This window comes from Sphaerisporangium sp. NPDC005289 (assembly GCF_040607455.1).
In the GTDB taxonomy this organism is placed as follows: Bacteria; Actinomycetota; Actinomycetes; order Streptosporangiales; family Streptosporangiaceae; genus Sphaerisporangium; species Sphaerisporangium rhizosphaerae.
This window is the reverse complement of record NZ_JBEXGS010000035.1, coordinates 1-57,671: the sequence shown is the minus strand read 5'-3', so window position 1 is coordinate 57,671 and position 57,671 is coordinate 1. Positions and strand designations below refer to the sequence as shown.

The 57,671-nt window shown below is 69.3% G+C and carries 46 protein-coding genes and 1 pseudogene (1 of these 47 running past the window's edge); 19 read left to right on the top strand and 28 right to left on the bottom strand.

What is annotated here, in order from left to right; translation table 11 throughout:
• The 4 genes in view from bioB to ABZT47_RS37780 are tightly spaced (at most 28 nt apart) and all read right to left on the bottom strand, a layout consistent with a single transcriptional unit that may run on beyond the window.
• On the bottom strand, positions 1–51 hold the 5' portion of the coding sequence (gene bioB, locus ABZT47_RS37795; protein ID WP_354852950.1) for a biotin synthase BioB. 948 nt of this gene lie to the left of the window's left edge; only the first 51 of its 999 coding nucleotides appear in the window; it begins with the start codon at positions 49–51; the stop codon falls past the left edge of the window.
• Positions 52–79: 28 nt separating this feature from the next.
• Positions 80–796 (bottom strand): dethiobiotin synthase, encoded by a 717-nt coding sequence (gene bioD, locus ABZT47_RS37790; protein WP_354852949.1) that lies wholly within the window; start codon positions 794–796, stop codon positions 80–82.
• Positions 797–806: 10 nt separating this feature from the next.
• Positions 807–1,541 carry a GntR family transcriptional regulator gene (locus ABZT47_RS37785; RefSeq protein WP_354852947.1) on the bottom strand — a complete coding sequence of 245 codons (735 nt, stop codon included), beginning with the start codon at positions 1,539–1,541 and terminating at the stop codon, positions 807–809.
• Positions 1,538–2,812 (bottom strand): 8-amino-7-oxononanoate synthase, encoded by a 1,275-nt coding sequence (locus tag ABZT47_RS37780; RefSeq protein ID WP_354852945.1) that lies wholly within the window; start codon positions 2,810–2,812, stop codon positions 1,538–1,540. Before ABZT47_RS37780 ends, ABZT47_RS37785 begins: the two co-directional genes overlap by 4 nt.
• A gap of 69 nt (positions 2,813–2,881) precedes the next feature.
• Between ABZT47_RS37780 and ABZT47_RS37775 the strand changes: the two genes are divergently transcribed.
• Entirely contained in the window at positions 2,882–4,339 is a 1,458-nt protein-coding gene (locus ABZT47_RS37775; RefSeq protein ID WP_354852943.1) for a histidine kinase N-terminal domain-containing protein, read from the top strand.
• A 298-nt stretch (positions 4,340–4,637) separates the two neighbouring features.
• Here the strand turns inward: ABZT47_RS37775 and ABZT47_RS37770 are convergent, their stop codons facing one another.
• Positions 4,638–4,892 carry a WhiB family transcriptional regulator gene (locus ABZT47_RS37770; protein WP_354852941.1) on the bottom strand — a complete coding sequence of 85 codons (255 nt, stop codon included), beginning with the start codon at positions 4,890–4,892 and terminating at the stop codon, positions 4,638–4,640.
• Positions 4,893–5,180: 288 nt separating this feature from the next.
• Positions 5,181–6,155 (bottom strand): diacylglycerol kinase family protein, encoded by a 975-nt coding sequence (locus ABZT47_RS37765; RefSeq protein WP_354852939.1) that lies wholly within the window; start codon positions 6,153–6,155, stop codon positions 5,181–5,183.
• Between the two features lie 60 nt (positions 6,156–6,215).
• On the opposite strand from ABZT47_RS37765, the gene ABZT47_RS37760 reads away from it, so the two are divergent.
• The gene (locus ABZT47_RS37760; protein ID WP_354852938.1) at positions 6,216–6,593 is read left to right on the top strand and encodes a hypothetical protein; all 378 of its coding nucleotides are present in this window, start codon (positions 6,216–6,218) and stop codon (positions 6,591–6,593) included.
• Between the two features lie 148 nt (positions 6,594–6,741).
• On the opposite strand, the gene ABZT47_RS37755 is transcribed toward ABZT47_RS37760, so the two are convergent.
• The 3 genes from ABZT47_RS37755 to sodN all read right to left on the bottom strand — a co-directional run bounded on the left by ABZT47_RS37755 (position 6,742) and on the right by sodN (position 8,611).
• Complete coding sequence (locus tag ABZT47_RS37755; RefSeq protein ID WP_354852937.1) at positions 6,742–7,542, bottom strand: RNA polymerase sigma factor SigF; 801 nt, start codon at positions 7,540–7,542, stop codon at positions 6,742–6,744.
• The gene (locus ABZT47_RS37750; RefSeq protein WP_354852935.1) at positions 7,539–7,976 is read right to left on the bottom strand and encodes an anti-sigma factor; all 438 of its coding nucleotides are present in this window, start codon (positions 7,974–7,976) and stop codon (positions 7,539–7,541) included. The genes ABZT47_RS37755 and ABZT47_RS37750 overlap by 4 nt, the downstream gene beginning before the upstream one ends.
• Positions 7,977–8,209: 233 nt before the next feature.
• The gene (sodN, locus tag ABZT47_RS37745; protein WP_354852934.1) at positions 8,210–8,611 is read right to left on the bottom strand and encodes a superoxide dismutase, Ni; all 402 of its coding nucleotides are present in this window, start codon (positions 8,609–8,611) and stop codon (positions 8,210–8,212) included.
• 82 nt (positions 8,612–8,693) lie between these two features.
• On the opposite strand from sodN, the gene ABZT47_RS37740 reads away from it, so the two are divergent.
• Positions 8,694–9,011 carry a S24 family peptidase gene (locus ABZT47_RS37740; protein ID WP_354852932.1) on the top strand — a complete coding sequence of 106 codons (318 nt, stop codon included), beginning with the start codon at positions 8,694–8,696 and terminating at the stop codon, positions 9,009–9,011.
• A 117-nt stretch (positions 9,012–9,128) separates the two neighbouring features.
• Here the strand turns inward: ABZT47_RS37740 and ABZT47_RS37735 are convergent, their stop codons facing one another.
• Positions 9,129–9,674, bottom strand: a complete 546-nt coding sequence (locus ABZT47_RS37735; protein WP_354852930.1) for a CGNR zinc finger domain-containing protein — start codon at positions 9,672–9,674, stop codon at positions 9,129–9,131.
• Between the two features lie 459 nt (positions 9,675–10,133).
• Between ABZT47_RS37735 and ABZT47_RS37730 the strand changes: the two genes are divergently transcribed.
• Both ABZT47_RS37730 and ABZT47_RS37725 read left to right on the top strand, forming a co-directional pair.
• On the top strand, positions 10,134–11,264 hold the full coding sequence (locus ABZT47_RS37730; protein WP_354852994.1) for an NADP-dependent malic enzyme: 1,131 nt from the start codon (positions 10,134–10,136) through the stop codon (positions 11,262–11,264).
• A 371-nt stretch (positions 11,265–11,635) separates the two neighbouring features.
• Complete coding sequence (locus ABZT47_RS37725; RefSeq protein WP_354852929.1) at positions 11,636–12,997, top strand: hypothetical protein; 1,362 nt, start codon at positions 11,636–11,638, stop codon at positions 12,995–12,997.
• 161 nt (positions 12,998–13,158) lie between these two features.
• On the opposite strand, the gene ABZT47_RS37720 is transcribed toward ABZT47_RS37725, so the two are convergent.
• The 6 genes from ABZT47_RS37720 to ABZT47_RS37695 form a co-directional block, all read right to left on the bottom strand.
• A complete protein-coding gene (locus tag ABZT47_RS37720; RefSeq protein ID WP_354852927.1) occupies positions 13,159–14,235 on the bottom strand; it encodes a trypsin-like peptidase domain-containing protein in 1,077 nt (358 codons plus the stop codon).
• A gap of 270 nt (positions 14,236–14,505) precedes the next feature.
• The gene (locus tag ABZT47_RS37715; protein WP_354852925.1) at positions 14,506–15,585 is read right to left on the bottom strand and encodes a trypsin-like peptidase domain-containing protein; all 1,080 of its coding nucleotides are present in this window, start codon (positions 15,583–15,585) and stop codon (positions 14,506–14,508) included.
• Positions 15,586–16,009: 424 nt separating this feature from the next.
• Positions 16,010–17,545, bottom strand: coding sequence for a hypothetical protein (locus tag ABZT47_RS37710; RefSeq protein WP_354852923.1), 1,536 nt, complete (start codon positions 17,543–17,545; stop codon positions 16,010–16,012).
• A 686-nt stretch (positions 17,546–18,231) separates the two neighbouring features.
• Positions 18,232–19,803, bottom strand: coding sequence for a hypothetical protein (locus ABZT47_RS37705; protein WP_354852921.1), 1,572 nt, complete (start codon positions 19,801–19,803; stop codon positions 18,232–18,234).
• 691 nt (positions 19,804–20,494) lie between these two features.
• Positions 20,495–21,676, bottom strand: coding sequence for a hypothetical protein (locus ABZT47_RS37700; protein WP_354852920.1), 1,182 nt, complete (start codon positions 21,674–21,676; stop codon positions 20,495–20,497).
• Between the two features lie 233 nt (positions 21,677–21,909).
• Entirely contained in the window at positions 21,910–23,418 is a 1,509-nt protein-coding gene (locus tag ABZT47_RS37695) for a hypothetical protein (protein ID WP_354852918.1), read from the bottom strand.
• A gap of 323 nt (positions 23,419–23,741) precedes the next feature.
• Here ABZT47_RS37695 and ABZT47_RS37690 point away from each other — a divergent pair, with 323 nt between their 5' ends.
• From ABZT47_RS37690 to ABZT47_RS37680, 3 genes are all read left to right on the top strand, one after another.
• Complete coding sequence (locus ABZT47_RS37690; protein ID WP_354852916.1) at positions 23,742–24,482, top strand: SSI family serine proteinase inhibitor; 741 nt, start codon at positions 23,742–23,744, stop codon at positions 24,480–24,482.
• 402 nt (positions 24,483–24,884) lie between these two features.
• Positions 24,885–29,600, top strand: a complete 4,716-nt coding sequence (locus ABZT47_RS37685) for a DNRLRE domain-containing protein (RefSeq protein ID WP_354852915.1) — start codon at positions 24,885–24,887, stop codon at positions 29,598–29,600.
• Positions 29,601–29,710: 110 nt separating this feature from the next.
• On the top strand, positions 29,711–30,586 hold the full coding sequence (locus ABZT47_RS37680) for a hypothetical protein (RefSeq protein WP_354852913.1): 876 nt from the start codon (positions 29,711–29,713) through the stop codon (positions 30,584–30,586).
• A gap of 100 nt (positions 30,587–30,686) precedes the next feature.
• Here ABZT47_RS37680 and nfi read toward each other — a convergent pair whose 3' ends face one another.
• Both nfi and ABZT47_RS37670 read right to left on the bottom strand, forming a co-directional pair.
• Positions 30,687–31,376: a deoxyribonuclease V gene (nfi, locus tag ABZT47_RS37675; RefSeq protein WP_354852912.1), complete on the bottom strand. Its 690-nt coding sequence runs from the start codon at positions 31,374–31,376 to the stop codon at positions 30,687–30,689.
• A 146-nt stretch (positions 31,377–31,522) separates the two neighbouring features.
• On the bottom strand, positions 31,523–31,933 hold the full coding sequence (locus ABZT47_RS37670; RefSeq protein ID WP_354852910.1) for a DUF2000 family protein: 411 nt from the start codon (positions 31,931–31,933) through the stop codon (positions 31,523–31,525).
• A 308-nt stretch (positions 31,934–32,241) separates the two neighbouring features.
• Here ABZT47_RS37670 and ABZT47_RS37665 point away from each other — a divergent pair, with 308 nt between their 5' ends.
• Complete coding sequence (locus ABZT47_RS37665; RefSeq protein WP_354852908.1) at positions 32,242–33,171, top strand: AraC family transcriptional regulator; 930 nt, start codon at positions 32,242–32,244, stop codon at positions 33,169–33,171.
• A gap of 52 nt (positions 33,172–33,223) precedes the next feature.
• Here ABZT47_RS37665 and ABZT47_RS37660 read toward each other — a convergent pair whose 3' ends face one another.
• Complete coding sequence (locus tag ABZT47_RS37660; RefSeq protein WP_354852906.1) at positions 33,224–34,069, bottom strand: L,D-transpeptidase; 846 nt, start codon at positions 34,067–34,069, stop codon at positions 33,224–33,226.
• Between the two features lie 297 nt (positions 34,070–34,366).
• Positions 34,367–35,230, bottom strand: a complete 864-nt coding sequence (locus ABZT47_RS37655; RefSeq protein WP_354852905.1) for an Ig-like domain-containing protein — start codon at positions 35,228–35,230, stop codon at positions 34,367–34,369.
• A 660-nt stretch (positions 35,231–35,890) separates the two neighbouring features.
• On the opposite strand from ABZT47_RS37655, the gene ABZT47_RS37650 reads away from it, so the two are divergent.
• Positions 35,891–36,865 (top strand): zinc-binding dehydrogenase, encoded by a 975-nt coding sequence (locus tag ABZT47_RS37650; protein WP_354852903.1) that lies wholly within the window; start codon positions 35,891–35,893, stop codon positions 36,863–36,865.
• Here ABZT47_RS37650 and ABZT47_RS37645 read toward each other — a convergent pair.
• The 7 genes from ABZT47_RS37645 to ABZT47_RS37615 all read right to left on the bottom strand — a co-directional run bounded on the left by ABZT47_RS37645 (position 36,843) and on the right by ABZT47_RS37615 (position 46,489).
• Positions 36,843–36,998, bottom strand: a complete 156-nt coding sequence (locus ABZT47_RS37645) for a hypothetical protein (protein ID WP_354852901.1) — start codon at positions 36,996–36,998, stop codon at positions 36,843–36,845. The two genes, ABZT47_RS37650 and ABZT47_RS37645, sit on opposite strands and share 23 nt — an antisense overlap.
• Complete coding sequence (locus ABZT47_RS37640) at positions 36,998–37,753, bottom strand: helix-turn-helix transcriptional regulator (RefSeq protein WP_354852899.1); 756 nt, start codon at positions 37,751–37,753, stop codon at positions 36,998–37,000. The genes ABZT47_RS37645 and ABZT47_RS37640 overlap by 1 nt, the downstream gene beginning before the upstream one ends.
• A complete protein-coding gene (locus ABZT47_RS37635) occupies positions 37,750–38,583 on the bottom strand; it encodes a DUF4097 family beta strand repeat-containing protein (RefSeq protein WP_354852897.1) in 834 nt (277 codons plus the stop codon). The genes ABZT47_RS37640 and ABZT47_RS37635 overlap by 4 nt, the downstream gene beginning before the upstream one ends.
• 187 nt (positions 38,584–38,770) lie before the next feature.
• Positions 38,771–38,947, bottom strand: a complete 177-nt coding sequence (locus ABZT47_RS37630; RefSeq protein ID WP_354852895.1) for a DUF6104 family protein — start codon at positions 38,945–38,947, stop codon at positions 38,771–38,773.
• Positions 38,948–39,037: 90 nt separating this feature from the next.
• Positions 39,038–42,757 (bottom strand): multifunctional oxoglutarate decarboxylase/oxoglutarate dehydrogenase thiamine pyrophosphate-binding subunit/dihydrolipoyllysine-residue succinyltransferase subunit, encoded by a 3,720-nt coding sequence (locus tag ABZT47_RS37625; protein ID WP_354852893.1) that lies wholly within the window; start codon positions 42,755–42,757, stop codon positions 39,038–39,040.
• A 330-nt stretch (positions 42,758–43,087) separates the two neighbouring features.
• The gene (locus tag ABZT47_RS37620; RefSeq protein WP_354852891.1) at positions 43,088–43,753 is read right to left on the bottom strand and encodes a phenylalanine--tRNA ligase beta subunit-related protein; all 666 of its coding nucleotides are present in this window, start codon (positions 43,751–43,753) and stop codon (positions 43,088–43,090) included.
• 105 nt (positions 43,754–43,858) lie between these two features.
• The gene (locus tag ABZT47_RS37615; protein ID WP_354852889.1) at positions 43,859–46,489 is read right to left on the bottom strand and encodes a glycoside hydrolase family 9 protein; all 2,631 of its coding nucleotides are present in this window, start codon (positions 46,487–46,489) and stop codon (positions 43,859–43,861) included.
• A gap of 324 nt (positions 46,490–46,813) precedes the next feature.
• Between ABZT47_RS37615 and ABZT47_RS37610 the strand changes: the two genes are divergently transcribed.
• The 4 genes from ABZT47_RS37610 (at position 46,814) to ABZT47_RS37595 (ending at position 50,633) form a co-directional block, all read left to right on the top strand.
• Positions 46,814–47,401 (top strand): helix-turn-helix domain-containing protein, encoded by a 588-nt coding sequence (locus ABZT47_RS37610; RefSeq protein WP_354852887.1) that lies wholly within the window; start codon positions 46,814–46,816, stop codon positions 47,399–47,401.
• A complete protein-coding gene (locus tag ABZT47_RS37605; RefSeq protein WP_354852886.1) occupies positions 47,398–48,705 on the top strand; it encodes an MFS transporter in 1,308 nt (435 codons plus the stop codon). Before ABZT47_RS37610 ends, ABZT47_RS37605 begins: the two co-directional genes overlap by 4 nt.
• A gap of 143 nt (positions 48,706–48,848) precedes the next feature.
• Positions 48,849–49,967 carry an MBL fold metallo-hydrolase gene (locus tag ABZT47_RS37600; RefSeq protein WP_354852884.1) on the top strand — a complete coding sequence of 373 codons (1,119 nt, stop codon included), beginning with the start codon at positions 48,849–48,851 and terminating at the stop codon, positions 49,965–49,967.
• Positions 49,968–50,048: 81 nt separating this feature from the next.
• Positions 50,049–50,633 (top strand): DUF305 domain-containing protein, encoded by a 585-nt coding sequence (locus ABZT47_RS37595; protein ID WP_354852883.1) that lies wholly within the window; start codon positions 50,049–50,051, stop codon positions 50,631–50,633.
• 32 nt (positions 50,634–50,665) lie between these two features.
• On the opposite strand, the gene ABZT47_RS37590 is transcribed toward ABZT47_RS37595, so the two are convergent.
• Entirely contained in the window at positions 50,666–51,724 is a 1,059-nt protein-coding gene (locus tag ABZT47_RS37590; RefSeq protein ID WP_354852881.1) for a dihydrodipicolinate reductase, read from the bottom strand.
• Positions 51,725–52,166: 442 nt separating this feature from the next.
• Between ABZT47_RS37590 and ABZT47_RS37585 the strand changes: the two genes are divergently transcribed.
• From ABZT47_RS37585 to ABZT47_RS37565, 5 genes and pseudogenes are all read left to right on the top strand, one after another.
• Positions 52,167–53,063, top strand: coding sequence for an SDR family NAD(P)-dependent oxidoreductase (locus ABZT47_RS37585; protein WP_354852879.1), 897 nt, complete (start codon positions 52,167–52,169; stop codon positions 53,061–53,063).
• Positions 53,064–53,362: 299 nt separating this feature from the next.
• Positions 53,363–54,535 (top strand): ROK family transcriptional regulator, encoded by a 1,173-nt coding sequence (locus tag ABZT47_RS37580; RefSeq protein WP_354852992.1) that lies wholly within the window; start codon positions 53,363–53,365, stop codon positions 54,533–54,535.
• A gap of 97 nt (positions 54,536–54,632) precedes the next feature.
• The gene (locus tag ABZT47_RS37575; protein ID WP_354852877.1) at positions 54,633–56,141 is read left to right on the top strand and encodes a sugar ABC transporter ATP-binding protein; all 1,509 of its coding nucleotides are present in this window, start codon (positions 54,633–54,635) and stop codon (positions 56,139–56,141) included.
• Entirely contained in the window at positions 56,138–57,256 is a 1,119-nt protein-coding gene (locus tag ABZT47_RS37570) for an ABC transporter permease (protein ID WP_354852875.1), read from the top strand. The genes ABZT47_RS37575 and ABZT47_RS37570 overlap by 4 nt, the downstream gene beginning before the upstream one ends.
• 92 nt (positions 57,257–57,348) lie before the next feature.
• Positions 57,349–57,671, top strand: a pseudogene (locus ABZT47_RS37565) (sugar ABC transporter substrate-binding protein); the annotation flags it as partial.

The window sequence follows — 57,671 nt, the reverse complement described above, 5'->3', positions numbered from 1 at the left end:
GCCCTGGTCGAGCACCTGGGCCCGTGCGATGTCGAGGATGTCCTTGGTCATCGGTTCCGCTGCTCCCTCGTCGGTTGCGTCACAGACTAAGGGTTGCCCGGAACCTGGAAGGATCGAAACCCCCGCCGAGGAGGGGGCCGAGCCCGTCGTGGGCCACAGCGGCGAAGGCCGCGCGGCCGAGCGCGCCCGCCCCCTCGGGCAGTGCCCCGGCGAGCGGCCGCGCGGCCAGCGTCTCCAGGTCGGTGACGTTGCTCCGTTCGGCCAGGCCGGGGTCGCGGGGCCAGGAGCCGATCACCACGCCCGCCAGGTCGACGCCCCGGCCGGCGAGCGCCTCCAGGGTGAGCGCGGTGTGGTTGAGCGTGCCGAGCCCGGCCCTGGCCACCAGCAGCACGGGGGCGTGCACCAGGCGGGCGAGGTCGGCGATCGTGGCGCCGTCCTCGTCGAAGCGCACCAGCAGGCCGCCCGCCCCCTCGACGACCACGAGGCGGTGGGTGCTCGCCAGGTCGGCGACGCGCTCGGCGACGGCGGGGAGCGAGACGGGCGGCAGGCCGGAGGCCCGGGCCGCGGCGGCGGGGGACAGCGGGTGCGGGAAGCGGCCGAACTCGAAGGTCGTGGTGACCCCGCTCAGCCGGATGACCTCGTCCAGGTCGCCCGCCTCGCCGGCCGCCACGCCGGTCTGCGCGGGCTTCACCACGGCCACCGACGCCTGGCGGGCGAGCGCCAAGGCGGTGACGGCGGCGCTCACCACGGTCTTGCCCACACCGGTGTCGGTGCCGGTGACCACCAGGATGCTCACCGGCCCAACCTTAGAGCCCCTGCTGGGGCGGCCTGTGCAGGCGCGTGACGAACTTGTACCGGTCGCCGCGGTACAACGACTGGGCCCACTCGACCGGGTGGCCCTCGGCGTCGAAGGCGTGCCGGGTGAGCAGCAGCATGGGCAGGCCCACGTCCACCCCGAGCACCTGCGCGTCGTACGGCGTCGCCAGCACGGTCTCTATGGTCTCTTCGGCGTCGGTGAGCTGGACGTTGTAGGCGTTGTGCAGCGTCTCGTACAGCGAGGAGTGCATCTCGAGCTCGCGCCGCAGCCGGGAGAAGCGGCGGGCGGACAGGTGGGTGGTGTCGATCGACATCGGCTCGCCGTTGGCCAGGCGCAGCCGGTGGATGCGCAGCACGCGCCCGCCGGGGTTGATGCACAGCCGCCGGGCCAGCGTCTCGTCGGCCGTGACGTAGTCGATGTCGAGGATCTTGGTGTCCGGCTCCAGGCCGACCGCGCGCAGATCTCCGGTGTAGGAGGTGAGCTGCAGCACTTGGGCGACCTTCGGCTTGGCGACGAAGGTGCCCTTCCCTTGGATGCGCAGAAGCCGTCCCTCGACGACCAGTTCGGTGAGCGCCTGCCGGACGGTGGTGCGGGAGGTCTCGAAGCGCACGGCGAGAGCGCGCTCGGGCGGCAGCGCCGCGCCAGCGGGCAGAGACTTGGTGAGTTCCAGCAAGTTCCGTTTGACGTCGTAGTACTTGGGAATTCGGGGAGAGTCTTCCGTCACACGTTCACCTTCATCTCGGCCACGGCGGTGAGCGCGCGTCCGATCACCGCTAGATCATCCGAACCCAGATTGGCCCGAGCGGTCAATCTCAGACAAGACAGACCTGGTGGCACCGAGGGCGGGCGGAAGCACCCGGCGCGCACCCCGTGCTCGGCGAACACCGCGGCGGCGCCGAGCGCGGCCTCCGGGGGGCCGAGCACGACCGGTACGACGGCGGCGGCGGGGGTTGTGGCGGGGAGACCACGGTCCTCCACCGCGCGGGCCAGCAGCGACGCATGCCGCCGGGCCTGTCCTGGCAGGTCAGGATGGTCGCTCACGATATCAAGCGCGGCGAGCGCGGCCGCGGCGGACGAGGGGGCGAGGCCGGTGTCGAAGATGAACGCCCGTCCCGCGTCGACCAGCGTGTCCACCACTTCGGGGGCCGCCAGCACGGCCCCTCCTTGGGAGCCGAGCGCCTTGGACAGTGTGACGGTTATCACGACCGACGGATGACCGGCGAGCCCGGCCGCGTGCACCGCCCCCTGGCCCCGCTCGCCGACGACGCCGAGCGAGTGGGCCTCGTCCACCAGCAGCAGCGCGCCGTGCCGGACGGCCACCTCGTGCAACTCGCGCAGCGGCGCGAGGTCGCCCTCGACGGAGAAGACCGCGTCGGTGACGACCAGGGCGTGCTCCTCGGCGCGGCCGGCGAGGGCCTTGTCCACCGCGTCGACGTCCTTGTGCGGGGTGACCGCGACGCGCGCCCGGGACAGGCGGCACCCGTCGATGAGGGAGGCGTGGTTGCCCGCGTCGCTCACCACCAGCCCGCCGGCGCCGAGTGTCGCGACCGCGGCGAGGTTGGCCAGGTAGCCGGAGGAGAACACCAGGGCGCGGGCGGCGCCGGTGAACCCGCGCAGGCGGTCCTCCAGATCGGCGTGCAGCGTCGTCGTCCCGGTGACCAGCCGGGACCCGGTGGAGCCGGTGCCCCACGCGCGGGCCGCGCGCACGGCGGCCTCGACCAGCCGTTCGTCACGGGACAGGCCCAGGTAGTCGTTGGAGGCCAGGTCGAGCTGGCCGTCGTGGTCGGGCGTGCGCGGGCGCAGGGCCCGCCCCAGCCCGGCGGCCCGGCGGGCCTCGGCGGCGGCGCGCAACCGCGTCAGAGGATCAGGCGGCGTCGTCTCACCTGGGTGACCCGCGCCGTCGGCCACGCCGTCCACGACCCTGCCGACGACATTGCCGGCGACCATGTCCATCGGGCGCTCCACGGGGTGTACGAGCACTTCTGTGTGCTCCATTAAGGGAATCTTCCCAGTGTGGACTCCCGCGATTCGCCTTGAGGTGGGGTTAGCACGCATGATGCACAGGTGCCGACTCTGAGCGAACTGGTGGCGCGCCACACCACCTGCGATCCCGCCGATCTGGAGTGGATGCACTCGCTGGTCTCCGACTGGCAGCTCCTCGCCGACCTGTCCTTCGCCGACCTCATCCTGTGGATTCCCTCGCGGGAGGGTTCGGCGTGGGTGGCGGTCGCGCAGATGCGCCCGACGACCGGCCCGACCGTCTACCACGACGACGTGGTGGGCTCCATCGTGGCGGTCGGCGAGCGTCCGCTGATCGACACGGCGTGGCGCGAGCACCGCATCTGCCGCGAGGGCGACCCCGACTGGTCCAGCGGCGTGCCCGTCCGCGAGGAGACCATCCCGGTGCGGCGCGACGACCACTTCGTGGCGGTCATCCAGCGCTCGACCAACCTGTCATCGGCGCGCACGCCCTCGCGGCTGGAGCTCACCTACCTGCAGAGCGCGTCCGACCTGGCGCAGATGGTCTCCGAGGGGCGTTTCCCCTTCCCCGACGAAGGGCCCATCCTGGTGCGCTCCCCGAGGGTCGGGGACGGCCTGCTGCGGCTCGACCGGGCGGGCCGGGTGACCTACGCCTCTCCGAACGCGCTGTCGGCCTACCGGCGGCTGGGGCTGCACGCCGACCTGGTGGGCACCGAGCTCGGCAAGACCACCGCCACGCTCTGCTACTCCGGCGAGCCGATCAACGAAGACCTGATGCTGGTGGCCAGCGGGCGCACGCCGCGGGAGACCGAGGTGGAGGCCGGCGCCATCGTGGTGCAGCTGCGGGCCATCCCGCTGATCGTGGGCGGCGGCCGCATCGGGGCCCTGGTGCTGGTCAGGGACGTCACCGAGCTGCGCCGCCGCGACCGCGAGCTGCTCACCAAGGACGCGACGATCCGCGAGATCCACCACCGGGTGAAGAACAACCTGCAGACGGTGGCCGCGCTGCTGCGGTTGCAGGCGCGGCGGCTGCGCGTTCCGGAGGGCCGCGAGGCGCTCGAGGAGGCCGTGCGGCGGGTCGGGTCGATCGCGATCGTGCACGAGACGCTGTCGCACACGCCCGAGGAGATCGTCGACTTCGACGACATCGCCGACCGCGTCATCGCCATGACCGGGGACGTCTCGGAGGCCAGCGTGGCCGTCCGCCGGGTGGGGTGCTTCGGCATGCTGCCGGCGATGATCGCCACTCCGGTGGCGATGGTGCTGACGGAGCTGCTGCAGAACGCGGTCCAGCACGGCTTCGCCTACGGCAGCGGCACGGTAAAGATCATCGTCTCGCGCACCGAGGAGCGGCTGGACGTGATCGTCGCCGACGACGGCCAGGGGCTTCCCGAGGGGTTCGACCTGGAGGCCTCGACCAGCCTCGGCCTGCAGATCGTCCGCACGCTGGTCGTCGGCGAGCTGTCGGGCCGCCTGGCGGTCCGGCCGGGGAAGGAAGGGGGCACCGAGGTCTCGGTGACCATCCCGGTGCAGCCGGCGTAGCGGCCGGCGTTCTCACCCGGACGGGGCGAGCTCATGCGCGAGCGGCCGGTACTGTCGCCCCGACATGCCGTCGACTTCGGGTGCGGTGCGGGCGTCCTGCGCGGAACGGGCTCCATGAACTGCTACGCCCGGCCATCGCGCGTGGCGATGCCGGGCGTTCCTGGTCCTGGCGCCGGGTCCGCGCGTGGCGACGCCGGCGTGTCCTGTTCCGTCCACCGCGACACTGGGGCGGCCCGGAAGGCGAGGATGGGGGATGCGAATGCGTGGGACGGGCGGAGCTCAGGGGGTGCGTGACGGTTCAGACGCCCGCACGGGCGCGGGCACGAGCGGTACGGCGCTTCACGGCGCGACGCTCGTCCTCGCTGAGGCCGCCCCACACGCCGGCGTCCTGGCCGGACTCGATGGCCCACTTCAGGCACGGGTCGCTGACCGGGCAGCTGCGGCACACCTGCTTGGCCTCTTCGATCTGCATGAGTGCCGGGCCGGTGTTGCCGATCGGGAAGAACAGCTCGGGGTCCACGTCACGGCAGGCAGCGCGGTGGCGCCAGTCCATGCGTTCCACTCCTTCGTAGGTGGAGCCTCGCGGCTCCGTCCGGAGACTGACGGATGCTTGTGAAGAGTTTCACTAACCAGGGCGAGCTTTTGCCCGGACCAGAGGATGGGGGCCGGGAAGCTCGTGTCAGGGCGTGAAACGTCGAGGACACGGTGGATCCTCAAACGTCCTACGTTCCGACGTCACGACGAGCTTTTCAGGCATGCCCAGGTCACGCAAGAGGTTTGGGAGAACGTTTTGCACGTCATGGATGTCGGATGCATCACACTATGACGGGCTTGTACCAAATCAGACCAGAACTTGTAACGCCGCTGGAACCGACCGGAAGGTCACCCGCTCGCGCTCGCCGAGATAGTCACCGTCGAGCTGGAAGGCCGCGGGACGCCGCGCGACCAGCGTGAACTCCTCCTCGTCGTGCAACTGCACCAGATTGCGGCCGCGAGGAAGGCCGACCGGCTCGGCGATGATCTGGCGGGTCAGCCCGAACATGGTGACGATGCCCATCTTGCGCAGGCCCAGCAGATCGAGGCCCGTGTCGAAGCCCGCCCACGGCGTCGGGTTGATCGGCCGGCCGCCGACGTAGGTCCACGGGGAGGTGTTGGAGACGATCGCCAGGAACAGCCCCTCGACGGCCGGTTGGCGCGGGCGCTCCAGCCGCAGCGCTGGGCGGTGGCGGTCGGTGATGAGGTAGTGCCGCAAGGTCGTGTTGACGTAGCGGCTCGGAGACGCCTTGTACCCCGCGCCGCGCAGGCCCTCGACCGCGCGGATCACCTCGGCGTCGTACCCGAGGCCGGCGCAGAAGGTGAAGTACCGCCGGTCGTGCCCGGGCCCGCCCGCGGGCTCGACCCCGTCGCCCAGCGCGCCGTCCTCCCAGACCGCGAGGCCGAGGCCGAGCGTGCGGCGGCGCCCCTCGCGGATGGCCTCCAGCACCGCGCCGGTCGCCTCCACCGGATCGTTCGGCAGTCCGAGCGAGCGGGCGAACACGTTGGCGCTGCCGCCGGGGAGCACGATCAGCGCCGGGGACGGATGCTCGCCGCCCATCATGCCGTTGACCGCCTCGTTGATGGTGCCGTCGCCGCCCAGGACGGCGACGACGTCGAACCCCTTCTCGCGCGCGGTCGCGGCGAGCGCCGTGGCGTGCCCGCGATGGCGCGTCTCCTCCACCGTCAGCTCGATCGCGGCGCCGAGCGCGCGGACCAGGACGTCCGTCGTGCGCCGGTTGGCCGAGGTCGCCGCGGGGTTGATCAGGAGGAGTGCGCGCATGCCGCCCAGCGTATCCACCGGCGGGGGACCCGCGACCTGGGTCAAGTAGGGTGACCCGATATGTCGAACCGTCCGGTGACCCTGACCGTCGCCGCCATCGTCCTGGCCGTCGAGGGGGCCGCGGCCGTCCTGCTCGGCGGTTACGTCGGCATCGAGACCATCATCGGCGCCCCGGCCGACGTGACCAGCTCGCTCTTCGTCGCCGCCTTCGGGGTCGTGGCCGGCGCCGCGCTGCTCTGGGTGGCCAGGGGCGCGCTCAAGGCCGCGCGGTGGAGCCGCGCGCCGGGCGTGGTCACGCAGATCTTCGCCCTGCCGGTGGCCGTCTCGCTCGTGCAGTCGGGGCAGGGGATCATCGGCGTGCCGCTCGCCCTGGCCGCGCTGGCAGGGCTGGCCGGGTTGCTGGCGCCCGCCACGACCCGCGCCATGATCGAGCGGTGACCGGCCGGCGCGGACGCGCCGTCCCGGCGAGCACGACCCCGCGCGGCATCCGATGGCGAAGGCCTCGCGGTCTCGGCTGAGTCCTGAGCGGTGAGGCCCTCGCGCGTCTCGGCTCGGTCTTCGGCGGTGAGGCCCTCGCGCGCCTCGCTCAGTCTTCGGCGGTGAGGCCCTCGCGCAACTGGGCGAGGGTGCGGGCGAGCAGGCGTGAGACGTGCATCTGCGAGATGCCGAGCTCGGTGGCGATCTGCGACTGGGTCATGTTGCCGAAGAAACGCAGCAGCAGGATGCGCTTCTCGCGGGGCGGCAGGCGTTCGAGCAGCGGCTTGAGCGACTCGCGGTACTCGACGCCCTCAAGGGACTCATCGACGATGCCGAGCGAGTCGGACACCGCGGGCGCGTCGTCGTCGCCGGAGTCGGGGGCGTCCAGAGAGACCGTGGAGTAGGCGTTGGCCGACTCAAGGCCCTCCAGGACCTCTTCCTCCGACATCTGCAGATGGGCGGCGAGCTCGGCGACGGTCGGGGCGCGGCCCTGGCGCTGGGACAGCTCGCTGATGGCCTTGGTCAGCGAGAGCTTGAGCTCCTGCAGGCGGCGCGGCACCCGCACCGCCCAGCCCTTGTCGCGGAAGTGGCGCTTGATCTCGCCGACGATCGTCGGCGTGGCATAGGTGGAGAACTCGACGCCGCGCTCCAGGTCGAAGCGGTCGATCGACTTGATCAGACCGATGGTGGCGACCTGCGTGAGGTCGTCCAGCCACTCGCCCCGGTTGCGGAAGCGCCGGGCGAGGTATTCGACCAGGGGGAGGTGGAGCTCGACGAGCTCGTCGCGGATGCGCTGGCGGCGCGGATCGTCAGGGGACAGCTCGGCCAGCTCGCCGAACAGCCCGCGAGCCCGCACCCTGTCGGGGACGGTGCTGTCACTGCCGGCCACGGCGCGGGTCCTCTCGGTCACGGCAGCCTCGCAGACCCTCGGCGCTTGTGCAGGACGATCGCCATGCGATCAGGGGTGTCGGTCTCGGCGTCCACGTCGTCGGCGAGCGCGGTGAGCACCATCCACGCGAAGTCGTCACGCTTGGGTTCGGCCTGGCCGACCGTGCTGACCTCGACCCGGACGATCATCTCCTGGCCGGTCAACTCGAACTCGGCGATCAGGTCGGTGCCGGGCACGGCGTGGCCCAGCAGCATGGCGCACGCCTCGTCGACCGCGATACGAAGATCTTCGATCTCGTCCAGCGTGAAATCGAGCCGTGCCGCCAGCCCGGCGGTGGCCGTACGGAGCACGGACAGATAGGCGCTGGCGGCGGGCAGGCGCACGCTCACAGCGTCACGGATCCCCGAGAGGCCACCGGGGATGTCGTCCGCACGCGTCGCTGTCTCGTCGGTCACGTTCCTCCTCGCACAGAGCTGCTGATTAGCAACTTACCGCCCCGTGCCCCATGGTGCAGGACTGGGACGCGCCGATAGTCGTGATCTTGTGGAAATGCGGCCGCTCCGCCTGACGTCCCGCTGGCCATTCCTTGGCACACCGGTGCCCTGACCGGGGTTTACCCGGCAGGAAAGACCTCTGGCCTCGCGCGCGAAGACAGCCGCGCGAGGCCAGAGAACGGGTAGTGCAAGGCTCAGGCGGCCTTGGTCTCCCAGAAGATCTTCGAAATCTCGTCGATCTTCCCGAGCAGGTCGTCGGCCTTGCTCACGTCCACCGTGCCCTTGGCCCCGGCCGCGCCCGCGAGCTTGGTCGCGTCCCAGAACAGCTGGTGGAGCTGGGGGTACTGCTCGAGGTGCGGCGGCTTGAAGTAGTCGGTCCACAGCACCCACAGGTGGTGCTTGACCAGTTCGGCCCGCTCCTCCTTGATCACCAGAGCCCGCGCACGGAACACGGGGTCGTCGTTGTCGGCGTACTTCTGCATGATCGCCTTGACGGAGTCCGCCTCGATGCGAGCCTGCGCGGGGTCGTAGACACCGCAGGGGAGGTCGCAGTGCGCGGAGGCGACATGGCCGGGCCGCAGCAGTCGTGCGAGCATCGGTTTCCTTCCTTGATGCTGATAACAGACAGCACTATCCGGTTCCCAACTTACTCGCCTTGATTCGCGGAGGCGGAGGGGGATGTGGTTCATGAGGGTCCGCGTCGAAGGGGAGTCGATGCTGCCCGTCCTGCGGCCGGGAGACTGGCTCGTCGTCCGCCGGGACGCGCCGGTCAGACCCGGCGACCTCGTCGTCGCCCGGCTCCCCGCGGACCCGTCACGCATGATCGTCAAGCGCGCGGCGTGGCGGGAGGGCGACGGGTGGTGGCTCGAGAGCGACAACCAGCGCGCGCCCGGCCGCAAGGACAGCTGGGACTTCGGCGCCGTGCCCCCCGCGCTGCTGGTCGGCCGGGTCGTGCTGCGCTATTGGCCGCTGCGTGGCGGCCCGCGCCCCCGGTGACCTGACGGGGTCCTCGGGCGAGGCCACCGTGAACGGGTCGGTCGGCAGGACGCCCGTACAGGCGGAGCGGGCCGGGCGGGAGGACGCCCGTACAGGCGGAGCAGGCTGGGCGAGAGGTCAGGCGGGGTGGCCGCTGAGGTGGCGGCGGCGGGCGCGGTAGGCGGCCACATTGGCCCGGGTGGCGCAGCGCTCGGAGCAGTAGCGGCGCGACCGGTTGGAGGAGGTGTCGAGGTAGACCCGCCGGCACGGCGCCGCGCCGCAGGCGCCGAGCCGGTCGACGCCGAGGTCGGTGACCAGGGTGGTGAGCCCCATGACCGCCCCCGCGGCGTACTCGTCGGACGGGCGCCCGGCATCGGTGAGGTGGAGGTGCCAGCGCTGCCCGTCGTGGCGGGAGATCTGCGGGCGCACCGGGTGGCGCACGAGCAGGGCGTTCAGCCGGCCGACGGCGCCGTCCTCGTCGTGGCGCGCGGCCGCCGCGAAAACCGCGGTCAGCTCGCGGCGCAGCTCGCGAAGCACCTCGAGGTCGGCACGGGTGAGCCGGGCGGCCTGCTCCTCCCGTCCGGCCTCGGTGAGGAGGCGGGCCGCCCCTTCGAGGGTGTCGAGCGCGGTGTCGTCGCTGTTGACCAGCAGCACCGCAAGCTCGGCGTAGGAGGTCAGGTCCACGTCGCCTCCGCGGCGGTAAGAGTCGGTTCGGCATATCGAGTATTACATGTTCGCCGGTGGGGTGCCCCTGGATGTCCCTACGGGTGGGGGATCGGCGGCTGTCGGGTACGGCCGGGGGAATCACGGCGTGAACGTCCGGGTATGAGTCCGAGGCAGGGGGAGAAGTAGTGATATGTCCGGTTTGAAGCGTCTGGTGGTGCGGCGCGATCCACGGAACCGTGGTCTCGCGGGCATCGGCAGGCGTCTCGACATGTGGCACAATCAAGCAACGGGTGACCCCCGTACCCCCTCCAAGGACGACCGTCAACGACGACGGCCGCCGGGCGGCTACAGAAGCCTGGGCCTCGTTCGCCTGCGGCCGTCTACCGAAGGAATCCGTCCTTAGACACAGGGGTCGCTGTGGCAGTCACGCCGTTCTCCGCTTCTCTCGAAACACTCGATCTCGATCCCGCGTTCGCGATGCACCGCGGCGGCAAGCTCGAGGTCCGCTCCACCATCCCGGTCCGCGACGCCGACGACCTGTCGCTCGCCTACACGCCGGGCGTCGCCAGGGTCTGCACCGCCATCGCCGACCAGCCCGAACTCGTCTCCGAGTACACCTGGGTGTCCAACCTCGTCGCCGTCGTCTCCGACGGCACCGCCGTCCTCGGCCTCGGCGACATCGGCCCGGCCGCGGCCATGCCCGTCATGGAGGGCAAGGCGCTGCTGTTCAAGGAGTTCGGCAACGTGGACGCCGTGCCGATCTGCCTCGACTGCACCGACGTGGACGCCCTCGTCGAGACCGTGGTCCGTCTCGCGCCCTCCTTCGGCGGCGTCAACCTGGAGGACATCAGCGCCCCTCGCTGCTTCGAGGTCGAGAACCGGCTGCGCGGGCTGCTCGACATCCCCGTCTTCCACGACGACCAGCACGGCACCGCCATCGTGGTGCTGGCCGCCCTGCGCAACGCCGCCCGCCTGACCGGGCGCTCCCTGGGCGACCTGCGCGCCGTCGTCGCCGGAGCGGGCGCGTCGGGCGTGGCCGTCACGCGCATCCTGCTGAACGCCGGCATCGGCGACATCGCCGTCTCCGACTCCAAGGGCATGATCTACCAGGGCCGCGAAGGGCTGAACCCCTACAAGGAGGCCCTGGCCAGGGACACCAACCGCGGCGGCCACACCGGTTCCACCGAGGAGGCCCTGGCCGGCGCCGACGTCTTCATCGGCCTGTCCGGCTCCACGCTCTCCGAGCACGCCGTCGCCGCCATGGCCCGCGACTCCATCGTCTTCGCCCTGTCCAACCCGACGCCCGAGGTGCTCCCCGACGTGGCCCGCAGGCACGCCCGGGTGGTCGCCACCGGCAGGTCCGACTTCCCCAACCAGATCAACAACGTGCTGGCCTTCCCCGGGGTGTTCCGCGGCGCCCTCGACGTCCGCGCCACCACCATCACCGAGAACATGAAGGTCGCCGCCGCCGACGCCCTCGCGGCCGTCGTCGGGGACGACCTGTCGGAGGACTACGTCATCCCCAGCCCCTTCGACCAGCGCGTCGCCCCCGCCGTGACCGCGGCCGTCGCCGACCAGGCCAGGCTCGACGGCGTCGCGCGCACGTAACCCTCGGCCGGCTCGCGTGCCCGTGCGGCACGCGCAGCTCGCCGTCCAGGTCGTTCCAGCGCCATGCGCGCCGTCCATGCGGCGCCGTTCAGGGGGCGCCGGGACCCGCCACGCGGGCCCGGCGCCCTCGTGCTTTCCCGCGCAAAGGCTGTGTACCGAACATCCCCGGCGAAATGACGCCCCTTCGTCATGACCCGGCGCTCCTGCGGTCAAGTCTTGGGAATTCCCACACCGCGTCACGCATCGTGCTATAACAAAAACCCTCCGTTACCCGCCGGACGACGGCGTGCACGAAGGGCGCACGCTCGCACCAGAGCTCACGGCGGAGTGCCGACAACCGATCCGCCGTAGTCCTCCCTGGGGAAAGAGCGATGCGACGCGAGCCCAACCTTCTTCTTCGGCACCTCATCGCCGAGGCCGGCTTCTCCCACAAGGGGCTGGCCCGCAGGCTCAACGACCTTGGAGCCGCGCGGGGCCTGATCGGCCTGCGGTACGACCACAGCTCGGTGTCGCGCTGGATCGACGGCCAGCAGCCGCGCGACCCGGCGTCCGCGCTGCTCGCCGAGATCTTCGCCCTGCGGCTCGGCCGGCCCGTCACCTCGGAGGACCTCGGTATGGCGGGGGGAGCCACGCCCCTCGACCTCGGACTGGAATTCCCACACACGTGGCAGGAGGGTGTCGAGACCGTGACAGCACTATGGAGGGCGGACCTGCAACGGCGCAGGTTCCTGCTCGACTCCGCCTTCGCCGTCGGAGCGGGCTCGTCGGGGGCCCTGCGATGGCTCACCTCCCCCGCCGAGGACCGGCCCCGCGCCTCCGGGGTTCGCAAGGTCGGCGCCCACGACATCGCCGCCATCCGCGAGGTCACCCGGTCGTTCGGCGAACTGGACAACCGCTTCGGCGGCGGCCGGGTGCGCCCGGCGGTCGTCCGCTACCTCGACTCGGCCGTCGCCCCCCTGCTCAAGGACGGCGTCTACGGCGAGGCCACCGGCAGGGCGCTGGCGTCGGCGGCGGCCGAGGTCACCCGCCTGGCCGGGTGGATGGCCTACGACCTGGAGCAGCACGGGCTCGCCCAGCGTCACCTCATCCAGGCGCTCAGCCTGGCGCGCGGCGCCGGCGACCACGGCTTCGGCGGCGAGATCCTCGCCGGCATGGCGCACCAGGCCATATATATAGGCCGCCCCCGGCACGCCCTCGACCTGGCGCGGGCCGCCCAGGTGTCGGCGCGGCGGGCCGAGGTCCCCTCCTTGCTGGCCGAGGCGTACGTGCTGGAGGCGCACGCGCACGCCCGGCTCACCGACGGCGTGGCGTGCGCCATGGCCCTGCACGAGGCCGACCTGGCCTTCGACCGCCGCCGCCCGGAGGAGGAGCCCGAGTGGATCCGCTACTTCGACGAGGCCTACCTCGCGGCCAAGTACGCCCACTGCTTCCGCGACCTCGGTGACGGGGCGCAGGCCGTGCGGTACGCGCGCCGCTCCCTCGACATGGACGGCCGCTACGTCCGGGGGCGCATGTTCAACCTGTCGCTGCTGGCCTCGGCGTACGCCCTGTGCGGGGACGTCGAGCAGGCCTGCCACGTGGGCGGCGACGCGCTGGACCTTGCCGGCGGCCTGCAGTCGGTCCGCACGAGGTCCTATGTCGCCGACCTGCGCCGCCGGCTGGAGCCGCTGAGCAGGGAGCCGGCGGTGGCCATGCTGGTCCGGCGCAGCCGCGAGCTGGCTCCCGCGGCCTGACGGCCGGGACGGGGGTGATCCGCGTCCGCGGCGGTCGTGGATGGGGGAGGTCGCTCTGAAACGAGCCGGCCCGGCCCCGGGGGTCCGAGGCCGGGCCGATCGTGGCGGAGGATCTCAGCCTCACAGGTGAGGCCGGGTCGTCCGCCGGTGGAGCTTGGTGGTCAGCGGATGGAGCCGGACCACAGGTTGGCGGCCTTGCGGTAGACCGCGTAGGTCTCGCTGTCGAAGTACGGCGAAGTGCTGAAGTCGTACCGGCCGTTGCCGTCGGAGTCGCCGATGAGGCTGGTGACGCCGTTGACGTAGCCGAGCCGCTTGGTGCTGCTGTACTTGGTGATCCACGGGCCGCCCGCGGAGCCGGCGGTCATGGAGCACTTCAGCGCGACCTGCGCCTCGGCCTTGTAGGCGGCGCTGACGCCCGCGGGCTTGGTGGCGCCGTAGCACCACTTCGGCGTGACCCCGGTGAAGGGGCGGTCGCCGTCGGGGTGCGGGCCGGCGGGGTAGCCGAACGCGTAGACCGACTGGCCGATCTTCTGGTTCCAGGCGAAGCCCTGGCCGCCGACGTTGTCGCCGAGGCGGCCGACGTCCTTCCAGCTACCCGGCTGGACGCCGTTGTAGACCGTGACGAAGGCGTAGTCGCTGTCGTAGTCCTCGTAGTTGGCGAAGTCGAAGTGCGTGTAGGCCGACTTGCCGACGTAGATGCCGTAGGGCGTCTTGCCCTGGTAGTACGCCGGGATGAACACCCAGTGGTCCAGGGTGTCGCGGTTGGCGTCGGTGTCGTAGACGCAGTGACCGGCGGTGGCGACGAGGTTGTGGTACTTCGACTGGATCGAGGACGCCGAGCACCAGAAGGGCTTGCCGTGGACCCGGAAGAACACCTTGCCGATGGTGCGCGGCAGGTTGATGTTCTTGACCTTGGTCGGGGTCACCTTCTCCTGGCCGATCGGCGGCACGACGCCGGTCTTGCCGTCGGGAGCGGCGTCGCTCCCGCCGAACTTGACCTTGCCGCTGATGGAGGAGTCGTTGGAGTAGCGGGTGGCGGCCTTGAGCTGCCTGCCGCCGTTCGCGCTCCAGAACTTCGCGGTTGCGCTCGCCTTGCCCTTGCTGGAGGCGAGGGAGACGTTCGTCGGCTGGGGCTTGGCCGTGGCCCCGGCGGACGAGGTGAGGGCGGCGCCGATCATGCCGGTGGCGGTGACGGCGGCGCCCAGGGGGAGGATGAGGTGGCGTGCTCGGATACTCATATAGCTCCTCTTGTTCTGACATGGAAACATCACTTATGTCCCATGCGTCCCAAAGGGGATGACTTGAGCCTATGTCATTTCTTTACACGCACCGTATGAACCGTCCGGGTATCCGGACATAAAGGTCTTAAATGGGATATTAGGTGAGTAAAACCTCACTGGATGGTGAGGTTGAAATGACGAAGGGCCCGGCTTTCGCCAGGCCCTTCCGCACGCCGTGCTCAGCGGTCACCGCACCTCAGGCGCCGTCTCGCCCTGCCGGCGGGATGCTCACTTGCCGATCTTGCCGGACCACAGGTTGGAGGCGGCGCTGTAGATCGAGTAGGTCTCGCTGTCGAAGTACGGCGAGGTGGCGAAGTCGAACCGGCCGTTGGCGTCGGTGTCGCCGACCAGGCTGGTCACGCCGTTGATGTAGCCGACGCGCGCCGTGCTGCTGTACTGGGTGATCCAGGGGCCGCCGGAGGCGCCGGCCGTCATGGAGCACTTCAGCGCGATCTGCGCCTCGGCCTTGAAGCCGGGGACGGTGCCGGCGGCGGAGGTCTTGCCGTAGCAGTACTTCGGCGTCAGGCCGGTGTAGGGCCGGTCGCCGTCGGGGTGCGGGCCGGCGGGGTAGCCGAACGCGTACACCGTCTGGCCGATCTTCTGGTTCCAGGCGAAGCCCTGGCCGCCGACGTTGTCGCCCAGGCGGCCGACGTCCTTCCACGTGCGGGGCTCGACACCGTTGTACACGGTGACGAAGGCGTAGTCGCTGTCGAAGTCCTCGTAGTTGGCGAAGTCGAAGTGCGTGTAGGCCGACTTGCCGACGTAGATGCCGAACGGCGCCTTGCCCTGGTAGAAGGCCGGGATGAACACCCAGTGGTCCAGGGTGTCGCGGTTGGCGTCGGTGTCGTAGACGCAGTGACCCGCGGTCGCCACCAGGTTGCGGTACTTGCCCTGGATGGAGGAGGCGGAGCACCAGTAGACCTGGCGGCCCAGGCGGAAGAACACCTTGCCGATGGTGCGCGGCAGGTTGACGTTCTTGGCGTGGGTCGGGGTGACCTTCTCCTGGCCGATCGGCGGCACGACGCCGGTCTTGCCGTCGGGAGCGGCGTCGCCGCCGCCCATGCGGACGCGGCCCTTGACGGCGGCGTCCTCGGTGAACTTGGTGGCGGCCTTGAGGGCCTTGCCGCCGCTGGCCGTCCAGAACTTCACGGTGTCCAGGGCGGCGGCCTTGGTGGTGGCCAGGGCGTCGGAGGCCGGCGCCGCGGCCGCGGAGGCGGAGGCCCCCGCGGTGAGGGATGCCGCGATCATGCCGGCGGCGACGGCGGCGCCGCCGAGAGGGAGCACGATTCGCTTGACTCGGGTGTTCAATGAGACTCCTTGTTCTGCCGCAGGACCTGACTCCTGCCTCAGTGACCCCAAAAGGGGCAGTCTGAACCTATCGGTCTGATCATGAAATAAGGCCGTAAAAATCAACGGAACGGCCGGCTCCTCACCGCCCGGAGCGACGTACGTACGCGCTCCCGACGCGGCCGACGATCACGCAACCACAGGTGGAAACGGTCCAAAGGCCCAGTGCGCGAGCGGCCCTGTTGGAGTACACGCGACGCGAAATGTGACGCGAATCACTCTGAGATCCACCCAGGCGGGAGCTTTGATGGCACGTCCGGAATTGGGGCGCGGATCAGAGCCGAGTATGGCTCGGAAAAGCGCGTCGAAATGGCCGCAGGGCCCGGCACGAATGCCGAGCCCTGCGGTTTACAGCCGGGGACTGCCGTTCTTACTACTGAGAACGTCAGGCCTTGGTGATGACGTCGCCGTCCTTGGCCACGATCGAGCCGGACCAGAGGTTGGCGGCGGCCTTGTAGATCGAGTAGGTCTCGGTGTCGAAGTACGGCGAGGTGCTGAAGTCGATACGGCCGTTGGTGTCGGCGTCGCCGATGAGGCTGGTGACACCGTTGATGTAGCCGAGACGCTTCGTGCTGCTGTACTTCAGGAGCCACGGCGCACCGGAGGAGCCGGCGGTCATGGAGCACTTGAGACCGATCTGGGCCTCGGCCTTGAACGCGGCGGCGGCCTTGGCGGCGAAGGTCTTGCCGTAGCACCACTTCGGCGTGACACCGGTGAACGGCTTGTCACCGTCGGGGTGCGGGGCCGCGGGGTAGCCGAACACGTAGACCGGCTGGCCGACCTTCTGGTTCCAGGTGAAGCCCTGGCCACCGACGTTGTCGCCCAGGCGACCCGCGTCCTTGTAGTACTCGATGGTGTACACGGTCTTGTAGTACTTGAGCGTGGAGGTCTTCTCCACCGCGTACGCCAGGTAGTAGTGCGTGATCGTGTACGCCGAGTCCACGATCTTCTTGTACCCGGGGCCGGTGTACTTGTTGTAGTACTCCTCGTCGACGATCTCGGTCTTCGTCAGCTCAGGAGCCTGGTGGAAGTTCTGGGTCGCCGGAACCTTGGAGGCGGCGTCGAACTCGTCCTTGGTGACTTCCTTGGTCGCCGTCACGGCGTCCTTGGTGCCCCAGGGCACGACCTTCTCGCTGGCGGAGTCCTTGACGAAGACGGGAGCGTCCTTGCCGAACTCGTCGACGAGCTGGTCGTACTCCTTCTTCGTGATCTCGACGTCCTCGCCGTACTTGTAGCCCTGCCAGTCGTCGAAGGTCTTCTTGGAGACGGCCTTCTCACCGGCGTACGTGATGCCGTTGTAGACGGTCACGAAAGCGTAGTCGCTGTCGTAGTCCTCGTAGACGGCGAAGTCGTAGTGGGTGTAGGCGGCCTTACCGACGTAGATGCCCCACGGGGTCTTGCCCTGGTAGTAGCCGGGGATGAAGACCCAGTTGTCCAGAGCGCCGTTCTGCACGCCCTCGTCGAACACGCAGTGCCCGGCGGTGGCGACCAGGTTGTGGTACTTGGACTGCACCGAGGACGCGGAGCACCAGTACTCCTTGTCGCCGACCGTGAAGAACACCTTGCCGATGGTCTTGGGCAGGTTGACGTTCTTGACCTTGGTCGGGGTGACCTTCTCCTGGCCGATCGGCGCGATCACGCCGGCCTTGCCGTCAGGCTTGGCGTCGCCGCCACCCAGCTTGACCTTGCCCGAGACCTGCTGGTCGCCGGTGAACTGCGCGGCGGCCTTGAGGTTGGCGCCGCCGTTCGCCTTCCAGAAGTTCGCGATCTTCTGGGCGCTGCCGGAGGAGGCCAGGGCGGCCGACTTCCGGACCGGGGCGGTCGCGGCGTTGGCGGAGGTGACCAGGGTGGCGCCGATCATGCTGGTGGCGGCGATGGCGCCACCCAGCGGGAGGGCGAGACGCTTCACACGGCTGTTCAAGGGGAACTCCTTGGGCTGTCGTGGAACGCTTTCTGCGTCCCATGCGTCAGTAAAGGGATAGCCATGAAGATAGCGAGTAGATCTTGTGCTGTGGGGGCGATTCGAGGGGAATTTTGACCTTCGCCCGGGCGTGACCTTTTCGTAACCCCGGGGGTAGTCCGACCATCCCTGTCAGAGGGGTGCAAGATCGGGGCTTACTCGCAGATCAGAGCACTCGTGCGCCGACTGTGTCTTTTGTGGTCGAAGTCGTGCACTCTCCCCGGGCCGGCGGTCAGTGTGACGCAGATCACATGGAACCGAGGGAGCCAAATCGGGGTCCGGGTACGTCTAAGCCGCCCTCTCCGGGTCAGGCTGGCGCCCACAGAAGCCCTCCAGGCGCGCCTCAGGGCATCAGTCAGGGGCCGTTAAAGCCTGTCCAGGCTCCGGTGAACGCCGCACGCGAGGCGCCGCGCGGGACGCGGCGACGCTCGGGTCGACGGAAACGGTTCGCGTGACACCGACGGCAGCTGCGCCGTGCTGAGAGAACACAGGACGAGGCGGAGGGAAGGCCGGACGGCGCTGGCGGCACCATCACGCGGGGAGAAGAGCGGACAACGTCGCGGGAGAACAGTCGTACAACGCGAAGCGGGGCCCGGCACGAATGCCGGGCCCCGCTAAGGACTGCTGTGCTCTAGCTGGCTAGAACGTCAGGCCTTGGTGGCGATGTCGCCGTCCTTGGTGACGATCGAGCCGGACCAGAGGTTGGCGGCCGACTTGTAGATCGAGTAGGTCTCGGTGTCGAAGTACGGCGAGGTCGCGAAGTCGATGCGGCCGTTCACGTCAGCGTCGCCGATGAGGCTGGTGACACCGTTGATGTAGCCGAGGCGCTTCGTGCTGCTGTACTTGAGGATCCAGGGGCCACCGGAGGAGCCGGCGGTCATGGAGCACTTGAGACCGATCTGGGCCTCGGCCTTGAACTTCGCCGACGCAGCGGCGGCGAAGGTCTTGCCGTAGCACCACTTCGGCGTGACACCGGTGAACGGCTTGTCACCGTCGGGGTGCGCAGCCGCGGGGTAACCGAAGGCGTAGACCGGCTGGCCGACCTTCTGGTTCCAGGTGAAGCCCTGGCCACCCACGTTGTCGCCCAGGCGACCCGCGTCCTTGTAGTACTCGATGAAGAAGACCGTCTTGTAGTACTTGACCGCGCCCGGGGAGACGATGGCCTTGTACTCGACGAAGTAGTGCTCGATGGTGTAGGCGCCGTCGACGATCTTCTTGTAGCCGGGACCGGTGTAGGCCTCGTAGGCCTCCTTGGTCACGATGTCGGCCTTCACCTGGGGGAAGCTCTTCCACTTCGCCTGGTTGAAGTTGAAGTTGCCGTTCTTCGTGGCGTCGTACTGGTCCTTCGTGACTTCCTTGGTGTAGATCTTGACCACACCATCCTTGGAGTTACCCAGCGGGGTGCTCCAGGGGACGACCTTCTCGGAAGCCGGGTCGGCCTTGGCCCAAGCGTCGGCGCTCTCGCCGCCCTTCTCGTCCACGATCTTCTTGTACTCGGCCGCCGTGATCTCGACGTCCTTGGCGTACTTGTAGCCCTGCCAGCCGTCGTAGGTCTCCTTGGTGACCTGCTTCTCGCCAGCGTAGGTGATGCCGTTGTAGACGGTCACGAAAGCGTAGTCGCTGTCGTAGTCCTCGTAGACGGCGAAGTCGTAGTGGGTGTAGGCGGCCTTACCGACGTAGATGCCCCACGGGGTCTTGCCCTGGTAGTAGCCGGGGATGAAGACCCAGTTGTCCAGAGCGCCGTTCTGGACACCCTCGTCGAACACGCAGTGCCCGGCGGTGGCGACCAGGTTGTGGTACTTGGACTGCACCGAGGACGCGGAGCACCAGTACTCCTTGTCGCCGACCGTGAAGAACACCTTGCCGATGGTCTTGGGCAGGTTGACGTTCTTGACCTTGGTCGGGGTGACCTTCTCCTGGCCGATGGGGGCCACAACGCCGGCCTTGCCGTCGGGCTTGGCGTCGCCGCCACCGAGCTTGATCTTCTGGGTGGTCTGCTCGGCGCCGGTGAACTGCGCGGCGGCCTTCAGGTTGGCGCCGCCGTTGGCCTTCCAGAAGTTCGCGATCTTCTGGGCGCTGGTGGCGGAGGCCAGGCTCACGGTCTTCTTGGCCGGCGCGGTGGCCGCGTTGGCGGAGGTGACCAGGGTGGCGCCGATCATGCTGGTGGCGGCGAGAGCGCCACCGAGCGGGAGGGCGAGACGCTTGACTCGGGTATTCAAGGGAACTCCTTGGGCTGGCGTGGAACGCTTCCTGCGCCCCATGCGTCAGTAAAGGGATAGCCATGAAGATACAGAGAAGATCTTGGGCGCGGTAACCGGAATCGTGACGATTTTGGGGCTTCGTCCTACGTGATCTTTCTGTGATCGACGAATGAGCCGACTCCCGCTGTCAGGATCTTCGGGCGGCCTAGGCGTTTGCCCAGATCAGGGCGCCTATGTGACCATTGGTACCGCTGTGACGGCGGTCAACCGCGGCTTGACCCGATATGAGGGTGTGTGACGCAGATCACACGGAACCAGGGGATCCGATCGGGCGGGTGGCTACGTCTAAGGGGCCGACGATCCAGACAAACCCGACAAAACGCTCATAGCTTCACCTGTATCCCACTCTGGAACGGACCAAGCCCCGGAACATTCGTTCCGGGGCTGCGGTGAATGCGGGTGATTTCCTCCAGGCGCCCCCAGTGATGGTCATCGGCCTAGGGGGCCGCGGCCATCCGACGCGTCAAGGCGGAGGGATCTCGCAACGCAGAGGCGGCATGCGGGGAGCAGGGGCGCTCGACGATCTCCGGAACCGGCCGTCACCGGGGCGCGAACGCCGGATGGTCATCCCGATCGAAGGACGGCGAACTCGGCCGGCCGGGGCTTCGTGACACGTGCGGACCCGGCAACCGGAAAGGGAGCGCCAGACTCAGGCGGTCTTCTGCCGGGAGGCGTAGGAGTACACCAGGTAGGTCGCCTTGTCGAAGTACGGCGAGGACACGCCGTCGTACCGGCCGTCGCCGTCGAGGTCCCACGTCAGGCTGTTGACGCCGTTGAGGTAGCCGATGCGCCGGAGCTGGCTGTACTTGATCACCCAGGGGCCGCCGCTGGCGCCGGCCGTGAACGCGCAACCCCGGAACATCACGCCGCCGTTCAGCTCCCACTTCGGAGAGGAGATCTTCTTGGTGGCGCGGGTGAGGCAGGACTCCATGGTCCGACCGTCGAAGGGACGGGTGCCGTTGGGGTGCGGGCCGGCCGGGTAGCCGAAGGCGTACGCGGCGACGGTGTACCCCTTGTTCCAGGCGAAGCCCTGACCGCCGACGCTCTTCTCCAGCACCCCGGTGCCGACGCGCTTGTACATCGGCAGGCCCTTGACGTCCTTCTTCTGGATGCCGCTCGCGTCGTAGTCCGGGTCCCACTTGTAGCCCCGGTGGACGGTGACGAACGCGTAGTCGAAGTCGAAGTCGCCCGTGGCGGAGTAGGTGTCGTTCAGGTACAGCGTGTGGCCGACGTAGATGCCGTAGGGGGTCTTGCCGTCGGCGTAGGACGGGATGAAGATCCAGTACTCGACCGGCTTGCCGTTCTTGACGTCATACGCGCAATGCCCTGCGGTGGCGACGACGTTGCCGTACTTCGAGTGCACGGACGAGGCCGAGCACCAGTACTCGGTGGTGCCGTTGCGGAAGAACACCTTGCCCACCGTCGGCGGCAGGTTCACGTTGCGCGAGTTGACGGTCTTGGACGCGGCCTTCGGCGGGACGACGCCGGACACGGTCGTGGTCGTCGCCGGGGCCGTGGCCGTCCTGCTCGCCTGGGCGGCGGCCGTGCTCAGCGCGGGGGCCTTACCAGGCGCCTTCGCGGCGGCGGCCCGGCTGGGGGCGGCGGTCGCGGAGGGGGCGGGGGTCGACCCGGGGTTGGCCGCCGATGTCTGCGGCGCGTAGCTGCTGGCGCGCTTCAACCGGTCGGGGGTCCACCAGTCGACGACCTTCTGGGTGTCGGCGTCGTTCTGCGCCAGGGGAACGGAGGTGATGCCGGCGGGCGCGGAGCGGGCGGTCGCCAGCGCTCCGGCCGATCCCGGGCCCGCGGAAAGGATCACACTCGCGGCAGCCAAAGCGCCGCAGAATGTGAGCGCGATCCGCTTCGCTCGGGCGGGCATTTCGTACCTTCCAGGGGTCAGACGTCGGCAGACAACAGTGAAGGGCGATTTTTCCAGATCATTTGCCGGGTGGCACGGTACTTGACCGACCTGGGTTCACTTCGTTATGGGGAAGGGCGGGGATCGTAGGACTGCCCCGATAGGGGGCCGGGCATGCGCCCGGGCCCCCTACGTTGCCGTGGAGACCGTCAGCTCGTCGTAAGCTTGCCGGTCCACTGGCTGGCGGCGGCCTTGTAGACGCCGTAGGTGTCGCTGTTGAAGTACGGCGTGGTGATGTGGTCGTACCGGCCGTTGCCGTCGGTGTCGAGGGTCAGGCTCACGACGCCGTTGAGGTAGCCGGTGCGGTTGGCGTTCTTGTACACGATCAGGAACGGGCCGCCGGTGGCGCCGGGAGTGAAGGCGCACTTGATGGCGAGCTGCTCCTCGGCCTTGTACTTGGACACGGCCGGGGCGGCCGCGGTCTGGCCGTAGCACCACTTCATGGTCTCGCCGGTGTAGGCCTTGTTGCCGTCGAGGTGCGAAGCGGTTGGGTAGCCGAAGCTGAACTGCTTGGCCTTCGTGCTGCGGTTCCAGGTGAAGCCCTGGCCGCCGACGTTGTCGCCGAGGCGACCCGCGTCCACGAAGGTCTTGATGGTGAACACGGTCTTGTAGTACTTGACCGAGGTCGCCTTCTTCACCCAGTACTTCACGAAGTAGTGGGTGATGGTGTAGGCCGAGTCCACCATCTTCTTGTAGCCGGGGCCCTTGTAGTTGTTGTAGGTGACCTCGTCCACGAACTCCGTCGCGGTCTTGGCCGGGGCCTTGGCGAAGTTCTGCTTGGAGTTGGCCGCGGGGGCCTTGTCGTACTCGTCCTTGGTGACTTCCTTCAGGACCTTCTGGCCGCCGGCGGTGCCCCAGGGGAGGACGGTCTCCGAGCCGGTCGACTTGGACCAGGCGTCGGCGGTCTCGCCGCCCTTCTCGTCGACCTTCTTCTGGTACTCGTCCTTGGTGATCTCGACGTCCTTGGCCCACTTCGGACCCTTGTACGCGTCGAAGGTCGCCTTGTCGACGGTCTTCTCGCCGGTCTGCTTGATGCCGTTGTAGACGTTGACGAAGGCGTAGTCGTAGTCGTAGTCCTCGTACACAGTGAAGTCACTGTGGAGGTTGACCTTCCCGCCGACGTAGATGCCCCACGGCGCCTTGCCCTGGTAGTAACCGGGGATGAAGACGAAGTTGTCGACGTACTTGTTCGCGTCCGTGTCGTACACGCAGTGCCCGGCCGTGGCGACCAGGTTGTGGTACTTGGACTGAACAGAGGTGCCGGAGCACCAGTACGGCTTGCCGTCGACCTGGAAGAACACCTTGCCGACGTTGGTCGGCAGGTTGACGTTCTTCGACGTGCCGGCGGTCTTGTCGCCGTCACCGGTCGGGGCGATGGAGCCGGCCTTGCCGTCGGCGGAGGCCTTGCTCGTGCTCGCCTTCAGCTTCGCCGACAGCGAGGAGTCCTCGTTGTAGTGCGTCGCCGCCTTGAGCTTGCTGGGGGTCCAGGCGCCCGCGATGGCCTTCGCGTCGGTCCCGTTGTTCGCCAGCTTGCCGGACTTCACCGGGGTCGGCTTCGTCTCGGCGCCGGCGGAGGTGGTGAGGGTCGCACCGATCAAGCCGGTGGCGATGAGGGCGCCACCGAGAGGGAGGATCAGGTGCCTTGCTCGGGTGTTCATTGAGCTCCTTCTATGTCATGGGTTGCCCGGGAAGGACCCATGCGTACGTAAAGAGACTCGACGACCGTACTCCGCCGATCTTGGCCACCGACCCCAAAACCGGACAAAAGTATGCGTGTGTTACCTGGTTGTTATGAAACCGGTGGAACCGGAGAGATACCTGATACGTCGAAGTTCGCTCGTTGATCGAGAGCTCAGGACCGACCTGAGGCCCGATCGCCGACCCCCGGACGAGCGGGTGACGCCGCGAAGAGAGCAACGCCGACCACAAGGCGGGAGGAAGCCGACCGCCCAACGTCACACGAGAGATCGGGGGATCTGCCATGCGACGCCTTGCACTGGGCCTGACCTGCGCCGTCCTGCTGTTGAGCACGGCCGCTGCCCTGTCGCCGACGCCCATGAGCGAGCGCGACCTCGTCGTCATCCCCCGCCCGATCTCCGGCACGATCCTGGGGCTGCTGCCCGGTGGCGAGCACAACGACCTCCTCGGCCCCGTCCCCGGCGCCGGCTCGGTCTCCGCCGGCGCCGTTCCCCACCCCCTCCCCGGCGGCCCGGCCGCCCACCTTCTCTCCTGGATGGCCCTGGAGGAAACGACCCTGGGCCCCCACGCGCCGGCGCCTCCGGGCTCCTCTTCCGCTTCACGGAACGCGTCCGGGCCTGGAGCCGCCACCAACGCCGCTCCGCCCGACGCGGCTGCGTCCAACGCGGACCTCGGCAACGCGGCTTCCTTGAACTCGGCCCTGGCCAAGGGGGTCAGCCGCGTCCTACTCCTCACGGTCGCGCGCGGCGAGTCGCCGACGCCCGCGGACAAGGCGGTCCTGCTCCTGTGCGGCCCGACCGCCGGCTCCCATCCCAAGGCCGCCGACGCCTGCAAGCAACTGGAGCACGTCGGGGCGAACCTCAACGACCTGAACGTCTCGCCGGGCGCCAAGTGCGGCAAGGAGTACGACCCGGTCACCGTCTACGGAGCCGGCCTCTGGGACAGCGGCCGTCTGTCCTACGAGCGCACCTTCCCCAACCGCTGCGAACTCAAAGCCACCACCGGCCCCGTCTTCGACTTCTGATTCAGGCGTCCGTTGACGACAGAGCACGGCGAACGCCCGCGGTGGCGTCGCGTCAGTCCGGCGGCTGTTGCGGGCCATGTCGTAACGGGTGGCCTTATTCTCAGATTCCAACACGCCGTAAGGCTCACCGAGTGCGACTCTTCGTGTGCCATTATCGGCTGACCTGCACGTTCATCGATGATGCCCCGTGAACTCGAGGTCGCCGATCGTTTTCGGACATTGGGCTGTTACGGACACTATCGGCGTGTTCCGCGTGCTCTTTGTCACATTGTCGGAAGATCGGGAAGAACGTTAAAAGAGACCTGACATGTCCACTTACACCCATTGAGGTGGTTTGTGAAACACTCAGGGTTCTTCCCGTTACGCTGCGCACGAGCAGATGGGCCGCGTCGACGCCTCGCAGTGATCACGGTGTCCACCCTCGCGGCGTCTCTGCTCGCCGCCGGCGGGATGCCGTCGGCCTCGGCGGGCACCAAGCCGCCCACCAGTCCTGCGCAGTCCGATCCGATCGCCAAAGCAGCTCCGTTCCCGCGTCCCGCGGACCCCGACGCGGATCTGCGCGCGGGAATCGCCGAGGCGAGAAAACAGAACAAGCCCGTAGAGGTGACCGCGGCGGCGTCCGAGACCTCGCGGACCTGGGCCTACCCGGACGGACATCTGACGACCGAGTCCTATTCCAGCCCCGCCCAGGTGAAGCGGCCTGACGGCACCTGGGCCTGGATGGACACCGCTCTCGTCGAGAAGGACGGTGCGCTCGAACCGAGAGTCGCAAAAGCGCACGTCCGGTTCTCGCTCGGTGGGGACGGCCCCTTCGCCACAATGGAGCGTGACAAGGGACAGAAGTTCAGCCTCTCCTGGGGGAAGACCCTGCCCAGGCCGGTGGTCAAGGGCAACGTCGCCACCTACGTCAACGCGGCCGGACCGTCCGCCGACCTGGTCGTCACCGCACTCAGCACCGGTTTCTCCCACGATGTGGTGCTACGGGAGCGCCCCACAAGCCCGGTGGAGTTACGCATCCCCGTCCAGTCGTCGGGCGTCACCTTCGGCAAGAGTAAGCACGGTGGTCTGCAACTCACTGATAGCAAGAACAAAGTGGTCGCCGAGGCCCCCAAGCCGGTGATGTGGGATAACGTCGCCCCTGATCAGAACGCGGGCCGAGTTGCGGCTCGCCGCATCGGTGACATCTCGACCTCAGTAGAACGCGAGAATGGTCGTCAAGTTCTGGTCCTCCGACCGGACGCCGACTGGCTCGCCGACCCGGCGACACATTATCCGGTCACCATCGACCCGACGACCACGCTCAATGTGACGACCGACACCACGATCGGGTCTCGAGCGGAGTGCTCACCGTTCGACACTCTCGTCGGGGCCAGATCAACCGTGCTCACTGTCGGCGGCGCGATGTGGAACTGTTCGGGCACGGACGGCTTCCAGTACTACCGCTCCTACCTTAAGTTCGACACCAGCGCGCTGGCTGGGAAAGCCATCTACTCGGCGGCGCTGCAGCTGTGGCGAACCGAAGCGCCTGCCTGCTATCTACGCGGCGACGGCAAGGTTCGACTTGATAGGCCGACTAATAACTGGTCGCCTGGAAGCCTGACGTGGGCCAATCAGCCGCCGAGCGGTGCCGACACCGTGTCAACCCCCTGCCCGACGTCCGGTACCACGACACCCGGTGCCATGGCCTGGCCGATAACCAACTGGGTCAAACTCTGGGCCGCCGGCACGCCCAACTACGGTGTGGCGCTGCGGGGACCGTCGGAGAGCCTGAGCACCGGCCAGGCGTACAGAGTGACCTTCCACTCCTCTGAGATGACCGGTACCGGCGCGACTCCGCCCAAGCTCATCGTGCAGTACTTCCTGCCGCCGGAAATCCCCACGGTGACCGCCGAGTCGGTCGACTCCATGGACGGCGACCACGCCATCGTGCGCACGAGCTCGGTGAAGCTCGGGTACAACAGCAGTTCGGTCGATGGCCGCAACCTTGATTACTATCTATCGGTACTCGACTCCACCGCGCCTCTCCCGTCCTGGACCACAGGAGGCGGAGCCACCGCTCAGTGGAGCTTCACTGAAGGCGCTAGCCACAGCGACTCGACCGGCAACGGATACGCTCTCGTCATCGACTCGTCTCGTTCTACCGTGATCGACGGGAAAGACGGCAAGGCGCTCCAACTCAACGGTGCTCCCACGGCTCCGGCCTTCGCCGCCACATCGGGCCCAGTGCTCTTCACCGACAAGAGCTTCTCAGCGGTCGGCTGGGTTCGTGTTGATGGCACCCCCAGTTCCCAAGCCGGGTTGTTCAGCCAGGGCGACTCTACGGGGAACGCCTTCGAGGTCGTCTACAATCCAACTAGCCGCAAATGGACCTACACGATGTCCGACAGCGGTGGAAGCAACAGAGCGACGGTCACCTCGTCAGCGACCGCTGCCCTCGGGACTTGGACGCATCTGGCTGCCATTTACGACGCGACCGCCCACAAGATGCGCCTGTACGTCAACGGCACTTTGTCTGGGGAGGGCAACTACACCTCTACCTGGAACGGCAGGGGGACTAACGGCACGTTCATGATCAATCCCTATGGGGGTCTACTGACGTCGGCCAAGGTCTCCTACGACGAGGTTCGTGCCTACCAGCGTGCCCTGAGCGAGACCGAGATCAGGTGGATGCTCAACCTCACCCCGCCCACCACCGCCAACCTCCCCTCCGGCCAGACCGCCACCCAGACCTACGACGTCAGCAACGTCGACACCTTCAAAATCTCCGTCCGAGCCTGCCTCACCGGCGTAACCCCCACCACCTGCAGCGAATCCCCCTACTACAGAATCACGACGGACGCGGCGTACGTGCCTTCGAACTTAGACACCGGTCTATCCGATCCCGCCAACCCCATTCTGACCGGAATCGTGGGCAGGCCCTCGGGGGGCGAGGTGACGGCAAGGTTCTACCTCTATGACAGTAATGGGAATGCTGTCGGGGCCAGCCCTCTGGGAGAGGTTGTGGCTCTCGGCGGCCATCGGGCCGCGCTTCGAGTACCAGACGACGTCGTGCAGGCCGGACACACGTACAGCTGGCGCATGCAGGCGTGTGTCGATTCCATCTGTTCCGAGAAGACGTCGCCCGTAACCTTCCTGGCTCCGGGTGACCCCTCACCTGAGGTATATCATCCAACCGAGCTGACTCTCGGCCCGTCGAATTTCGTCATAAAGGCGGCCGCATCGGCGCCCGGCGCCTGTGACGGATCTGCCTGTCCGTTGCTGGACCGTCCCGCGATCGAAGTCGGCGGCATGAATGATGACAGGCATGTCAGCGTGGTCAAGATAAAGCTCGACAGTCTTCCAGACGGGGCTATTCCGCTAAGGTCGGTCCTCAACCTTGGTGCGCCGACCTGTCCACGCGAAAGTTGTCCGGTGAATGCAAGGATAAAAATATCCCGGCTCAACGGCCAGGTCACCGGTGAGACGACCGTCGACGAACTCGGAGCAATGACCGATGACAAGTCGGTGTACGACCTAAGTGGGGCCCAAGCGGTCACCGATATCGTCGGCGACGAGATCGCATGGCTTCTCATCGAGTCGGATAGCACCACACCGGTGACATATGGTGGCGGCACGGCCGGCTCCGCGCCCACGCTTTCCCTGTCGTATCTGCCGCCCGGACCGCCGAGTCAAGTAGAAGAACTGGACGTGCGCTCTGGTGACCGAGGTGCCATAGTGAGCTGGGCTCTGCCCAAGGACATGGGCTCACTGTCAGTCCTGGCCGGTTATGAAGTCGAGGCGCTTTCCGGTGGGACGGTCGTCAAGTCGCTGGAGACCGAAGAGCCATCGACAACGTTGTCCGGTCTGGACAATGGTGCTACCTACACGGTGCGGGTTCGAGCAAAATCGCGCTTCGGTACGGGAGAGTGGCGATCGGCATCGGTGACGCCGCAGCCGGTTCAGATAGTGCCGCCCGCCGGTTCTTTGTGTCCGGGAATCACCAGAGATGCCTTCACCCAACGGTCCAAGGATTACTTCCAGCTCCAGGACAAGGTCCTGGAAGGACAGGCGAGCGATGTATGGGCGGCAGGAGCGACTGCGGATGATCCTCTGACACCCAAGTGGGCGCTGACGAATTCCGCGCTCGGCGCGCAGAGGGCCGCGATGGACGCTGGTGGTGTCCAACGCGTGGACTCGACCGTATCGATGCATGACACGGTGCTGTACAACTCCCCTAATGGGGATGTACTCGTCCGGACCACTGTAGAACGCAGTTGGGTCGAGGTCGCCACCGATTCCGCTGGTACGACATACCGTACTCCCGAGGAGTTGCGACGCTACCTGGACCTTTCATACACTCCCTGTGGAAAACTTCAGATAATAATCCTGGCTCCGGAGGTGGACGACGACGCCACCGACATGATCCTTGAGGGGCCATGTAACGAGAGTCCCGATGATTGTCCTGAAGACGGTGGTGGCGGTGGCGGAGGATGCGCGGCTGCGATGAGCATCACCGTCACCACCGCTTGCTCGTCGCAGGGGCCGCCAGATGGGCCGGTGGACTATCTGTTCTCCTGCCACTACAGGGGCAATCTCGACGGGTGTTCCATGACCGGTGATCGGCAAAAGAGGCTGCAGTCAGGTCTCACCCTGCAAGCGGGTGGAGACTTGGCGTGGGTGGCCAGCATGAACTACCTCGTCGGTGGCCCTGATCTCATCGCAGTGAAGAGTTTCGGAGCCTTCGCCCAAGTCGTCGCGACTAATAAGTTTCTCAAGGACCCGAAGAACAAGTATCTGCTGAAGAACCTCAATGTCCGGATGACGGCCAGCGTCGGAGTCCGCATCAAGGGGATAGACCCGAGCCTCTCTGTTCCTCCAGGAGGGGGTATAACTCCCACTCTATCTCGTGACAAGGTCTCCTTCGATATGCAGGGCAGGGACGGGAAGCGCTCTATATCGATGCCGGCGACCCGGCCGTTCGGCTTCGAGATCACCTGCGAGGGTTTCATGTGCTGGTTCTCCGATATCCGGCACGAGATGTATGCCGCGGTAACCATACCCAGGCCAGGGCAAGCGCCTGACGCGCTGGATCCGCTCATGTTCGCGTCCGACTACCATAGAGCCCTCACTGTATACTAGGGACTGATCATGTCTGGCGGAGTGAACGTCGACGTTCACTCCGCCAGACATGATCCGGTGAGCTTCATGCTCAAACCCACCCTCAAGATTCCTGAGCAATGAGGACGCCTGTGGAGGATTCTCCTGTGGGTTTCAGAGGAGTCAAGCGATCGACGGTCATATACCTGTCCCTGGGGTTGCTTTTGGTGTGGGGCATCGCCGATGTCTGGCTGACGCGATTATCCGATGGTGCGGCCCGGCATGTGCGGCTCGTGATGGGGAACGCCTATCAGGTCGCTTATCCTGAGTATCGCATCTTGCTCTGGGGGTCGGATGCATATCAGCGGACGCCGACGTCGGTGTCTCTCGAAGTGGAAGTTCAGCAGCACGCCCTCGACAACCTCCGATCATATGTGACTCTTTCTGAAAATATCCTCGGCAGGGTGACCGCATCCCCGGAATTCCCGCCATCCCGTATGCATCCTTTGCTGGCGGGATTTCGTGGGGGGCAGGGGCAGGACCTTGGTGTGAAGAAGGCCGCAAGAGCCTTGGTCGAGAGCCTTGGATCCGGGGTGACGGCCACGGTGATCGTCGAGTTCGCCCGCCCGCTCAGTGAGAACGAAGTGGTCCGACTGGTGCCCCTGCGATCCGCTGACCTCAAATCCTTCTTTCTGTCGCCGATCCAGAAGTCCAACCGCAAGCCTGTTTTCTGGCGGTCCGGCTGGGACCGCTGTCATGACCGCGGGCTGGACGGGTGTAATGAGTCTTCGGCCATCGCGCAGTTCCGTCAGTGGTGCTCGATGCTGGAAGAAGGAGACCGTGACGATCTGGGCAAGATAGGGCTCGACCTCGATGTCCTGCGGCGTACGGCTGAGGAAGGCAAGGTGTACGGGCTTGTCCTACCTGGGGCAGGGAAGGAGAGCATGCTCCATCTTCTGTCGTCCCCACTGGTACGAACCGTCGACATCGTAGATCTCGTGCCCAGGTCGAACGCCAGGGCTTCCTAGCCTCCTTCGACGGGCGATGAGTCACCGAACCAGGCTGTCGGTGTTCGTACGTCCCAGGGGACCGATCGGCCTGAGGAGGGGGTCCGGAGGAAGCCAAAGGTCATGCGATGGAGTGGCCGTGTCGGGACTTCAGGGTGTGTCGTGAGGCTTGGTCGGCCAGGCGTATCGGTTCGGGGATGCGGTAGCGGGGCGTGCTGTTCAAGGTCACGTCGCACGCGGTTTGCAGGCTTGTCAGGTGGCCGATGGACACGAACACTGGTTTGACCTGGTCGGCGGTTCTGAGGACGGCTCCGATCACTTCGCCCTCGTCGGTCAGTGGTGACCGGTCTCCTCTCGACGGTCCTGGTTCGTCGTAGCGGCCGATGAGCGCCTGCTTGGCGACACCGATCGTCGGTAACCCCGTCAGCACGCCGAGGTGGCAGGCGAGGCCGAATCTGCGTGGATGCGCCAGGCCGTGGCCGTCGCACATCAGCAGGTCGGGCAGAGGGTCGGCCTTCTCCAGGGCGGCGAGGAGCGGGGGGAGTTCCCGGAAGGAGAACAGGCCGGGGAGGTAGGGGAACCTCGGCCTGTCCTCGTGCACGACGACGTCCTGCACCTCCAGCGTGGTCGCGTCGAGCACGACGACGGCGGCGACGAGCCGGTCGTCGTCCTTGCTGTAGGTGACGTCGAGGCCGGCCAGGCGCCTGATCTGGTGGAGGCCGGGACCGGTGTCGGTGACGCGATGCCGGAGTCTCGACTGGACGGCGGTGGCCTCTGCCGCGCTGGTGGGCCAGGGTTCGCGAGGGTTCACGTCACGTCAGGGTGCCAGGTTGAGGCGGTCGAAGGCGAGCGGCGGCGCGGCGTCCACGACGTCGACGCCTCGACGCCGGTCCGTTCGATGCTACCGGCGGACGTAACCGGTCTCGCGGCTCGCGCGGGGATCGGAGACCACGCGGGTCACGGGTGGAGGGTCAGGCCCTTGAGGGTCTTGTCGAGGAGGTTCTTGGGGGCGTGGAGGGCGAGGCCGACCAGGGGGAGGGTTTCGGCGGGGTGGGCCTGGACGGTGGCGCGGTTGGCTTCGTCGTGGCCGGTCTTGAACATGTCCTCGATGTAGACCGCTGTGGGGACCGCCCGGGCCAGGGCTCTGGTGTGGGTGCGGGTGAGGCCCTCGGCGTCGGCGGCGTAGACGAGGACCGGCTGGCGGAACATGGCGAGGTAGGCGTTGCCGGAGGCGTCCGCGTAGGGTTCACCGATGGTCTCCTCGGAGGCCGCGGCGATGGCGCTCGCCAGGAACGCGGTCACGTTGAGCTTCTGCCAGACGGCCAGGTCCTCCCGGACGACGATGGCGATCTTCGTGTCGAAACGCATGCTGAGCAGCTTGGCGAGGGTCGGGGTTCCCGTCTTGTACGCCGGTGCGGCGGGGGTTGTCGGCTCGGTGCCGTTCGGCAGTGCGGAGTAGGGACCCGGTGCCGATCAGTGATGCGGGCGTCGGCACGGACAGTTCTTCACGCGGGCGTCGGCGCGGATGGTCGTCATGCGGGGGCGGCGCCGACGGTGGTCATGCGGGGCAGCGCGGCCGGTGGTCATGCGCGCGTCGGTACGGAGGTCGTCATGCGGGCGTCGGCGGACGTCGCGGTCGACTGCGTGCGGTCAGGCGTGTGGTCACAATGGAGGGCATGGGAGGGGACTGGTCGCGGTACTGGCGGGCGGCCGATCGGCCGTTGGAGGCGATGCACGCGCACTTCGAGCGGCATGTCTACCATCGGCACAGCCACGAGACCTACTCTTTCGGGATGACCGAGGAGGGGGCCCAGCACTTCACCTGCCGGGGCGAGGCCCGTACCAGCGCGGCAGGGATGGTCATGGTCTTCAATCCCGACGACCCGCACGATGGGCACGCGGCCGACGAGGTGGGCTTCACCTACCGGATGGTGCACATCGGGCCCGAACTGGTCGCCGAAGTGCTGGGCGAGGCCGCTGGACGGACGGCCGGGCTGCCGTTGTTCACCCAGCCCGTTGTGGACGATGCCGTGCTCGCTGGACGGTTGCGCGGGCTCCACGGGGCTCTGGTGGGCGACACGGACGCGACGGCGCTGCGCCGCGACGAGTTGCTCGACTCCGTGGTCATGGCCGTGGTGCGGCGGGCTGGGCGCAGGCACGTTCCGGTGTACGCCGGTGGAGGGGGTCGCGATCTGCCCGGCCGCGGGATGCCACGGCCGAGTGCCGGCGGCATCGCCGGACCGGGCGAGCAGGAGATGGCGCGGATGGTCGGGGGAGTCGGCCGGAAGACGGCGCGGGTTGTGCGGGAGTTGTTGCACGACCTGGACGGCGGCGCGGTGTCGGCGGGTGACCTGGCCGTCGCCGCCGGACGCAGCCGGTTCGCCGTGTACCGGTCGTTCCGGGAGGCGTACGGCATGGCGCCCAGCGACTACCAGCGCCAGCTCCGGCTGCGCGCGGCACGCAGGCTACTCGCCCAGGGCTGCTCTGCGGCGGACGTCGCTGCGACGACCGGCTTCACCGACCAGAGCCACCTCACCCGCTGGTTCTCCCGCTACTACGGAGTGACTCCCGCCGCCTACGGCCGGGCCGCCGCACCCACTCCCTGAACAGGCGGGTGCGCCGCTCTACGATCACTGACGAGTCTGTGGTCCTCGGGCGTCAGTCGTTGATGATGATCATGGTGCCTAGGGGGAGATGGGTCACGGCGTCGAGGGCGGGTTTGGGGAGGCGGACGCAGCCGTGGGAGACGGCTTGGCCGAAGACGCTCTTGTCGGGCCAGCCGTGCAGGCCGACGGTGCCGGGGCCGCCGTCGTAGGTCTTCAGTTTCTCCGAGTGCGAGCCGAGCGGCAGGATCACCGGGCTGTAGGACACGCCGGAAGGGGAGAGGGCGGCGAGCAGGAAGGTGCGGCCGACGGGGGTGGGGGTCTTGTCGGTGCCGATGCCCACCTGCCACGATCCGGTCTCCTGGCCGTCCTTGAACACGGCGAGCCTGCGGTCGGACAGGTCGATGCGCACCTGGTAGGGGCTGTGGGACTCCTTGGTCTTGCCGTCGCCGGTGTGGATCCAGCCGGTGGACCCGTTGGGCCTGCTGGGGAGCAGGACGCGCATCCAGCCGGGGCGCGTCTCGACGACCGGGAGCCAGGTCGGGTTGTCGAGCTGGGTGGTGGGGAGGACGGCGATCGCCGGGCCCCCGGGTTCGGCGTAGACCACCTTCGGGGCGCGCGGGTGGACGACCAGGCCGTCGTTGGCCGCGAAGGGCTGCGAGTCGGGTTCGGCCTCGCTGACCGTCGTCCACGTCGTCGACCTCGGCAGAGCGGCGAGCTGGGCCGTGGTCACCTTCGCCGGCGGGATGGGCTTGGCCGGCGTGGGGGTGGGCGGGGCGGCGAGCTCGCGGTCGAACTTCCAGTTGGTGACGATCACCAGCATCACCAGGCTCAGCAGGACCGTGGTGACCACCGCGGCGATGAGGACGACGGTGCGGGTGGATCGGCGGCGGATGTACATGGGGACCCCCGTGAAGTACTGGCTGCTGCTCTTCGCGGTTCGGCGGACCGGTGGGCGCTGGTGAATCGGTAATGGCGAGCGGTAACCGTGAGCGGTGACCGTGGTGGTCGTGGCGGTGCGCGGTCACGGTGATGGTCGTCGTGGCGCCGCGCAGTGGTGGTCGTGACGTCGCGTGGTGGCGCTGCGCGGGGGAGTGGGGTGGTGGTGATGCCGTGCGGTGAGGGGGTGACGGTGGGGGGCGAGCCGGAGGGCCCGTCCGGGATTGCGGACGGGCCCTCGTGGCCCCGGGACGGTGGATCAACCCGTCACGGCGAAATGCTGGACCGGCCGCGGCCGCTCCTTCTTGTAGTGCTTCTGGTGGTACCGCTTCTCGTGGTGCTCGTGGTGCTCGGGCACCCACTTGTGACGGTGGTTGTCCCAGTACTCGCGGTGACCGCCGCCGTGGTCGAACCAGCCCTCGATGTGCCGGCGGATGCCCCTGTCGACCAGCACGGTGTGGTCGTTGCGGTCGTGCCACCACCTGTCGCAGCGGCGGCGCAGGTTCTCCCACTCCTCCTTGGTGTGGTGTGCCGAGATGCCGTGGCGCTCCTCGGCGTTCCTCAGACGGCGGCACTGGTGCTCGTCGTCGTCGTCATGCCGGATGGTCCTCGGCTCGTCCTCGTCCTCCCAGTCGTCGTCGTGGTCGGACTTCTGGGCTTCCTTCTTGCCGTCGTCCTTCTTGCCGTCGTCTTTCCGCTCGGCCTCGACCCGCTGGACGAGCGTCGCGATGTTGCTGGGGTCGAAGGAGGTGTTGCCCAGGTACTGGGCGGAGATGGTGTGGGTTCCCTCGGCCAGGGTGGTGGTCGTCAGCGTCGCGCGGCCGCCGGTGAGCAGGTCGGCGGTGCCGAGCTCCACGGTGCCGTTCTTGAAGACGACCCTGCCGGTCGGGAGGATGGTGGTGCCGGTCGCCGTCACCGAGGCGGTGAAGGTGACCGACTCGCCCCGCCGGGACGGGTTGTGCGACGAGGTCAGTGTCGTGGTCGTCGCGGTGGCCCGCCGTACGGTGACGGAGAACCCGGGCTTCACGGGCCCGGCGGGAAGCAGGGATGCCGCCTGCGTGCCGAGGGCCTGCGGGGCGGTGCTCGCGCTCGCACTGCTGGGTGCCGCGGCGAGCGCGCCCATCGCGAGAGCGCCCGTGAGAGCTGCCGTCAGCCATGAACGACCGACATTACGTTGGAGAGACCGTGGGTGACCGACGTCTATCATAAAGCGGTCCTTTTCTTTTTGCAGTTCAAAGTAAAGGAGCACCTCGATGCTGGCGCGCCTGCATGTCCGACCCTACTCATGGTCGACCTCGATACCGTTGTCCGACATGCGGGAGATTCGCGCAAGCGGCGGAGTAACTGTAAAAAATAGTGGCCCGCTACTCACTCTTTTTTCGTGATAAGTCGGACAGCCTTCCGAGGTCCCCGCACGTCGGAAGCCCTGTCCCAGCGCGGAAATCGACTCCAGGTAAAAAACGGACGACCCGCATCAGCGGTTCAGTGGCGCCGCGTAAATTTCCCGGGACGTGGGCGCGCCGCCCCATGTGCGTTACGGTATTTCGTCCGGGATTGCCGCCTTGTTCCAATAATCGCCGGAGGCGTCGGCGATAACGGCGTAGCGGGTTGGATGCCGCCAAGGACGCCTTTCCGGGATTTCGCGGAGTGCCGCCGGTTTCCTCCGCCATGTGAACCGCCGTGTCGACGAGGAGCCCGTGCCGGCGAAGTGGACGGCCGAGGAGGGCCGTGGACGGGGGTGGCGGGAAGGGAACGGGGCCCGCCCCGGGGGTAGGGTGCCGCCATGTTCGCCGTGACATGCACAAGCACCGACCCAGACAACCCGCTCGCCGGCCTCACCCTCGGCGAGCGGCCCGAGCCGCAGGTCCCCGGCGGATGGGCCGTGGTCACCGTGAAGGCGACCGCGCTCAACCATCACGACCTCTGGACGCTCAGGGGCGTCGGCATCCGCCAGGACCGGCTCCCCATCGTGCTCGGCTGCGACGCCGCCGGCGTGGACGAGGACGGCAACGAGGTCATCGTCCACTCGGTGATCGGCACCCCGGTCCAGGGGGACGAGACGCTGGACCCCAAGCGCTCGCTGCTGTCGGAGAGCCACGACGGCACGTTCGCCGAACGGGTCGTCGTCCCGCGCGCCAACCTGGTGCCCAAGCCGGCCGGGCTCTCGTTCGAGGAGGCCGCCTGCCTGCCGACGGCGTGGCTGACCGCCTACCGGATGCTCTTCGAGAAGTCGGGGCTGGAGCCCGGCTCCACCGTGCTCGTCCAGGGCGCCGGAGGCGGGGTCGCCACCGCGCTCATCGCGCTCGGCCGCGCGGGCGGCTACCGGGTGTGGGCGACCAGCCGCTCGGAGGACAAGCGTGCCAGGGCGCTGGAACTCGGCGCCGACCAGGTGTTCGCCCCGGGGGCCCGGCTGCCCGAGCGCGTCGGCGCGGTGATGGAGACGGTGGGGCAGGCCACCTGGGACCACTCCCTGAAGTCGCTGCGCCCCGGCGGGCGCATCGTGGTCTCCGGCGCCACGAGCGGCGCTGTGCCGCCGGCCGACCTGAACCGCGTGTTCTTCCTGCAGCTCTCGGTGGTCGGCTCGACCATGGGGACGCGCGACCAGCTCGGCCGGCTCGCCACGTTCCTCGTGCAGACCGGCGTGCGTCCCATCGTGGACCGCGTGCTGCCGCTCGACCATGCGCAGGAGGGGTTCGCCGCGCTGGAGCACGGCGAGGTGTTCGGAAAGGTGGTCTTCACGCCGCCCACGGGCCGATGAGGCACGCGGCGAGGCCGTCCCGCTCGGCGGCCTCGTCCTGCTGGACGGCTTCCGGCGTCTCCTCCCACGGCGCGCACGGTTGAGCGTGGCCGCCGAGACGGAGCAACGGGGGGCGGAAGCCGTACAGGATCATCATCGGAGCGTGGAGCGGATGCGGGTGGCGGCCTCGTACAGGGCGTCCTGGGCGGTGGCGAGGGTCTCCTCGGTCACCGAGGACGCCGCCGCGGCGCCGCGGATCTCCTCGACGAACTCCGCCAGCATGCGGCCGAGCTCGGCGTCGCGGTCGCGGGAGCCGTGCCCCTGCCAGGCGCCGCCCCAGGCGCCGCGCAGCCAGTCCTGCTTCCAGCGCTGGGTCTCCTCTTTCCAGACCCGCTTCTGGCGTTCGAACTCCTGCTTCTGCTCCCTCCACACCTGCTTCTGCTCACGCCAGGCCTGGCGGTAGTCCTCCCTGGCCGTGCGCGCGTCCTCCTTGGCCTGCCGGTGTTCCTCCTGGCCGGTCTGACGCACCTCGCGGGCCATCTGGGTCAGCTCGTCGCGCAGGGACCGCACGGTGTCGCGGACGTCCTCCTTGACCTCGCGGGCGATGTCGCGGACCGACTGGGAGATCTCCTGCTCCAGCTCGGCGAGCTCGTCCATGCGGGCTTCCAGCTCGGCCCGGCCCTTGTCGGTGATCGTGAAGACCTTCTTGCCGTCCACGAGCTCGTGGGTGACCAGGCCCTCCTCCTCCAGGCGCGCGAGCCTGGGGTAGATGGTGCCGGGAGAGGGCGAGTACACGCCGAGGAAGCGGTCCTGCAGCAGGCGGATCACCTCGTAGCCGTGCCGCGGGCTCTCCTCCAGCAGCTTGAGCAGGTACAACCGGAGGCGTCCATGGGCGAAAACGGGGCTCACTGCTCTCTCCTCAGAAGGGTCACATCGGCCGACACGGTGGACGCCGACAGGGAGGCCATGCCTCCGCCGAGCCGGCCGGACACCGACTTGGCGCCCGGGCGGCTGGTGGTGCCGAGGCCGGTGAACGCGCTGTTCAGCCGGCCGGAGGTCGAGCGCAGGGACACATCGGCGTCGACCGCCCCGGGCAGCCGCACGACGATGGACCCCGAGACGCTGTGCAGGGTGACGTGGCCGGTGGGCGGCAGCTCCAGGTCGGCGGTGATGCGGCCGGACACGGTGTTGGCGCGCAGGCGGCGCGGGGTGCCGCCGGCCACGGTCAGCTCGCCGGCGACGCTGGTGAACGACAGGTCGCCGGCCAGGCCCCGGCTCTCGACCGCGCCGGACACGGTCTCGGCCTCGATCTCGCCGCTGACGCCGTCCAGCACGATCTCACCGGAGACGCTCTTGACGTTGGTGCGCCTCTCGAAGCCGGCGACGACCGCGGAGGCCGAGATCACCCCGGCCTGGACGGGACACTCCTTGGGGAGGGTGAGGGTCAGCGTCGTGTCGCGCCGGCCAGGCCGCAGCCACCCGAGGATGCCGTCCCAGGTGAGGTCCTTGTAGGCCACGGTGAGCCGGCCGTCGTCGTCCTGCTCGACGATCAGCGGTGGCGTGTCGATGTCGCTCACTTCCAGGGTCGGTGGCCCGTCGCTGGCGAGCACGGCGAGCCGGCCGGCGACGATGCGGACGCTCAGCTCGCTCACCGCCTCGAACGTCAGCTTCTCCGGCTTGTCGATGGTCCATTTGGGCATGGCCTCGTCCTTCGACGGCTGGTCGTGGTTACCTTCCACGGAACACGATATATCTCGTCAGGCAGAAGTCAAGATGTATCGCGTTTTGAGAGTACGCTGGAAGCGCACCAGAAGTACGCCCGAAGCGTGGCGGAAGCGCGGCGAGAGCAGGCCGAGCACGCCTGAAGGACGCCGGGAGCACACGCCGGCAGGCACGCCGAAAGGCGCCGGCCGAGGCGGGCCGTGGTCAGTCGTCCTCGTCGTCCAGGCGGGCGAGCCAGGTGGCCAGACGCTCGACGGGGATCTCGAACTCGGGGTTGAGATCGACGAACTCGCGCAGCCGCTCGGCCAGCCAGGTGATGCCGACCTCCTCCTCGCCGCGTCGCTCGACCAGCTCTTCGATGCCCCTGTCAGTGAAGTACATCGCAACTCTCCTGCATGTGCGGATATATGGGGAAGTCCCCCACAGAACGCCTGTGGGGGACTCCGATGACGCAGGTGACGGCGCGTCCCGTCAGCCGAGGCTCTCGGTGACGATGTGCTCCAGCTCGGCGTCGTGCGCGGCGTGCGAGCCGGCCGCCGGGGAGGAGTTGGCCGCACGCGACACCCGGCGCAGCCGCCGCCCGTCGAGCAGGCCGGGGTCCTCGGTGAGCTTCAGCGTGAGGTACGGCCACGGGCCCATGTTGGTCGGCTCGTCCTGCGCCCAGATCAGCTCGACGTCGGAGCCGTAGCGGGACAGCTCGGCGCGCAGCTCCTCCGCCGGGAACGGGTAGAGCCGCTCGAGCCGGACGACCGCCACGTCCGTGCGCTGCTGCTTGTCACGGGCGTTCGCCAGGTCGTAGTACACCCTGCCGGAGCAGAGCACCACGCGCCGGACGTCCGACGGGGTGACGGTGGCGTCGCCGATCACCGGGCGGAACGCGCCGGAGGTGAACTCGGCGCTCGCCGAGGACGCCGCCTTGTGCCTCAGCAGGGACTTCGGCGTGAAGACGATCAGCGGCCTGCGGCGGTTCGACACCACCTGCCAGCGCAGCAGGTGGAAGTAGTTCGCCGGCGTCGTCGGCTGGGCGACCGTCATGTTGTCCAGCGCGCATATCTGCAGGAACCGCTCGATGCGGGCCGAGGAGTGGTCGGGGCCCTGCCCCTCGTAGCCGTGCGGCAGCAGCAGCACGACCGCGGAGCGCTGGCCCCACTTCTGCTCGCTGGAGGAGATGAACTCGTCGATGATCGACTGGGCGCCGTTGGCGAAGTCGCCGAACTGCGCCTCCCAGGCCACCAGGGCGTCCGGGCGCACGACGCTGTAGCCGTACTCGAAGCCCATCGCCGCGAACTCCGACAGCAGGGAGTCGTAGACGTAGAACTTCGTGGTGCCCTGGTTGAAGCTCTTGAGCGGCGTGTGGTCCTCACCGGTGACCCGGTCGACCAGCACGGCGTGCCGCTGGCCGAAGGTGCCCCGGCGGGAGTCCTGCCCGACCAGGCGCACCGGGTGGCCGTCGATCAGCAGGGAGCCGAAGGCCAGCGTCTCGCCCATGGCCCAGTCGATGGCGTCCTCGGTCACCATCTGGCCGCGGCGCTGGAGCACCGGGGCCAGGCGGGGGTGGACCGTGAAGCCCTCGGGCAGGGTGAGCTGGGTCTCGACGACCCGCTTGATCGTCTCCTCGGAGATGCCCGTCGGGGTGTCGTCGTGCGACCACGGCACCACCTCGTCGGGGGCGGGCTTGACGACCGCGCCCGGCTCCAGCGGCTTCCTGCCGGCCTCGCGGGTCTCGGTGAAGGCCCGCTCGAGCTGCTCCTGGTAGTCGCGGAGCGCCTGCTCGGCCTCCTCCACCGTGATGTCGCCCCGGCCGATCAGCGCCTCGGTGTAGAGCTTGCGGATCGACCGCTTGGCGTCGATCAGGTCGTACATCAGCGGCTGGGTGAAGCTCGGGTTGTCGGCCTCGTTGTGGCCCCGGCGGCGGTAGCACACCAGGTCGATGACGACGTCCTTGCGGAACTTCTTGCGGTACTCGTAGGCCAGGTGGCCCACGCGGACCACGGCCTCGGGGTCGTCGCCGTTCACGTGGAAGATCGGCGCCTGGATCATGCGGGCCACGTCCGTGGCGTACACGCTGGACCGGGAGGAGGCGGGCGAGGTGGTGAAGCCGACCTGGTTGTTCACCACGACGTGCACCGTGCCGCCCGTGCGGTAGCCGCGCAGCTGCGACAGGTGCAGGGTCTCGGCCACGACGCCCTGGCCGGCGAACGCGGCGTCGCCGTGCACGAGCACCGGCAGGACGGTGAAGCCCTCCTCGCCGCGCTCGAGCAGGTCCTGCTTGGCCCGCACGACGCCTTCGAGCACCGGGTCGACGGCCTCCAGGTGGGACGGGTTGGCCACCACGGACGCGGCGATCTTCTTGCCGCTGGGCGTGGTGAAGTCGCCCGACGCGCCGAGGTGGTACTTCACGTCGCCCGAGCCGTGGGCGCTGCGCGGGTCGAGGTTGCCCTCGAACTCGCCGAACACCTGGGCGTAGGACTTGCCGACGATGTTGGCCAGGACGTTCAGCCGGCCGCGGTGGGCCATGCCGATGACGGCCTCGTCGAGCTCCTCCTCGGCCGCGTCGCTGAGCACCGAGTCGAGCAGCGGGATCAGCGACTCGCCGCCCTCCAGCGAGAAGCGCTTCTGGCCGACGTACTTGGTCTGCAGGAAGGTCTCGAACGCCTCGGCGGTGTTGAGCCGGCGCAGGATGTGCAACTGCTCCTCGCGGCTCACCCTGCCGTGCGACTTCTCGACCTTGCTCTGGATCCAGGCCCGCTCTTCGGGGTTCTGGATGTGCATGTACTCGATGCCGACCGTGCGGCAGTAGGAGTCGCGCAGCACGCCGAGGATGTCGCGCAGCTTCATCAGCGGCTTGCCGCCGAAACCGCCGGTGGCGAACTCGCGCTCGAGATCCCACAGCGTGAGGCCGTGCGACTTGATGTCGAGGTCGGGGTGCTTGCGCTGGTTGTACTCGAGCGGGTCGGTGTCGGCCATGAGGTGGCCGCGCACGCGGTAGGCGTGGATCAGCTCGATGACCCTGGCCGACTTGGCGACGTCGTCGTCGTGCGTGGCCGAGATGTCCTGGACCCAGCGGACCGGCTCGTAGGGGATGCGCAGCGACTGGAAGATCTCGTCGTAGAAGCCGTCCTGGCCGAGCAGCAGCTGGTGGATGCGCCGCAGGAAGTCGCCGGACTGGGCGCCCTGGATGATGCGGTGGTCGTAGGTGCTGGTCAGCGTCATGACCTTGCTGACCGCCAGGCGGTTGAGCGTCTCGGGGGAGGCGCCCTGGTATTCGGCCGGGTACTCCATCGCGCCGACGCCGATGATCGTGCCCTGGCCGGGCATCAGGCGGGGGACCGAGTGGACGGTGCCGATGGTGCCTGGGTTGGTGAGGCTGATCGTGGTGCCCGCGAAGTCGTCGACGCCGAGCTTGCCGCCGCGCGCCTTGCGGACGATCTCCTCGTAGGCCGTCCAGAACTGGCGGAAGTCCAGCGACTCGGCCTTCTTGATCGACGGGACGAGGAGCTGGCGGGTGCCGTCGCTCTTCTGCACGTCGATGGCGAGGCCGAGGCCGACGTGCTCGGGCTTGATCAGCGTCGGCTTGCCGTCGATCTCGGCGTAGGAGTGGTTCATGTCGGGCATCGCCGACAGCGCCTTGATGATGGCGAAGCCGATGATGTGGGTGAAGGACACCTTGCCGCCACGACCGCGCGACAGGTGATTGTTGATGACGATGCGGTTGTCGATGAGCAGCTTCGCTGGGACCACCCGGACGCTCGTGGCGGTGGGGACCGCCAGGCTGAGGTCCATGTTCTGCGCCGTGCGGGCGGCCGCGCCACGCAGCCGCACCTCTTCGGCTCCGGACGGGGTCGCCGCCGCGGGCTTGGCCTTGTCGGCGGCCTGCGGGGCCGCAGGAGTCGTCTTGGCGGCCTTGGGAGCGGCCTTCGGAGCGGCCTTCACCGGCGCCGCCTGCGGCGGCACGGGCTGTGGCGGCGCGGTCGCGGTCGCCGTGGTGGCGTCGGCCGTCGCGCCGTTGGACCCCTCGGGCGCCTGCGCGCGGCTCGTGCCGGAGTTGGGGTTGTAATCAGCGAAGAAGTTCCACCAGGCACGGTCGACAGACTCGGGGTCCTGGAGGTACTTCTGGTACAGCTCGTCGACAAGCCACTCGTTCTGGCCAAAGTTGGTCATGGGGTTTGTCCGCGACGACTCAGACGACACGGCGGAAATCGCCCTCTTCCGCAGATCGGCGTTGTTGAATAAAGAACCTGTCCAAGGCTACTCGCCCGCAGAAGTAACGCGTGCTATCTGTGGCCGGGCTCACGCCCGATCATCCCAGGACCGTTCAAACTGGTCACGCGCGGGTAGTCAGTCCGGGGGGTGAGGTCATGCTCACCTCCAGGCATGCTCGCTCTGCCCCCGGCGCCACAGGCGTGCCTCGCGGACCGACCCGGACTCAGGCGGGCGATCAGCGGGCTCAGGCGCGATGGGCCGGCAGGACTCGCACAGGCCGGACTGACACAGGCCGGACTCCGGCAGGCCGGCAGGACCTCAGGCGGGGCCGACCAGCCGGGACTCCACGCGCACGCCGGGCGTGATCTCGCGCAGCAGGCCCGAGAGCTCCTCCCCGGCCGCCGCCAACTCCTCCAGCGACATCGGCGCCAGCCGTTCGAGCAGGAAAAGCGCGTCCACGGTGTCCTCGGTGATGCGGGTGCGCACGCACTGGCGCCAGTTCCACCTGCGGCAGGTGACGCCGCGGTCGTCCCGCCAGACCACCTCGCCGATCTCGGGGTGGTCGATGACCGTCTCGCCCTTCTCGACGGCGTCGAACGGCTCTTCGCCGCTCGCGCGGACCAGCCGCGCCGTGCCCTCGTAGTGGGCGAGGTCCTCGCCGCCGATGGGCAGGACGTGACGGATGCTGATCGCGTTGTAGGCGTCGACGACCAGGTTGATCTCCGGAGGCGGCATCCGGCGCACCAGGGCGTCGACCGAGGGCCGGGTGCGCTGCGGCTTGGCGCCGAACGCGCGGTAGGCGTCCTGCCAGGCGAGGATGTTCTCGTGGCCGGGGGTGACGGCGCCGGCCGCCGCCTCGGCCAGCCACCCGCGCGAGCGCTCGTCGGAGGGCCCGTTGAGCAGGCCGTACGCGCCGATGGCCAGGACGTGGAAGTCCGGCCGCAGACGGGTGACCGCCTCGTCGATCCAGATGGCACCGATCATGCCGCCCACCCTAGCCAAGGCCGCGCGGCGGGCGTGACGGCATCCGGCCGACGGCCGGGCCGCCACCTCGTGAGGTGGCGGCCCGGCGGACGGTGAGGACGCAGGTCAGGAGCAGACGGCTCCGTTGAGGGTGAACAGGTCCGGGTTGGGGTTGGCGCCGGCGGGGTTGGTGCCGAGGAAGCCGAAGGTGATCGACTGCCCGGCCCCGATCTTGGCGTTGGAGGCCACGTTCTTCGCGGTCACCTTCGCGCCGCTCTGGGTGAGCCCGGCGTTCCAGGACTGGCCGGCCTGCTGGCCGCCGAGGAACGACCACGCGAGGCTCCAGCCGTTCACCGCGGTGGAGCCGGTGTTCTTGACGGTCACCTGGGTGGTGAACCCGCCCGGCCACTGCCCGTGCGTGGTGTAGGTGACCTGGCACTTGCCGGGGGCCTTGACCGTGCCGTCGCCCTGGTCGGCGACGAAGGCCGAGACCCACGACAGGGGCGAGTTCCAGTTGATCGTCAGCTCGTTGGTGGCCCAGGAGTTGATGTCGTCGATGTAGCAGAACTGGGGCTTGCAGTTCTTCAGCTTCTCGGCCGCGAGCGGGTCCTGGATGCCGGAGTTCGGGCCGCCGGCCAGGGTGCCCTTGGGCGGGTTGGGCAGCGTGGCGTCGAGCTGGTGGGAGTACCACCGGCTGTGCTGGTTGTGCGAGTTCACCTCGCCGTACCCGGTGACGTAGGACTGGTTCAGCGCGTTGCGGCCGAAGATGTAGTCGATGCCCTGCAGGACGCCGTCCCGGTACTTGCGCGTGCCGGTGAGGTCGTAGGCCGCGGCCATGACCACCATGTTGTTCAGCACCAGGTTGTTGGAGCCCCAGTCATAGGTGGGCGGGTTGTAGGGCACCCCGTACGGGTGCGCGGTCAGCGTGGCCAGGTACTTGTCGGCTCCGGCGACCACCGACGCGCGCACCTGGTCGCGGCCGGGCAGCGCGTTCGGGACGGTGGCCAGGTCGAGCCGGCCGAGCTGGGCGACGTGGCCCCAGTCGAAGCCGCGCTCGCCCCAGATGTCGGCCGTGTGCTGCGGCGAGGCCAGCACGTAGTCCTGGAACTCCTTCTCGCCGGTCGAGATGTAGAGCTCGGCGGCGGCCCAGTAGAACTCGTCGCTGACGTCGGCGTCGTCGTAGGTTCCGCCGCCGGTGCCGTCGGAGGGCGAGGCGAGCACGGCGGGGTTGGCCTTGGCCGCGGCCCACGCCTTGCGGGCGGCGGTCAGGTTCTTGGCGGCGAACGCCGCGTCGTAGGGGGCGAACAGCCGGGCGGCCTGGGCGGCCGTGGCGGCGAGGTTCAGCGTGGCGGCGGTCGAGACCGGGTGCAGCTGGCGCTTCTGCGCGTCGGTGTGCGGCAGCTGCGGCAGGCCGGTCCAGTTCTCGTCGTGGATCTTGTGGTGCGCCATGCCCGCGTACGGCTTGCCGTCCGGCACCTGCATCTTCAGCAGGAAGTCCTGCTCCCAGCGAGCCTCGTCCAGGATGTCGGGGACGCCGTTGCCGCTCTCCGGCAGCGCGAGCGCGTTGTCGCCCATGGGCTTGGCCGTCGGGGCGTTCTTGGTGCGCTCGTACTCGCTCATGAGCTGGGCGACGGAGATGCCGCCGTTGACCACGTACTTGCCGTGGTCGCCCGCGTCGTACCAGCCGCCGGAGACGTCCAGAGTGTAGTCGCAGACGCCGGGCTGGCAGGGCACGTTCGTGTCGCCCTGGTTCGGCGCGACTCCGATGTGGCCGGCCGGCCGGCCGTAGCCGGGGCGCAGGTCGTCGCGGATCGCGATGCCGCTGCGCTGCGGGTAGTAGAACTTCAGCGCGTCGGAGCGCAGCGTCTCGTAGGCGCTGGCGCCGATGTCGAAGGGCCGGCTGGTCTCGCCATCCGCCGTCAGCGTGTAGCCGGCGCCCGCCTTGGTGTAGGCGCCGAAGTCGATGGAGTGGACGTTCTGCCCGGAGCTGGCGTCCACGCCGCGCGGCGTGGAGGTGCCGGAGGCGACGACGGTGCCCGCGGCGTTCTTCAGCTTCCAGGGCAGCGCGGTCGTGGCCTCGGTGACCACGGTGGCGTTCTTCGGGCCTTTGGGCAGGTAGGCGACCTGGTTGACGCGGACGCGCGGGCCGGTGTCCGGCACGTACACCTCAGGGTCGGCGCCGCCCTTGAGGCTCACGTCGTCCATGCAGAACCGCCACGGCGTGGCGCTGCCGCCGATCTGGAAGACCACCTGGCCGGTGGCCAGGTCGACCGGCGAGGTGAAGGTGTAGTGGAAGTCCCCGCCGGCCGGGGTGAGCTCCGGGTTGGCGGTCACGTAGGCCGTGTAGGGGTCGACGGGCATCTGCACCATCGCCTTGCCGACCCTCGACGGGTCGCCGGAGGCCGAGAAGGAGAACGCGTAGGTCTCGCCCTGGACGAGAGGGATGTCGTTCTGGCCGATGATGACGTCCCACGGGTTGACCGTGCCGCCGGGGATGTCGGCGCAGAGCCGTCCTCCGGTGGTGTCGAACGTGATGTTGTCGGTGTGCCACCAGGGGTCGCTGCCGCTGTCGAAGGTCCCGTTGTGGATCTGCTCGGGGCCGTCGGGGTCGGCGTTCGCGACGGCGGCCCGTGCCTTGGTGGGTGCCGTGTTCGCGCCGGACGCCTGGGCGGCCGGGCTGGACAGGGCGGACGCGGCCAGCGTGGCCGCCGCGGTGAGGGCCAGTGAGGCCGCCCATCGCCGGGATGGTCTGATCACGCGATATCCCCAGGTGTCAAGGTCGGAGGGTCTGAGGGAACCGGATGTGGGAGCGCTCCCATAGACGTCGGTGCCCGCGATGTTTCCAACGTGTGTCCGGGCCGTCAATGGATCGGGGCGCGGTCCGCGGCGGCCCCGCTCCGGCGGCACGGCGCGCGACCCGCCGCCTAGGTGTGCCGTCTGGCCGGACGCTTCGCTCCCGGCCGGTCGCGGGCGTCGGGCGGAGCCGGGCCGCGGCTGAAAGTTTCATCCCCCGAGAGGGTGGCGAGGAGTTCCGCAAATACATCTTTGCAAATAGAGCTTTGCAAAGTTATCTTTGGCGACATGAGCGATGAGAGCGAGGAGTCCGACGTCTACCGCGTCCGCGATCCGCGGGCTCTGAAGGCCGTGGCCCACCCGCTGCGGGTGCGGCTGCTCGGCGCCCTGCGCCTCGACGGCCCGGCCACCGCCACCGAACTGGCCGCCCGGCTCGGCGAGAGCTCGGGCTCGACCAGCTACCACCTGCGGCAGCTCGCCAGGTACGGCTTCGTCGAAGAGGATCCCGAGCGGCGCGACGCGCGTGAGCGCCGCTGGCGTTCGGCGCACCGCTACACCGCCTGGGACGAACTGGAGATCGGCGGCACCCCAGAAGGGCGGGAGGCGGCCGGGTTCATGCGCGAGCGGCAGTTCGAGGCGCTGGCGGGCGACCGCGCGGCGTTCGAGCGCGACCGCGACTCCTGGGGGCCCGAGTGGATCGCCGCCGCCGGCATGTCCGACCACTACGCCCGGCTCACCCCCGCGTCGGTGACGCTGCTCTACGAGCGCGTCTCGGCCATGATCCACGAGCTGGAGGCCGCCGACGCGGCCGATCCCGCGGCCGAGGCGGTCATGCTCCACTTCGCCGCCTTCCCGACCAGGGGGTACACCGGATGACCAGCGCCCGTCCCATGACGCTCTCCGCCCGCGCCGCGCTGCGGCGTTACCTGCTCGTCAGCTTCCTGACCTGGTTCCCGCCCGGCCTGATGACGGCCTCGATGGTGCTGCTGATGACCTCGCGCGGCCTGACCCTCGCGCAGGTCGGCGTCGTGACCGCCGTGTTCTCCGCCGCCGCGGTGATCATGGAGCTGCCCACCGGCGGGCTGGCAGACGTCGTGGGGCGGCGCACCGTGCTCGCCGTCTCGGCGCTGTTCAGCGTCGTGGCGATGAGCCTGATGGCCGTCGCGGGCTCGTTCTGGGCGTTCGTCGTGGTGGCGGTGTTCAAGGGCGTCGCCCGCGCGCTCGCCAGCGGGCCCGCGCAGGCGTGGTACGTCGACGCCCTGCACGCCGCCGAGGGCCCCGACGCCGACCTCAAGCCCGGCCTGGGCAAGGGAGAGGCCATGGGCTCGGCGTCGCTCTGCGCCGGCACGCTCATCGGCGGCGCCCTGCCGCTGGTGGCGCCCGGCGGACTGGCCGCTCCCATGGTGGCCGCGGCGGTGGCGGCGGCCGTGCTGTTCGTCGTCGTGCTGTTCGCGATGCCCGAGCCGCCGCGTCCGCGCACCTCCCTCGGATCGGTGCTGCGCGACGTGCCGGTCACCGTCGGCGCCGGGCTGGGGCTGGCGTTCAGGCGGCCGGGGCTGCGCCGCCTGCTGTTCATGGCCTTCGTCATCGGCATCGGCCTCGGCGCCATCGAGATGCTCACCCCCGGCAGGCTCGCCGCGCTGACCGGCTCCGCCGAGTCCGGCGGTTCGGTGTACGCCGTCGTCGCGGCGGCCGGGTTCGGCGCCAGCGGCCTCGGGTCCTGGCTGGCCCCCCGGGTGGCACGGCTGCTGCGCGGGCCGGTGCCGGCGGCGGTCGCCGGGACGGCGGCCGGCGCGGTGGCGTTCGCGTCCCTGGCGGCGTCGGTGGCGCTGTCCGGCACGGCCGGCGTCGTGGCCGCCTGCGCCGCCTATGTGGTGATGTTCGCGGGGGTCTCGGTCGCCGAGATCGTGCGCGCGGAGATGCTCCACCGGCGGGTCGCCTCCTCCCGGCGCGCGACGCTGATGTCGGTGGACTCGCTTCAGCTCCAGCTCGGCGGGACGGCCGGCGTCCTAGGCCTGGGGTTGCTGGCGTCCGGGGCGGGCACGGCCGCCGCCTGGTGGGTCGCGGCCCTGGTGATCCTGCTGTCCGCCCCGCTGTACCTGCGGCTGCCGCCGGCCGCGCCCGACGCGGAGGAAGGCGTCCATCCCCGGACGGCGACGGCCACCGCACACCCCGAGTAGAACAACATTCGGTGAGCGGTGCACAATCGTGGCGTCGGTTGTCCGTTGTGAGGGTTTCGGGGTCAGGTCCCGGATTTCGGTTACGACGCCGGTCCGGGCACGGCCCCGGCGGAGGCGTCGAAGGTCGCCGGAGGGAGCGCGGAATGGGCGAGCAGGGGGCGGGACCGGCCGTCGAGGCGGCGGCCGAGCCGGGCAGGCGGGTCACCCCGGCCAACCCGGCACAGCGGGACGCCTGGATCGGCGGCGCGATGCCCGAGGTCGAGCGGGTGCGCCCCGGGCTGTGGTCCATCCCGGTGCCGATCCCGATCAACCCTCTCAGGTACGTGCTGGTGTACGCCCTGGAGCTCCCCGACGGGGTGGCGGTCATCGACGCCGGCTGGAACACCGAGGAGGCGTACGAGGCCCTGGCCGGCGGGCTCGGCGTGGCCGGGTACGCGATGACCGACGTGCGCGCGGTGCTGGTGACCCACATCCACCCCGACCACTACGGCCTGGCCGGGCGGGTACGCGAGGCGTCCGGCGCGTGGATCGGCCTGCACCCGGCGGACGCCGCGCTGCTGCACGAGCGCTACGACGAGACCAGGCTCGACGCGCTGGTCGAGCGCGAGCGGGCCCAGCTCGTGCGCAGTGGCGTGCCGCCGGTGAGCGTGGACGAGCTGAGCGGGGCGTCCAAGATGATCCGGCAGTACGTGACGATGGCCAAGCCCGACCGGCTGATCGAGGACGGCGAGCTCCTCGGCCTGCCCGGGTGGGACCTGCGGGCCGCCTGGACGCCCGGCCACTCGCCCGGGCACCTGTGCTTCCTCTCCCCGTCCCGGCGGGTGCTGTTCTCCGGGGACCACGTGCTGGCGAGGATCACGCCGATCGTCGCCGTCCACCCGCAGTCGTCGCCGGACCCGCTCGCCGACTACCTCGGCGCCCTGGCGGCCGTCCGGGACCTTCCGGTGGACGAGGTGCTGCCCGCGCACGAGTTCCGCTTCCTGGAGCTGGCCGACCGGGTCGACTACGTGACCGCCCACCACGGCCGCAGGCTCGCCGAGATCGAGGCGGAGGTGGGGCGGACGCCCGGCGCGGCCTGCTGGGACCTCACCACCCGGCTCACCTGGTCGCGGCCGTGGGAGACCATCCCGGCCTTCATGCGCAGGGCCGCCACGAACGAGACCCTCGCCCACCTGGTGTACCTGGAGGCCCGGGGACGCGTCCGCCGCGCCCCGGCCGCCGGCCCCGACGAGCCCGACCTTTGGTACCCGGCGGCGCCGTGACCGGCGAGCGGTGAACACCGGGCGCCCCGCGCCCGTATCCCCCGGAGGAAGCGCGATCGTCCAGGGTGAGGGGATGCGGTGATGGGCGCAAGGGGAGTCGCCGCGGCCGGTGTGGCCGCCGTGCTCGGGCTGGTCACCATGGTCTCGGCGGGCGGCTGCGCCGCGGCGCCGGACGGCGGGGCGGTCAAGGTGGCCGCGTCCTACGACGACCTGCCCTACAACCTCACCGACGTGCTGTTCCGCCGGGAGATGATCCTGCACTACCGCCAGGGGGTCACGCTGGCGCGGCTGGTCCCCGGCCGCGGCCGCGACCCGTACGTGCGGGGGCTGGCCGAACGCCTGACCGGGGAGGAGGCCGCGCAGGTCGAGGAGCTCGCGGTCTCGCTGCGGATGTGGCAGTTCACGGTGCCGGACTCCGACAAGCCTCCGGTGCACCAGATGGAGGGCATGCTGACCCCGGCCCGGCTTCTCGCGCTCAAGGGACGCTCGGGCCCGGCGTTCGACCGCCTGTGGCTGACCACGCTCGCCCGGCACACCGACTACGGGGCCCGGCTGGCCGACAAGGCCCGCGACGAGGGCAAGGACGCCGCCACCGTCGCCCTGGCCCGCCGGACCGCCGTCACCCAGAAGACCCGCCTCACCGAGATCGTCTCCCACCTTTCCTGACCGGCACGGCCGGTGTCCGCCGTACGGCGGGGTCAGGGGAGGCGGGTGGCGCCGCGGCCGGTGGCGAGGGGGAGGTCCAGAAGGGTGCGGATGCCGGGCGGGGCCGCGCAGACCGAGGCGATCGAGTTGACCGCGTGCGCGGCGGCGCCCGCCAGGCCGTGGGACACCTCGTCGATCGTCAGCATGAGCTGCGGCCGTCCCTCGATGTGGATGGCGAAGCCGGGCTCGGGCCAGCGGCGGACCTTGGCGGCGTCGGACTTGTAGACGCACTCCACCGTCATGAACGGCCGCCCCCGGACCAGCCCGGAGAAGACCCACCGCGAGGCGCAGACCGTGCCGGGGGCGATGACGCCGGCGGTGATCTCGAACTCCTCCGCCGCCAGCTCGAACTCGTCGCTCTCCTCGACCTCGTCCAGCCCGACGCCGAGCGCCTCGGCGACGAGCTGGACGCTCTCGGAGAACAACGCGCGCTGGACGGCCCTGAAGGGACGCACGGCCGTCGCGTAGTCCTTCGGGGAGCGGCCGAAGCCGATGAGGTCCATGACGATCTGCCGCGAAGGGTGCCCGAGATAGTCCGACGACTCGCGCACGTAGATGTGGTCCAGCCGCGTCGACAGGCCGGTGAGGGCGAGCGGCAGCAGGTCGCTCATGAAGCCGGGGTTGATGCCGGTGCCGTACACCGAGGTGCCGCCGGCCCGGCACGCCGACTCGAGTTGCGCCACCACGGCCTGGCCGTAGACCTGCGGGTAGATGAAGCCCGTGGTGGTGATGACGTTCTTGCCCGACGCGAGCAGCGCGCAGACCGTCTGCAGGTCGGCGGCGTAGTCGCCGCCGAAGTAGGCGGCGGGCAGGGGCATGTGCAGCACGCAGTCGGCCTCGGTGGCCATGACGCGGTCGACGTCGTCCACGCACAGCACGCCGGTCTCGGGGAGCCCGACGAGGCCCCCGGCGTCCAGGCCCACCTTGCCGGGGTCGTACACCAGCACGCCGACGAGATCGAACTCGGGCCGGGTGATGACGCTGTGAAGCGCATAGCCGCCGACGGCGCCCGTGGCCCACTGGATGACGCGGAGGGGCGGCTGTGCGGGCATGCGAGGCCTCCAGCCCAGGGGGGTCGCGGACGGGGCCCGGCGAAGCTGGGGGCCGACACCGACCCTCGCCCTCGCGGGGCAGAAACTATAGCAGAATCACAGCCGCCCGATCACTATCCGCTACATCGTCCTCGCGCTGGTGCGGTCCCGATTCTCCGGCCGCCGCGACGGCGAGAACGGGCGGGCGATCGGGCGTCGTGACGCTGGGTCGCCGGGATCCCGAGAGCCGGAACGTGGGTGGGTCTGAGGCGCGAGGACGCGGCGCCGGGGTCTGAGGCGCGAGGACGCGGCGCCGGGGGCTGAGGCGCGAGGACGCGGCGCCGGCGTGGGTCCGGGCGGGAGGGCGCGGCGCCGGGGTCTGGGGCGCGAGGGCGCCGCGCGATATTGTGAAGCCAGCTTTCTAGAATGTTGTTCTCCTGGATTCTCCTCGAAGGGTGGGCGCATGTCGGAACTGAGGTTCGACGGGAAGGTCGCGGTCGTCACCGGGGCCGGGCACGGTCTCGGCAGGTCGCACGCCATCCTGCTCGCCGAACGCGGCGCCAAGGTCGTCGTCAACGACCTCGGCGGCGCGCTCGACGGCACCGGGGCGTCCACGGGGCCCGCGGCCGAGGTCGTCGAGCTGATCGCCAAGAACGGCGGCGAGGCGGTCGCCAACGCCGACAACGTGGCGACGCCCGAGGGCGCCGAGGCGATCGTGCAGACCGCGCGCGACGCGTTCGGCCGGGTGGACATCGTGGTCAACAACGCGGGCATCCTGCGCGACAAGTCCCTCGGCAAGATGGCCGTGGAGGAGTTCGACGCCGTGCTCGCCGTGCACGTGCGCGGGTCGTTCCTGGTCAGCCGTGCGGCGTTCCCGCACATGAAGGAGCAGGGGTACGGCCGCATCGTCAACACCTCCTCCCCCGCCGGCCTGTTCGGCAACTTCGGCCAGGCCAACTACTCCACCGCCAAGATGGGGCTGGTGGGGCTGACCAAGACCCTCGGCATCGAGGGCGCCCGGGCGGGCATCAAGGCCAACGCCATCGCGCCGATCGCCTGGACGCGGATGACCGAGTCGCTGCTGCCGGCCGAGTTCGAGCAGAGGTTCACCGCCGACCGCGTCAGCCCGCTGGTCGCCTTCCTCGCCCATGAGAGCTGCCCGACCAGTGGCGAGGTCTTCAGCGTGGGCGCCGGGCGCGTCGCCCGCGTCTTCGTCGCCGAGGGGCCCGGGTGGCGGACCGACGACCTGACGATCGAGGCGATCCGCGACAACTGGGAGGCCATCCTCGCCGAGGAGCCCTATGTGCGCCCGACCACGCTGGGCGAGCAGGCGGCCGCGTCCATGAAGGCCATGCTCTGACGGTACGCCCCGGCGGCCCGTGAGCCGCCGGGGCGCATGCGTCCCGCATAGCTCCGATGTTTGAGGCGCGGAAGAGATGATCCGGCTTCGGTGGCGCCGGTCGAGTTACCGCTCACATGGCGCGGCGGGTGCGGTCGTCCCGCAGGTCGGCCGCTGTGGACAGCGGCGGTGACCTGCGTCACGTGCTTTTGTTGATAACAGCGAAAGTTACTGATTGTCATCAAAAAGTGCTTTTCAGCACGGCGCGGGTGAACTAGCTTCGGCGTCACCACACTCCGTGCGGAGGCGCTGTGAAACGCATGCCCGTACGGCCGGACAACGTGCACCAGGCAACCCTGCTCCGCCTGCTGCGCGAGGGCGGCCGGTCGCGAGCGGAGCTGGGGGACGACGTCTCGCTCTCCCGCTCCAAGCTCAATCTCGAGCTGGACCGTCTCATCGAGACGGGCCTGGTCGAGCAGGCCGGGCTCGCGGCCTCGCGCGGCGGCCGGCGGTCGGGGATGGTCCGGCTGTCTCCCCACCTGAGGTTCGCCGGCATCGACATCGGCGCCACCTCGGTGGACGTGGCCGTCACCAACGGCGAGCTGGAGATCCTCGGCCACGTGAGCCAGCCGTGCGAGGTCCGCGAGGGGCCCGCCATCGTGCTCGGCCTGGCGATGGAGCTGCTCGCCAAGCTCCGCGAGCAGGGGCTGTTCACCCAGCTCCACGGGGCCGGCATCGGGGTGCCCGGCCCGGTGAGCTTCCGCGACGGCGTCCCGTTCGCGCCGCCGATCATGCCCGGCTGGGACCGCTATCCGGTCAGGGAGGTCGTCAGCCAGGAGCTCGGCTGCCCGGCCATGGTGGACAACGACGTGAACCTCATGGCGCTCGGCGAACTGCACGCGGGCCTGGCCAAGCAGGTCGACGACTTCCTGCTCATCAAGATCGGCACCGGCATCGGCTGCGGCATCGTGGTCGACGGCAAGATCTACCGCGGGGTCTCCGGCAGCGCTGGCGACATCGGCCACATGCGGGTCGACGACCAGGGACCGCTCTGCACCTGCGGCAACACCGGGTGCCTGGAGGCGTACTTCGGCGGCGCGGCGCTGGCGAGGGAGGCGGTCAGGATCGCCCCGCGCTCTCCCTACCTCGGCGAGCGGCTGGCGCTGGGCGGCAGGCTGTCCGCCGAGGACGTGGCCGCGGCGGCGACCCTCGGCGACCAGGCCGCCCTCCAACTCATCCGGGAAGGCGGGCGGCAGGTGGGCCAAGTGATGGCCGGCCTGGTCAGCTTCTTCAACCCCGGCCTGGTGATCATCGCGGGAGGCGTGGCCCGTCTGGGCCACGTACTACTCGCGGAGATCAGGAGCGTCGTGTACCGCCGGTCGCTGCCGCTGGCGACCGGGAATCTGCCCATCGTGCTCTCCGAGCTCGGCGACACCGCCGGGATCATCGGAGGCGCCCGGCTGATCAGCGACCACGTGTTCAGCGCCTCGTGACCCCGTCCCCTGCCCACCGCCCGGCCGTGTCCTTCACCGACCTTCACCGCACTTCCGTTCCGACCAGAACCACTACCCGACCCACTTCGGAGGCCCTGTGAGCGACCTGCTGGTCATGCGAGGGATCGTGAAGCAGTTCCCCGGCGTGCGCGCCCTGGACGGCGTCGACCTGGACGTCCGGGCCGGCGAGGTCCACTGCCTGCTCGGGCAGAACGGCGCGGGGAAGTCCACCCTGATCAAGATCCTCGCCGGTGCGCACCGCCCGGACGAGGGCACCGTGACCTTCGGCGGCGAGCCCGTGCGCTTCGCCGGGCCCATCGCGGCCATCAGGTCGGGCATCTCGACGATCTACCAGGAGCTCGACCTGGTCGACGGCCTGTCGATCGCGGAGAACATCTTCCTCGGCCACGAGCACGCCGCGTTCGGCTTCACCCGCAGACGCGACATGAACCGGGCCGCCGCCGCGCTGCTCAACCGGCTCGGGCACGGCGAGATGCGGCCCGGGACCGAGGTCGGGCGGCTGCCGGCCGCGGGCAAGCAGATCGTCAGCATGGCGCGGGCCCTGTCCCACGAGGCCCGGCTGATCGTCATGGACGAGCCGTCGGCCGCGCTGGCCCACGACGAGGTCGCCAACCTGTTCCGCGTCATCAGGGACCTGACGGCGCAGGGCGTGGCGGTCGTCTACATCTCCCACCGCCTGGAGGAGATCCGCGAGATCGGCGATCGGGTCACCGTGCTCAAGGACGGCAGGACGGCCGCCGTCGGGCTTCCGGCGCGCGAGACGCCGACCTCCACGGTCGTGTCGCTGATGACGGGCAGGGACGTGGAGTACGTCTTCCCCCCGCGCCCGGCGCCCGGCGCCCACGACGAGCACGCCGAGGTGCTGCGCGTCGAGGGCCTGACGCTGCCCGGCCGCTTCGCCGACGTCTCCTTCAGCGTCAGGGAGGGCGAGATCGTCGGCCTGGCGGGCCTGGTCGGCTCCGGCCGGTCGGAGATCGTCGAGACGGTCTACGGCGCCCGCAAGGCGGCCTCGGGACGGGTCGTGCTGGCGGGCCGTCCGGTGCCGCCCGGCAGCACCGGGCGGGCCGTGCGGCTCGGCATGGGGCTCGCGCCCGAGGAGCGCAAGTCGCAGGCCCTGCTGATGAACGAGACCGTCGCCCGCAACATCACCATCGCCGGGCTGAAGAAGTACTCGCGACTGGGCTGGATGGATCGCGGGCAGGAGCGCACCGCGGCCGCCCGCCTGGTCGAGACGCTCGACATCCGTCCCGGCGACCCCGACCGTCCGGTCAGAACCCTCTCGGGCGGCAACCAGCAGAAGGCCGTGTTCGCCCGGTGGCTGGTCGAGGACCGCAAACTGCTGCTCCTCGACGAGCCGACCCGGGGGGTCGACGTGGGCGCCCGCGCCGAGCTGTACGCCGTGATCCGGCGGCTGGCCGACGAGGGCGTGGGCGTGCTGCTGGTGTCCAGCGAGGTCCCGGAGGTGCTCGGCCTGGCCGACCGGGTCCTGGTCCTGCGTGAAGGCAGAGTCATCCACGAGTCGGACGCGCGCGACCTCGACGAGCCGCGCGTCCTCGACATGATCATGGAAGGGAGCGCGCTGTGACGGACGCACGCGCCTCGGACAGCGGCACTCCCGGCGACGTCGGCGACCCGCCCGCACGGGACCTCGGCGCCGCCGGCGAACAGGTGCCCGAGGACGTCCGGCCGCCCGCCGACGAGCACGCCCGCGTCGAGAACCAGGCGCGGGCGACCGCGGCCACGGGTCCCGGCGTGCTGGGCCGGATGGGTCAGGCCCGCCACCTCGGCCTGGTCGTGGCGCTCGCGCTGCTGGCGGTGGTCGGCCTGGTCACCACCCCCGAGAGCTTCGCCACCTCCTCCAACCTCGTCAGTATCCTCGCCCTGGCCTCGACGATCGGCGTCATCACGGTCGGGATGACCTTCGTCATCATCGGCGGCGGCATCGACCTGTCGGTCGGGGCGGTCATGGCCCTGGCCTCGGTGTGGGCCACGACGCTCGCCACCCAGGCGTACGGGCCGGTCGTGATGGCGATCTGCGCCATCCTGGTCGGAACCGGCGCGGGGCTGGTCAGCGGATTCCTGATCTCCTACGGGCGGATGGTGCCGTTCATCGCGACGCTCGCCATGCTCGTGGCGGCGCGCGGTCTCGCGCAGCGGATGTCCGACCGCAGGACCCAGCTCGTGCAGCCGGACAACAGCGCCATCGTGGAGCTTTCCACGACGCGGGTGCTCGGCCTGCCGCTGCTGGTCTACATCTTCGCGCTGGTGGTCGCCATCGGATGGCTCGTGCTCAACCGCACGACGTTCGGGCGGCGCACCTACGCGGTCGGCGGCAACCCGGAGGCCGCCCGGCTCGCCGGCATCGACGTGCGGCGTCACACGATGACGCTGTACGCGCTGTCCGGCCTGTGCTGCGGCATCGCCGCGGTGCTCATCATGGCCCGTACGACCACGGGCTCCAGCACACACGGCGATCTGTACGAACTGGACGCGATCGCCGCGGTCATCATCGGGGGAACCCTGCTCACCGGTGGCCGGGGGACCATCATCGGCTCGATCCTCGGGCTGCTGATCTTCACGGTCATCACCAACCTGTTCATCCTCAACGGCCTTAACACCAGCGACCAGCTCATCGCCAAGGGCCTGATCATCGTGATCGCCGTGCTGCTCCAGCGGCGGAGCCTGGAATCGCGCACATAGGCGGGTCACCGCCAGGTCGTCCCCACCGCTGCCCCGGAACGCCTCTCGCGCCGAGGGCCGGCGACCCCCTGTACCAGAAGGAGAAAATGACCATGGACAAGCGCGTCGCCAGGCGAGGGTTCCTCGTCAGCGGAGCCGTCGTCGGCGCGGGAGCCCTCGTCGCCGCCTGCACCAGCAACGAGCCGGCGCCCGCCGCGAGCTCGGCCGCCGCCGCCCCGCAGGCCAACTCGGGCGGCACCGACAACGACCAGCCGGGCACCAAGGTCGTCATCGGGTTCTCCGCGCCCGCGGCCGACCACGGCTGGATCGCGGCGATCACGAAGAACGCGCAGGACGCGGCGAAGAAGTACTCCGATGTGGAGTTCAAGCCGGTCGAGCCGACCAATGACATCAACCAGCAGATCTCGGCGGTGGA

Bases quoted from the DNA above. Each gene is read 5' to 3' on its own strand.
- ABZT47_RS37780 (WP_354852945.1), bottom strand. From the start codon at position 2,812: ATGGAGCACACAGAAGTGCTCGTACACCCCGTGGAGCGCCCGATGGAC.
- ABZT47_RS37770 (WP_354852941.1), bottom strand. From the start codon at position 4,892: ATGGACTGGCGCCACCGCGCTGCCTGCCGTGACGTGGACCCCGAGCTG.
- ABZT47_RS37765 (WP_354852939.1), bottom strand. From the start codon at position 6,155: ATGCGCGCACTCCTCCTGATCAACCCCGCGGCGACCTCGGCCAACCGG.
- ABZT47_RS37760 (WP_354852938.1), top strand. From the start codon at position 6,216: ATGTCGAACCGTCCGGTGACCCTGACCGTCGCCGCCATCGTCCTGGCC.
- sodN (WP_354852934.1), bottom strand. From the start codon at position 8,611: ATGCTCGCACGACTGCTGCGGCCCGGCCATGTCGCCTCCGCGCACTGC.
- ABZT47_RS37740 (WP_354852932.1), top strand. From the start codon at position 8,694: ATGTGGTTCATGAGGGTCCGCGTCGAAGGGGAGTCGATGCTGCCCGTC.
- ABZT47_RS37730 (WP_354852994.1), top strand. From the start codon at position 10,134: ATGCACCGCGGCGGCAAGCTCGAGGTCCGCTCCACCATCCCGGTCCGC.
- ABZT47_RS37725 (WP_354852929.1), top strand. From the start codon at position 11,636: ATGCGACGCGAGCCCAACCTTCTTCTTCGGCACCTCATCGCCGAGGCC.
- ABZT47_RS37720 (WP_354852927.1), bottom strand. From the start codon at position 14,235: ATGAGTATCCGAGCACGCCACCTCATCCTCCCCCTGGGCGCCGCCGTC.
- ABZT47_RS37695 (WP_354852918.1), bottom strand. From the start codon at position 23,418: ATGAACACCCGAGCAAGGCACCTGATCCTCCCTCTCGGTGGCGCCCTC.
- ABZT47_RS37690 (WP_354852916.1), top strand. From the start codon at position 23,742: ATGCGACGCCTTGCACTGGGCCTGACCTGCGCCGTCCTGCTGTTGAGC.
- ABZT47_RS37670 (WP_354852910.1), bottom strand. From the start codon at position 31,933: ATGCGTTTCGACACGAAGATCGCCATCGTCGTCCGGGAGGACCTGGCC.
- ABZT47_RS37665 (WP_354852908.1), top strand. From the start codon at position 32,242: ATGGGAGGGGACTGGTCGCGGTACTGGCGGGCGGCCGATCGGCCGTTG.
- ABZT47_RS37660 (WP_354852906.1), bottom strand. From the start codon at position 34,069: ATGTACATCCGCCGCCGATCCACCCGCACCGTCGTCCTCATCGCCGCG.
- ABZT47_RS37655 (WP_354852905.1), bottom strand. From the start codon at position 35,230: ATGGGCGCGCTCGCCGCGGCACCCAGCAGTGCGAGCGCGAGCACCGCC.
- ABZT47_RS37650 (WP_354852903.1), top strand. From the start codon at position 35,891: ATGTTCGCCGTGACATGCACAAGCACCGACCCAGACAACCCGCTCGCC.
- ABZT47_RS37645 (WP_354852901.1), bottom strand. From the start codon at position 36,998: ATGATCCTGTACGGCTTCCGCCCCCCGTTGCTCCGTCTCGGCGGCCAC.
- ABZT47_RS37630 (WP_354852895.1), bottom strand. From the start codon at position 38,947: ATGTACTTCACTGACAGGGGCATCGAAGAGCTGGTCGAGCGACGCGGC.
- ABZT47_RS37620 (WP_354852891.1), bottom strand. From the start codon at position 43,753: ATGATCGGTGCCATCTGGATCGACGAGGCGGTCACCCGTCTGCGGCCG.
- ABZT47_RS37610 (WP_354852887.1), top strand. From the start codon at position 46,814: ATGAGCGATGAGAGCGAGGAGTCCGACGTCTACCGCGTCCGCGATCCG.
- ABZT47_RS37605 (WP_354852886.1), top strand. From the start codon at position 47,398: ATGACCAGCGCCCGTCCCATGACGCTCTCCGCCCGCGCCGCGCTGCGG.
- ABZT47_RS37600 (WP_354852884.1), top strand. From the start codon at position 48,849: ATGGGCGAGCAGGGGGCGGGACCGGCCGTCGAGGCGGCGGCCGAGCCG.
- ABZT47_RS37595 (WP_354852883.1), top strand. From the start codon at position 50,049: ATGGGCGCAAGGGGAGTCGCCGCGGCCGGTGTGGCCGCCGTGCTCGGG.
- ABZT47_RS37590 (WP_354852881.1), bottom strand. From the start codon at position 51,724: ATGCCCGCACAGCCGCCCCTCCGCGTCATCCAGTGGGCCACGGGCGCC.
- ABZT47_RS37585 (WP_354852879.1), top strand. From the start codon at position 52,167: ATGTCGGAACTGAGGTTCGACGGGAAGGTCGCGGTCGTCACCGGGGCC.
- ABZT47_RS37580 (WP_354852992.1), top strand. From the start codon at position 53,363: ATGCCCGTACGGCCGGACAACGTGCACCAGGCAACCCTGCTCCGCCTG.